This is a genomic window from Pelotomaculum propionicicum, from assembly GCF_004369225.1.
Classification (GTDB): Bacteria; Bacillota; Desulfotomaculia; order Desulfotomaculales; family Pelotomaculaceae; genus Pelotomaculum_B; species Pelotomaculum_B propionicicum.
Genome location: NZ_QFFZ01000017.1, coordinates 1 through 57,671, shown reverse-complemented (window position 1 = coordinate 57,671; position 57,671 = coordinate 1). Strand labels below are relative to the sequence as shown.

Below are 57,671 nucleotides of genomic sequence, written 5' to 3'. Positions count from 1 at the left end.
AAGTAGTTGTCGCATAAACCATATAGCCGCCGGTTGTATGCAGCACTCCCTTGGGTTTGCCGGTGCTGCCGCTGGTATAAAGAATAAACAGCGGGTCTTCCGCGTCCATTTGTTCGGGCTCACAGACTGCGGAGACGGCCTCCATTTGCTCGTGCCACCAGTAGTCACGGCCTTCGGTCATAGCGCAGTTGTGGTCAACTCTTTTTACCACGATGCAGCTGGTTACCCCGTTGCAGCAGGTCATGGCGTTGTCAGCGTTTTCTTTAATGGGAATCAACCTGCCGGCGCGGTAGCCAAAATTGCTGGTGATCACAATCTTGGCGCCCGAGTTCAGGATCCTGTCTCGCAGCGCCTCAGCGCTGAAACCACCGAAAACCACACTGTGAATAGCCCCAATCCTGGCGCAGGCCAGCAAAGAGATGGCTAGTTCGGGGATCATCGGCAGGTATATGGTCACCCGGTCTCCCTTTTTCACCCCGCGGCTTTTCAGCACGTTGGCAAATTTACATACTTCACGGTGCAGTTGGAGGTATGTATACGTACGGCTTTCCTCATAAGGTTCGCCCTGCCAGATCAGCGCGGCCTTGTTTCTGCGCCAGCCTCTCAGATGGCGGTCCAGACAATTGAAAGATGCGTTAAGTTTGGCTCCTCTGAAATAACGGATGAAAAAATTGTCTCCCAGGTCATATTCTTCTACGGCGTCCCATTTTTTAAACCATTCAATATGTTCCTCAGCCATGCCTGCCCAGAACTCATCCGGCTTTTCAATAGAATCACGCCACATTTGTTTGAACTGGCTAAGGCTGTTAATTCTAGCTTTTTCCATAAATTCCGGTGGTGGGTTGAATACTCTTTTTTCAATTAATGAAGATTCTACACTGCCGCTCTTTTTGGAAGTCATAGTTCCCCTCCTGACTGGATAAAACATCCTTAAAATAAATTGTTAACTGGTTAAAATATAATGCTCTTATGATAGATCAAATATTTTAAATAATTAAGAATTTTGCTTCTAATTACCTAAATAAAAAGTTTAAAAGCTTTTATGCCAGGTTAAATGGTACAAAAAATCAAATTCCAGAGATCGTACAAACAGCCACCAAATGGTCGTTTTAAAGGGTTGAATTGCTTTGCTGGCAAGTAAAGCCAAAAAGAGGCTTGTCTATGATAGGAGAGGAGGGGTGGTTTTAGCTTTTTTATACGGCCTATCGGTGGTCATGGCGTCAAAGCTGTCGGCAATCCGCAGGATCCTGGCCCGGTATGGTATGTTTTCGCCGTAAAGCCCCAGGGGGTAACCGCTCCGTCAAAATTTTGATCAGGGACTATAAGTGCAATTATGTTAGTTTTTATGAAAATAAATAGGCTGCCCTTTTTATTGGGCAGCCATCATTTGACTGAAAATCAGATTTTGACAATTAAATCATTGGATTTTGCGGTGGACGGTACATTGTTTGCTGCTGGGCTTCTCCGCCCATTTGCGGCATGCTTACTCCTGTTTGAAAGCCGTACTGAGTCATGCCGGCCTGGTATCCCTGCTGGGGCATGGCGCCCGGGCGTATGGCCGCGGTATGCTGTATCCTCTGCAGCTCCTGGTTCCACTTGTTAATGTTTTGGGTGATGTCGTTGGGATTTGCGGCTTTGGGCTGGTACCAGCCGCGGCTGTTCATTTCAGTGAATATTTCATGCTGAATTTGTTGTTCGTCTCTCAATATTCCTGAAAAGGCGTCCATAATCTGATTGTTGGCTGATTCCAGCGCGGCCGTATTGTATCCGGTGGCGATATATTTCTGTGTAATCAGAGTGTCAGTCAAGCGGTCTTTTTCGTCAAGCATCGTATTCACCTCCTAAAATTGCCTTTGCTGGGCAAAGTTTTGCGCGTTTCTCATTAAAATCTCATAATGTCCACGGTGCCTTTCGGCAATACGCAAGTACATCTGCTGTAGTTTGGGGTCGGTTGTTTCTCTGGCGCAGGTAGTGCTTTTGGTTATGGCTAATGCTTCAGCCCTGAGCTGCTCCCCAAGGTGAAAGAGTTCCATTTCTGTTAACTGCATCAACAAGTTCCACCTCCTTTTGATTTTTTATAGTTTGCTCATGATGCAGAAAAAAATTCAAATAAATTAATAAAAGCCCAGTATTGTATATTTTAATTCAAAAAATAGCGCCGGTTAAAGCAAACCGGCGCTCATAATTGTTGTACTGACTAGCTGTAGAAGTTGACCTTGATTCCCCGTTTTTTCATGGCTTCCAGCAGGGGCTCAGTGTCAATAGTGCTCAAGCGCAGCATCATTTCAACTCTTTCGTTATCTTTGGCCATGCTGACGATGCTCTGAATCTGGACGTCAAACTCTTTAACCACCTGGCTTACTTCAGTTATGAGTTCTACTTCGTCTTTGGCCTCAAGCACAAAGCGGGTGCCTGGCTTGCCGTAGCCGAAAAACTTGACCAGGGCGTCAAAAATATCGATAACTGTGATGATACCCACTAATTTCTCATCTTCAACCACCGGCACGCTGCCTATTTTGTTTTCTCTCATCAGCAGCGCCGCTTCTTCAATAGTTGTATCAGGAGAGACCTTGATTACCTTATGAACCATAGCGTCTTCCACCGTCATTTTAGCCAGCAGGTAATTTAATTCGTAAATGCTCAGGGAAGTCGCGGGTGAGGGAGATACGGTCAGCAGCATTTTTTCTGTTACCACACCGTCCAGCTTTCCTTCTGACACCACCGGCAGGTGTCTGATATTGTATTTTTTCATAATTTCCAAAGCTTCAAAAACAGGTGTTTTCTTGCTAATTGTAATAGGTGATTTGGTCATATAGTTGCGTACGAACATATATACTAACCTCCTATCATTTTCTTCTATTGTAATCCAAATACAAGGCAGGCGCAAGGACGGGAAATAAAGTTAAGTCTTAAAATAGCTAATAATAAATGAAAACCCGTCATGTAAAAAATACATTACGGGTCAAAAACTGTATTGCGATATTAATTATGTACAAGTGAACTATTACATAAATTTAAACACGCCCCTGTAAACTTAACATCTTCTTCTTGAAGGCTTAAGTGAGAAGTAGGCCATCACCAGGAGTAAAAGCCCGATGAGAATCCCTGTGTAGCTTGATAATATGTTGACCAGCCCGCCGCCCAGGGAAGAACCGTAGGCTTGTCCGGCGGCCTGCGCGCCCTGCTTGGCGGTTTGCACAGCCTGCTGGCCGCGGAAAAACGGCAGTATCCATGTGGCCAGGGGGATGACCAGGCATTCCACAGCGGCAACCAGGCAGGCTTTCGACCAAATTTTACCGGCGGAATAGGAATTCTGGTAGAACAGTATGGCAAAAACGGGCCAGCCGATGCAAAACGTCAGCAGCGCGGCCTTTAATGTTATCAGCGCGAACAGGAAGTAAAGCAGGATGCCGGTGATCAGACCTGCCAGGACAGAGTTAAATATTCTCATATTTTCCCTCCCTTCTCATTTTTAGTTAAGTTTATGCTCTCCCGCGCCGGATATGACCCTGTTTCTAAAAAAAGTAACCAGTGTACAAACTAGGTAACACTAAGTCCATGGTGTTGAAACAAGCTGCTCCATTGCGAAGCGTCGTCAGTAAACTTAGCGAAGCTGAGGTTGCGAAATTGGATGAGCGGGACAGAGGTCAGGGGACACACCTCCGTTTGGAGCCATACTTAAAGGCCGAGGTATGTCCCCAACGTATACATATTAAAAAGATGTTAAATATTTCTTAAGTTTTTAGGTGTATATTGACAGCCTAAAAAAGGGGATTTATAATAAGGTCAGATATAGTCAAAGATAATAAACCTTACAACTGCCGGGAGATCAATTCAATTATTATGCGGAGGTGTTCTAAATGGCTTTAGTAAGATGGGATCCATTCCGTGAATTGGCTGGTCTGCAAAACTCGATCGCCAGGCTGTTTGATGAGAATGTACGCTATTTAAGGTTCCCTGAAGGCGCCACAGGCCAATTCGCCTTTCCGGTGGATATTAAAGATACCCCTGAAGCGGTCCAGATCAGGGCTGAGTTGCCCGGTATGAATAAAGAAGACATCAAGATAAATTTAAACGACAATATCTTAACCATACAGGGTGAGCGCAAAAAGGAAGAGAAAGAGGAAGGCACAAACTTTATCAGGATTGAAAGGAGCTACGGCTCATTCAGCAGGTCTTTCACGATAGATATCCCTGTAAAGCAGAATGAAATCAAGGCCAGTTATCAGGAAGGAGTGCTGGAGATAATCCTACCCAAAGAAGCGCCGGCAAAACAGGAAAATATCAACATCAAGATTGATTGATTACTTGGGGTTTTCCCGGCAGTAATAGTTTTTATGGACGAGGGAAGTATAACCCTCGCTTTTTTATAGAAAATTGCAGGATTACAAATATTAAACTTAGGATAAGGAGTGAAACATATGAGAACCGATAAATTTACTTTGAAAACCCAGGAAGCGTTTGAAGCGGCCCAAAAGATAATGTCCAAATACAGCCACCAGCAAATGGAGGGTGAGCACCTGCTGCTGGGCTTGCTGCAGCAGGACGAGGGTCTGGTAAGACAAATACTGCAGAAGCTTGAGATCGACCCGGCACAACTGGAGAGAAAGGTGCAGACTGCCGTGGAGCGCCTGCCAAAGGTGAGCGGGGCCGGTGGTATTTATGTTTCCCATGCTCTGTCGCAGATCATAGACCTGGCCTGGAAGGAAGCGGAAAGGCTCAAGGACGAGTATCTGAGCACAGAGCACCTGCTGCTGGGTATAGTAGCCGGCCGGGACGGGGAAGCGGGAAAAATCCTCCGCTCCTTCGGGGTGACACAGGACCGGGTTTACAAAATCCTGGTTGAAATACGCGGCACCCAGCGGGTGACTGACCAGAACCCGGAAGATAAATACCAGGCTCTGGCTCGTTTTACCAGGGATTTGACCGAACTGGCCCGTAAAGACAAGATGGACCCCGTAATAGGCAGGGATGAGGAGATCCGCAGGGTGGTGCAGGTCCTGTCCCGGCGCACTAAAAACAACCCGGTTTTAATCGGTGAGCCCGGGGTCGGCAAAACAGCCATTGTAGAAGGTCTGGCCCAGCGCATTATCAGCGGGGACGTGCCGGAGAGTTTGAAAGACAAGCGCCTGCTCAGCCTTGACATGGGCGCCCTGATTGCAGGTTCCAAGTACCGCGGTGAATTTGAGGACCGCCTCAAAGCTGTCTTGAAAGAGATCAGTGAAGCGCAGGGAGAAATTGTCCTTTTTATTGACGAACTGCACACCCTGGTGGGGGCGGGAGCCGCCGAAGGGGCTGTAGACGCGGCTAATATGCTGAAGCCGGCCCTGGCCAGAGGTGAACTGCGCTGTGTCGGAGCCACCACTCTGGATGAATACCGCAAGCATGTTGAAAAGGACGCCGCGCTGGAGCGGCGGTTTCAGCCGGTCTATGTCGGTGAGCCTGACGTGGAGGACACCATTGCCATCCTGCGCGGCCTGAAGGAAAAATATGAGGTGCACCACGGTGTGCGTATCAAGGACGCCGCCCTTGTTGCGGCGGCGACGCTGTCACACCGCTATATCTCAGACCGGTTCCTGCCGGACAAAGCCATCGACCTGATTGATGAGGCAGCCTCCCGCCTGCGCATTGAAATTGACAGCATGCCCACGGAAATAGATGAAATAGACCGTCGCATCCGGCAGTTGGAAATTGAGAAGCAGGCGCTGGCCAAGGAGCAGGATAAAGGCAGCAGGGACAGGCTGCAAAAAATGGAGCAGGAACTTGCCGAACTCGGCTCCAGGCTAAATGAGCTAAAAGACCACTGGCATAAAGAAAAAGGAATGATCCAGAGTATCCGGGAAATCAAGGAGAGGATAGAGACGACCAGGCTGGCCGAACAGGCCGCCGAGCGTGAGGCGGACCTGGCCAAAGTGGCCGAGCTGCGTTACGGTGTGATGCCGGAACTTAATAAACGATTGCAGCAAAGCAACGAGAAACTGGAAGAGCTGCAAACAGCGCATAGAATGCTGAAGGAAGAGGTGGATGAGGAGGATATCGCCGAAGTGGTCGCCAAATGGACCGGCATCCCGGTGTCACGGATGCTGGAAGGCGAGGTGCAAAAGCTGCTGAAAATGGAAGAGCTCCTGAAACAGCGGGTAGTCGGGCAGGACCGGGCTGTCCAGGTGGTGGCCAACGCCATTCGCCGGGCCAGGGCTGGCGTATCCGACCCGGAACGGCCGATGGGATCATTTATCTTCCTGGGCCCCACCGGTGTGGGCAAGACAGAGCTGGCCAGGGCACTGGCGCATTTCCTCTTTAATGACGAGCGGGCTATGCTCCGTTTTGACATGAGTGAATATATGGAGAAGCATACTGTTTCCCGCCTGATCGGGGCGCCTCCCGGCTACGTGGGTTACGACGAGGGCGGCCAGCTGACCGAAGCTGTGCGCCGCCGCCCCTACGCGGTAATCCTTTTCGATGAGATTGAAAAAGCGCACCCGGATGTGTTTAACATCCTGCTGCAGCTGCTGGATGACGGGCGCCTGACCGACGGGCAGGGCCGGACGGTTGATTTCCGCAACACCGTGGTGATTATGACCTCAAACCTGGGCGGCCACTGGTTCCGGGAAATCAAGGAGGAGAACAGGGCCGAGCTGGAAGCCCGTGTGATGGATGAGATGAGGGCTAGTTTCCGCCCCGAATTCCTCAACCGGATTGACGAGGTCGTCATCTTTAATAACCTTGGTAAGGGCGAGATTATCAAGATTGTGGATATCCAGCTGCTCCTGCTTAAAGCCAGGCTGGCCAGACTGGGCCTGTCCCTGGAGGTGACACCGGAAGCCAGGAGGCTGCTGGCGGAAGAGGGATTCGACCCGGTTTACGGGGCGCGTCCTCTGAAAAGAGCCATTCAGCGCCGACTGGAAAACCCGCTTTCAGTCCATATCCTCGAAGGCAAAGACATCCAGGGCGGCATCCTGGTGACAACAGACCAGGCCGGCAGGGAACTGGTCTTCGAAAACCGGCGTTAGTTGGGGACATTCCTCAGCCTCAGAGAAATGCATCGGGGACATTCCTCCGCAGGAGGTGTGTCCCCTATCCGCTGACTGGCTTATGCAATTTTGCAACCTTACTGCAAAGGGACATTCCTTAAAGGCGTGTTCCTTTTCTTTAAACCAACGACTTTGACAACAAACTGACCTCACGAATTATTGTGAGGTCTTTTTGTGCCGGAAGGATGGTAGGAAGCAAAAAGAACGTCCCCTTGCTTTCACCAAAGAACGTCCCCTTGCTTTGCCTTGCTTTGCCAGGACGACGAATTGAAGGCGGTCCAATTTCGCCCGAAGCGAGCTGTTAGTTCACTCGACGCGGAGCAGAGAGCCAAGCAGGTTTCAACACCATTGACGGCTCTGTACTCAAACCTGTCAGGGATCCCAAGAAAGGAGCCCTGCTTTTTCTTGTACATAACTTTAGGCGCCGGCGGCAAATACTTACATAAAAGGTTTTATTCCTGCAGGAATAATGAAGGATATGGTAGAAAATTAAGAAATCCAGGAGGGATAATATATGGCTGCGAAGGTATATTTTACGGATATGCGGGCGGGTTTCAAAAAAAGCCTGCTCGACAAAGTGGAAAAACTGTTTGACATGGCTGGGATGGGGACATTCATCGAACGGAAGGACCTGGTGGCCCTCAAGCTTCATTTCGGTGAAAAAGGCAACACCGGTTACATCCGCCCGCAATTTCTGCGCAGAATTGTCAATAAAGTCAAGGGGCTGGGCGGGAAACCTTTCCTGACGGACTGCAACACACTATATTTCGGCACCCGCGCCAATGCCGTCGACCACCTGCAAACAGCGGTGGAGAACGGCTTCGCCTACGCGGTGGTGGACGCGCCGCTGGTTATCGCCGACGGACTCACCGGCAAGGATTATGTTACCGTTGAAATAGGCCGCAAGCACTTCAAGGAAGTAAAAATCGGCTCAGCCGCTTACCACGCCGACGCCCTGATTGCCTTAACTCATTTTAAAGGGCATGAAATGACCGGGTTCGGCGGCGTCTTAAAAAACATCGGCATGGGCCTGGGCGCCAGAAGCGGCAAGCAGATGATGCACTCCGACGTTCTCCCCAGGGTCAACCCCGACAAATGCAAAGGCTGCGACAGGTGCAGCCAGTGGTGCCCGGCGGCGGCGATAAGTCTCAGGAATAAAGTGTCAGTGGTGGACGAGAGCAAGTGCATCGGCTGCGGCGAGTGCACCGTAACCTGCCCCGCCCATGCCATAGACGTTAACTGGAAGACGGAGCCCGCCGCCATTCAGGAAAAAATAGTGGAATACACCGAGGGTGTTTTGAAAAACAAGAAAGGCAAATACGGGTTTATTACTTTTGTTACCAACGTGTCCCCTGATTGCGACTGTTACGGCTGGAGCGACGCTTCCCTGGTCAAGGACATCGGCATCCTTGCTTCCCGCGACCCGGTGGCCATTGACCAGGCCTGCATTGACCTGGTCAACCGGGAGAAAGTACTGGCCGGCTCCCGCCTTGACGGCAAAGGGGATGTCCATGATAAATTCATGGCGCTGTACCCGGATATAGACTGGAGAAACCAATTGGCTTATGCCGAGGAAATCGGGCTGGGCAGCAGGAAATATGAGTTAATCAAGTGTGATTAGAAGGCTGCAGACCGGTGGACAGGAGACAACTGATTGGATGACGGCTTAAAGAAACATAACGGATAAAATGAAATAGGTATTAATAAATAGCCAAAAAGACCGATTATCATAACAGGTGTGTTTAAAAATATTTCCTTGTTTGTGCAAACCTCTTGAAAAAGAGGGGCGCGGGGCTGTGGGGTCTAAAGCCACAAGGCTATGATTGCCAGGCTGCATTTTAACAAAGGTGGCCATTAAAGCTGCCTTTTTTATTAAGAAGACAGGCACGACGTTGGTTAAGCCGGAAAGGAGTTTGTGGCGTGGAAATAACCACTATAGGTGGTATATTGCTTGCGGTTATTTCTCTGGTGCTAGCGTTTGTGATGGACGGCGGGCATGTTTTGGCGCTGCTGAAGCCCACCGCTGCTTTAATCGTTTTTGGAGGCACCATAGGAGCTACCGTGGTCAGCTTTACCATGAACGAAATAAAGACCATTCCCAAACTGCTTACTATTATTTTGTTCCAAAAGCTGCCTGATGAAATCTTACTGATTGACCAGATTGTTGGTCTGGCCGACAAGGTGCGCCGGGAAGGACTTCTGTACCTGGAAAATCAGCTGCCCCAAATTGAGGACGGCTTTATGCGCAAGGGAATTCAGCTGGTGGTTGACGGGACAGACCCGGAACTGGTCAGGCAGATCCTTGAAACGGAAATATACTCCATCCAGGAGCGCCACCATATCGGGGCAAGTATTTTTGAAACCGCCGGCGGCTATGGGCCCACTATGGGTATTATCGGTACTGTGATGGGTCTGGTGCACGTGCTGAGCAACCTGGAATCTCCTGAAACCCTGGGGCCTTCCATCGCGCTGGCCTTCATCGCCACCCTGTATGGTGTCGGCTCCGCCAATATTCTCTGGCTGCCCATAGCCGGTAAGTTAACCAATATGAGCAAAAAGGAAGTAATGCTGCGGGAACTGATGCTGGAAGGCATTATCTCGATCCAGGCCGGCTATAACCCGCTCCTGATCAAAGAGCGGCTTTCCGCCTTCTTAAAGCCCAAGAGCCGTCAAAAAGCAGAGGAAGAGGCAGAGACAGAAAGTGAAGGTTAACAGCGTATGAGGCGGCGCCATCAGCCAGGAAAAAAAGGCAACCACGAGAGGTGGCTCCTTACATATTCTGATTTAATCACGCTGCTCATGATTTTCTTTGTGGTCATGTACGCTCTCAGCAGCTTAAACGCCAAGAAATTTCAGGCTGTGGCGCTTTCCCTGTCAAGGGCTATGGGCGGCGGCGGGCAGTCGGTAATGAATGAACCTGGCGCCTCTTTCGTACCTGGTGTGACCGGCAGTTCCCTGGTTAAAGAAGTGGAAATGACTCTGGAAACCGAAGAAAACAGCAACCTGGAGCGGATCCGCAAAGAGCTGCAGGCTTATATCGACGAGAACGGCCTGAACGGCAAAGTAACCGTTAGCATTGAGGAGAGAGGGGTAGTATTGAGCTTTCAGGATGTGGCCCTTTTCCCGCTTGGCTCGGCCCAGCTCACCCCGGACGCCAAAAGCCTCGTTGGCTCGATAGGCCAGATTTTAAAAAAGGCGCCTCATTACCTGAGGGTTGAGGGTCATACCGACAACCTACCCATAAATACATCGCAATATCCCTCCAACTGGGAGCTCTCCGTGGCGAGGGCCACAAGTGTGGTCCAGGAGCTGGTTAACGTGCAGAAGCTTTCTCCCGAACTTCTTTCCGCCGCGGGGTACGGGGAGTTCCGGCCCAAAGTCCCCAACGAAACGGCGGAAAGCCGCCAGCAGAATCGCCGTGTGGACATTGTGGTTTTAAAAAGCAAGTATGAAACAGCGGAACCGATGGCTCAGAGTTACCCACTGGGCAGACCTAACCTTGAGGCAGCGGGAAACTAAAATTGGGACCATTTTTGGGACTTGTTTGGGACCCTTTGGGACTAAAGATAATTAAATTTATTACCGATATTTCTTGTAACTAAGAGGAGGTGATACCGGTGAAAATTAACAGCCCAGGCGGTATGGGGCCTATTAAGGCCTATACCTCGCAAATAAGGAAAGACAGAACGGGATCAAAAGAAAAGACCGGGGAATCTCAGAGTGACACGCTGGAGATTTCGAAAGAGGCTATGGAATTGCAATCTTACAGAAGCACTCTCGCCAGCATGCCGGCAGTCCGGGAGGATCTGGTCGCAGCTTTAAAGCAAAGTATCTCTGAAGGTTCTTACCAGCCGGACAGCGACAAAATAGCCGCCGGTATCCTTAAGGAAAAGCTTTTGGACAGCAACAGGTAATAGCAGGTCATGATGCAGACTCCTAAGATATTCACTTGAAGGGAAGGTGCATATGGAGTCTTTATTTTTAAATTTAATCAGAATACTCAAACAATATGACCAGACTTTAGCTGAACTGTTAAAAACCACTGAAGAGCACAACCTGGCCCTGCGCCATAACGATGTAAGCGAGGTTTTGTCTACTGCTAACAGGCAAGATGGGTTATCCAGAGAGTTGAAGGGCCAGCGCAGGAAGCTGGAAGAAACCAAGAGACAATTAGCCGGTATATGTTGTTTGCCGGAAAAGGCTGTGTTAAGTGATTTTGCGCGCAGTGCGCCCGGACCGCTGGCGGCTGAACTGGCGGAGCTGGCCCAAAGTATCAAGGAAAAAATACTGCGGCTGGACGAGATTAACATTATTAATAGAGTGCTGTCCAGGCGCGGTCAGATTTTTACCTCGAAACTCGTCAAAATTATAGCGCGCAGCGGCGGCGGCACTTATTTGGGCAGCGGCAGGTTAAAAAATGAAAGCAAGCCGCTGCGAATCTTCGACGCTACCATTTGAGAGAGGTGGTTAATCATTATGCCGGGAACATGGTTTGGTTTGGAAACCGCCCGTAGAGGCATGAAATTAAATCAATACGCCCTGGAGATTACCGGGCACAACCTGGCCAACGCCAGCACCACCGGTTATTCGAGGCAGGAGGCGGTAATCAACCCTACCGATCCTTTTACAAACCCGTCCATTGACAGTTCGGTTACACCCGGGCAGTTTGGCACGGGGGTAGAAGTCAGCAGCATCCGCCGGGTAAAGGATGAATACCTGGATAACAACGTGCGCCGTTCGACGACTGACAGCGCTTACTGGGATGATCAGATCTCTGTTTTGCAGCGGGCTGAGGCTTCCTTTGCCGAACCTGCTTCAGACGGCATAGGCGAAAGGATCACCAGCTTTTTCAAGGCCTGGATGGATTTAAACAATACGCCCCAGGATCCGGGCGTAAAGGCGGCGGTAGCTCAGGCGGGTGACAGCCTGGCCACCTTGATGACCTATACTTATAACCAGTTGGGCGATGTGCAAAACAGCGTGGCAGTGATAGATTCAACACCGGCGGTTACCGGGGGGATGTTAAAGGATCAGGTGGACGAGGCCAACAACCTGCTGGTGCAGATCCGGGATTTAACCGATTCGATTAAAAAGGTCTATGCTGTTGGGCAACAGCCCAATGATTTGCTGGATAAAAGGGATCAACTGCTTGAAGAGTTAAGTAAGTTCGGCCCGCTGGATGTGGCTTTCGAAACTGTGAATGGGAAACCTACCGGTGAGCTGACTAAATTAACTTTGTTTGGTAAGGATTTAAGTCAGACAGGTACGAAACTCGATCTTGTAACCGATGGCACAAAAATTAGTCTCAAGGTTAACGGTGGTACAGATAACGGAGCTGAGGTTAACCTTACAGACAATTGCCTTGATACCAACCAGGGAGGATCATTGCTGGGCTTGGAGCGCGCAAGACAAGACGTGATAGATTACAAAGAGAAATTGAATGACATAGCCATTAATATGAAAAGCATGATTGCAGGTATTGGGATCGATTTCTTTGAGGGAGATTTATCCACAGGCGACTTTAAGGTAAATCCCGGCATTATACAAAACCCGGCCTCGATTAACGGCACTTTAGCCGGAAGTGTCGCCGACCTTAGAGACAGCCAAATCGACCCGGCCGACAAGCCATACACATTTGAACAGTACTACAGCCTGCTGGTAACCCAGGTGGGCGGCAACGCCAAAGGCGCCAGCGATATGGCCGACAACCAGACAGCCATTAAAACGCAAATCACAGCCTTAAGGGATTCTGTATCAGGCGTTTCAACCGATGAAGAACTAACTAAAATGATCCAGTTCCAGTACGGTTTCCAGGCTTCAGCCAGAGTTATTAACGTCCTGGATGAAATGCTGGACCTCCTAATTAACGGTCTTGTCGGGAGGTAGAAAACGATGCGTATTACCAATAAGTACATGACCGACAGTATCATCAACAGCATCCAGCTTAACCAGGGCAATCTTGCCCGCAGCCAGGAGCAGCTCGCCACCAGCAAAAGGCTTTTGCGCCCGAGTGACGACCCCAATGTGATGGGGCAGTTTTTTTCCATTAAATCCAGTCTGACATACATGGAACAGTATAACAGGAATATTGACGACGGCCTCAGCTACCTGAACATGAATGATACCGCTATGGGCACCTTGGGTGACATTTTATCAAAGGCAAACGAATACGCCGTTCAAGCGGCTAACGACACGTATAATTCCAACGACAGGGCTGCCATAGCGCAACAGATTGATAAGCTGATAGACCAGGTGGTGGACCTGGGTAATTCGTCAGTTGGTGACAAATATATCTACGCCGGCACCAAAAACAGCGCTCCTCCTTTTAAGAGAGTGGGTGACCAAATAATTTATTCAGGCGACACTAACGAAATTCGCCGCGAAGTGCTTGCCGGCACCGATTACCGGATTGACTCCCCTGGTATCACCACAAGCGGTATACCCGGTGTTTTTGGACTGGCTACCGATAACGGCGACGGCACATATACGGTAAGCGACGGGGACCCTCTAGCCACTACAGGTAATGGTATTTTTAGAGCGCTCTTTGACCTTAGAAACAGGTTGAATAACAACGATGCTGCCGGTATTCAGAATAGTATAGATGATCTAAAGCAGGAAACAGATCGTTTGCTGCAATACAGAGTTCAGGTTGGCGCCAGGACCAGCCATTTTGAAGCGCTGCAAAATCAGCTGGCGGATCAGGAGATCAAGCTTACCGAAAACTTAAATAATATAGAAGGCGCCGACATAGAAAGGCTATCTATCGAGTATAACCAGCAGTTGTTGTCATACCAGGCTTCCCTGGCCGCTGGAGCAAAAATCCTTCAGGTTAGCTTATTAGATTTCCTAAGCTAAGAAATCAAAAACATCGAATCATTAGTTGTAGGTGCGAGTTTACTCGCACAATAGTCCAGATAAATCCGGACCTACATTTATTTTTGCGTCCCACGTCTCATTTCTCACGTCTCAATTCGTAGGTGCGAATTCATTCGCACTATTTTGGAGGAAAGTTAAGGTGAATTCCCATGAAAATCGGGGCAGGCGGGCTGCAGGCGCAGGCTGCCCAGGACGCGGCCCGGATCCAGGATGTCAGCCGCTTTAAGCCTACTGTCGAGGAAGAACTGCTGCAGAGTGAAGACCTGGCCTTGCGCAAAATGCGGTATGAGCTTAACAAGGCAGTGGAGAGGATGCGCCAGGCGGCGGAAATGTATAACCAACCACTCGAATTTTTAGTAAAAAAGGAAGGGAAACCCAGGATCAGGTCCAGGGACCGTCGTACCGGGGCAAGCCGGGAATTCACCCTGGAAGAGGCGGAAGCCTGGCTGGCGGAACTAAACGAGAACAGGGGCAGAAACCTTAACGGGTATGCATAAAGAAAGTGGCCGTCAGGTCACTTTATTAACAAGGAGGACGTCGCATGGAAGTAATTTCTATGAAAAGCGACAGGCAAGGCAGCAATAAATTATCTTTTCCGTGGGGTATACCCGGCCTGGAAGACTACAGGCAGTTTACTCTAACGCTGCTGGAAGCAGATTCCCCATATTATTGCCTGCGCAGTACCGACCGGCCTGAAATAGGTCTTTTATTGGTCAACCCGTTTGTTTTATTCAGGGATTATGAATTCGACCTTGCTGAAGAGGTGGTTGCCCAGCTTAAAATAGCCGACCAGGGACAGGTTGCGGTCTTATGCGCGGTAAATACAAGCAGGGGGCTGGACCTGGCAACCGTTAACCTGCTGGCGCCGATAGTTATAAATACACAAAACTTTCTGGCCAAACAGGTTATCTTAAATGACAGGAGATATTCCCTCCGCGCCCCGTTAAAAATAAACCGGGGGGTCGACAGGGAGGTAGGCTAGATGCTGGTACTGGCGCGTAAAAAAGGCCAGTCGATTATGATCGGCAAAGACATAAAAATCCTTGTAGTGGAAGTGACCGGTGAGACTGTGCGGTTAGGCATAGAGGCGCCGGCTCAACTGGAGATATTCAGGGAAGAAATATACAGGGACTTGCAGGAAGAAAACACACAGGCGATTACCGGTGTTGAGGAAGCAATACGGCTGCTGAAAAACTGCGGTAAGAAAGACAAAAAACAGTGTTAAAGGCCTGCTGCATTTCAAGAAACTAAACGGCTTCTGTAAACCGAGTTTTGTGGTTCTCAGAGGTCTTTTTTTGTAGGTGCGAATTCATTCGCACTGTTTTCGAATTAAAAAATAGGACCTTAGTAGGACTAAACTTAAGAGGCTTAAAGACGATATATTAACCAGAATAAATTTTACCGGGGCGGCCGACCCGGAAGTAAATACCGCACGGACGCGGTATCAAATTAAAATTCATGGAGGAATGAAAAATGATTATCAACCACAACATCGCGGCGCTCAACACCTACCGTCAGCTTTCAGCCAACAACACCAACGGCGCCAAGTCTCTGGAAAAGTTGTCTTCCGGCCTGCGCATCAACAAAGCCGGTGACGACGCGGCAGGGCTGGCTATCTCGGAAAAAATGCGCGGTCAGATCCGCGGCCTGGACCAGGCTGCAAGGAATGCCCAGGACGGTATTTCACTGATCCAATCGGCTGAAGGCGCTCTGAATGAAACCCACAGCATTCTGCAGCGTATGCGTGAACTGGCGACCCAGTCCGCATCTGACACCAACACTTCAGATGACAGAAGCAAAATTCAGAGTGAGATGGATCAGTTAGCCAAGGAAATTACCCGTATCTCCAATACCACCGAGTTTAACACCCAGAACCTCCTGGCGGGCGGATTTAATGATACATTCCATATCGGCGCCAATAAAGACCAGAGCATCAGCTTGACCATCGGCGCCATGGACGCCCAGTCCCTGGGGGTGGCCGGGGCTCTGGTAACGACCACCTTCTCGAATACAAATACCCTGGTGACTTCCCTCACTACATCGTCACAAAACCTGAATGGTTATTATCTGAACGTTTCTAAGACAGCCGCCACTGCTACAGCCGTCACCCAGAGTAACGCTTCAGGCGGCGCAGGCACAGCCGATGTTTCTAACTTTACAGGCAGCGCGGATACAACATTCCAGGTGAAAATCACCACTGTTGCTGCAGGTAAAGTGACCGCGGCCTCGTACACCACGGACGGCGGGGCGAACTGGACAAATGCCAGCGTGGATTCTTCCGGCGCTGACGGTATCGTTACGCTGGCCGACGGCGCCAAACTAACGATTGCCACGGATGCGGATAACGCCGCAGACGACACATATACGTATACCGCGACTGCCCGGTTTTTGAGTATGCAAATCGGCTCGGCCAATACCGGCGGCACCACTGTTGGGACCGCTGTAAAGGTGTACGGCAATCAGTCCAGTGTTACCCTGGGTGATTCCGCCAGTGACAGGGTTGCAACGGTAGCATTTAATTTTAATACTGTTTATGCCGGCACTGCGGTGGGCACCTACGCGGCAACCGGTGGGACATTTGCCGCTGCTGACTCCGACGCGATTACCCAAACCCTGACTCAATCTACAGCGGCGGTAACGGGTGCCGGCGGTACGGTCACAACGCAAGCGACGGTTCAAAAGGGCATTAACGTATCTACTCAAGGAGCGGCAAACAACGCCATTACCACTATTAACAACGCCATTACCACAGTTTCACAGGAACGCTCCAAGCTGGGCGCTTACCAGAACCGCCTGGAACATACCATTAACAACCTGGGCACCTCCTCTGAAAACCTGAGCAGCGCCGAGTCCCGCATCCGTGACGTAGATATGGCCAAGGAAATGATGGAGTTCACCAAGAACAGTATTCTCACCCAGGCCGCCCAGGCTATGCTGGCTCAGGCCAACCAGCAGCCTCAGGGTGTTCTCTCACTACTGAAATAACAATAATTACTGTGTATAAGAAGAAGCCAGCCCATAGGCTGGCTTCTTTTGCAACACCGTATCGGTTTAAATAAGAAAGGGGAACGGCAATGTCTTCCAAACACTATCTGGTTCCGGATTACATCCTAAAATTCAAGTGCTCCATGTGCACCGAGTGCTGCAAGCGCTGGCGGATAGACATAGACAAAAAAACCGTGGAAAAATACGAGCGGCTCGCGGCTGAGGACGGGGACTTATCCGTTTTGTTGGCTGAGCATTTAAAAAAGGATAAGACCGGCAAAGGAATTATTGTGTTAAAGAACAGGGAAAAGAGCTTGCCTGCGCAAACCGGTGAAGGAGAAAAAGAGCCGGATGCGGTAGATTTTATGGTCGCCCCCTGTTTGTCCGGGGACGGCCTGTGTTCTATTCAAAAGAAATATGGTCTGGAAGCGCTGCCCGACACCTGTAAAATATATCCTCGCAACATTTTCTTAACCGAGCGGGGTTGGGAAATGGCCTTGACCTACGCCTGCGCCACCGCTGCCCAGACTCTAAAAGAGAAAAGACCGGTGGAATTCTACCAGGACCCGGAGGGTTTTGAATTTCCAAGCTTGAGCACCTATAACGGCAAAATCGGTAACCTGATGGAAAGGAAAAAGAAAGGCAAAACCAGTTACTTTGAGGTGGAAGAGTTGCTTGTGGATATCATGCAGAGCCGGGAGATGGATATTGACGCCAGACTAACACTTGCCGGCCTCATGGTGGATAAATTAAAGGACGGAGACACTTCAGGTGTCAAAAGATACCTGCAGAACCTGGACGCGGAGCTAATAAACAGACTAAATACAATGCCGGCCCAACCTCTTTTCATGATGAAACTGGTCAAGGAAGCGGTGGATAAAAGGCTGTTTATCGCCATTACCGAAAAGGATATAGCCAGATTGCTGGTTATAGCTTATAACCAGCTGAAACTTCTGGATGAAGGGATGATTACCGAAGAAAAAGTGCGGCGGTTACTGGATGGTTACCATAAGTACTACAAGCCCTATATGACGGACATCAGCCATATATATGAAAATTACTTTGTTAACTTTATCTTTTCCAAAAAGTTTTACACCTACAAGTATGTGGACGCCTACTTCCTGATGGTGTTTTTCTACACCCTGGTGCGCTTTTTTACCATATGCGTTTGCCTGGCTGAAGAAAGAAATGTGGATGAAGACATGGTTGTTGGGGTGATTAGCGCCGTTGAGCGGTCTATCGGCCATAGCAACGCCTATTTTGAGGATGTGCTGCGGCAGATTAAACAGGGTGAATACCACCGCCTGCCTTACGTGATTTCTCTGATTAACCTTTAGCGATATTTTAAGTATAAGGTTCTTGATCATGTAAAAGGGCGGGGGCTGCCATGATCAACCTTTTGAGAGAAGTATTAAACGATATTGTTATTTGCATCGATACAGGGGATTATCCTGCTGTCATGAGGGAAACTGTTTGTTTCACAGTGCTATTCGAGCAGTTTCTCCGCAGAGCGGCGTCTACATCTTCAACCATGAGGTCGAAAGCCTCAACCGCTGTTTAAGCCGGATGCTGGCGTGCCTGGATCGGAATGAGCTGGATGACCTGAGGGAGGTAATAGTTTCAATCATTCAGGAATTTTCTGGATAGCTGGGACTTCAACAACAAAAAGTCAATCAACTAAAATATAGATCTCTTTAAAAACAATTCAATGGGCACACCTTCATTTGTGACGATTCTGTCAAAGATATGAAAAAGCGCTCAAACACTAAGCGTATTCTTTGACTCTACTTGTCTCAATTGGTGTAAAAGTAACTCCGGATTTAAAGGGGGTTCTTTATTTTGAATAAACCTTTCTAAATGTCAAGTAAATGCAACCCGCTTTTAGTTAATGAATCACTGTTACCTTACGGTTTTTACCTCTTATTTGAAACATAACAAATTAAATGGGACTTTTGTCTTATAAATAATTGCTGGAGCATGCCGATAATTGGTGTAAGAATAACTTTAAACAAAACCTTTTTTATTTAAATTTGACCCTGAACGGGGGAATATTCATTATGAAAATTATGGACTCGGCTGTTATTATGTCAGGAGAAAGCAGCTCTTATAAGAGCTACACCAGGGAGGAATCCCTGAAGACCTGGAATGGTATGCAAAGACTTGATTTTGAGGGGAATAACTCCCGTACGGCGGGGCAACCTTTGATGCTGCAGGTGGACGTGCTTGAACTGTCGGATCAGGCTAAAGCCGCGCTGGCGGCGGGAAAAGGGCAGTCAGCGGGGGTGGCGCAGGCTGACGGCGCCGGCGAGTTCGAAATCAGTGATCAGGACAAGCAGAAGATCCAACTTATTCAAAAAATGTTGGAAGCCCTGACTGGTAAAAAAATAAAGTTCTACGTGCTGAACAAGTTGAAATTGGGTTCCGCGCAGACGGGGCTGAATAACGGTTCCGTAAAAACGATTCCTCAAGCACAGCAGCGTCAGGGTTGGGGCCTGGAGTATGATCTCCATGAAGCTTATTACGAGCAGGAAAAGATGTCTTTTACAGCGGAAGGTATTGTCAAAACGGCGGATGGCAGGGAGATCAATTTTTCAGTGCAGCTGAACATGAGCAGGGAATTTGCCGCCCGGCAGGATATTAGCATCAGGGCCGGAGACGCCGCGAAAATTGACCCGCTGGTGATAAATTTCAGCGGAACAGCTCCTGAACTGACAAGTAACAAATTTAGCTTTGATTTGGATTCGGACGGGAAGGAAGATCAAATTTCTTTCGTTGGCCCTGGCAGCGGTTTCCTGGCAATCGATCTCGATGGAGACGGCCGCATCGACAACGGCGGCGAGCTTTTTGGACCGAGTACCGGCGATGGATTCGCCGAACTGTCCAAATATGATGAAGACGGCAACCACTGGATCGATGAGAACGATTCCATTTATGAACGGTTGCGCATCTGGACCAAGGACCAGGACGGTAAGGATGTCCTGTTTGCCCTGGGCCAAAAGGGAATAGGCGCAATTTTCCTGGGGAACACGAATACACCGTTTGAAATGAAGGATAGCGGTATTAATCTGCAGGGCCAGGTGAAAAACTCAGGCGTTTTTCTTTACGAAAGCGGTTTGGCAGGTACGATTCAGCAAATTGACCTGGCAGTTTAAGTCTTAAGGAAGAATAGGCTCAGTGTTTCAAGGCCACTTCGGGGATAGGGAGGAATAACAATGTCGACGATCAGCCCAACCAGGTATTTCGGCCTGTCAGGATCGGGTCTGGATATTGACCAGATGGTTACTAGCTTGATGAAAGCCCAGCGCACAAAACAAGATAAAATCAAGCAAAATAAAACTATCGCTGACTGGCAGAGGAGCGATTACCGGGAGATTAATAATTCGCTGCGCTCCCTGCGTGATAATGTTTTCAAAATGAAGCTCCAGGGATCCTACCTGACCAAAAAGGCTGTTTCTTCCAATGAAGGGATCGTAAAAGTAAGCTCCACCAGTACGGCAGTGGTGGGAGCACAGGATATCAAAGTCACCGCTCTGGCAAGCAACGCCAGGCTAAACAGCAGCGAAGCGGTGACCTTTGATGCAAGCAAGACCAATTTACACGACCAGATGGGATTGACCAGCACCGACCCAATAGTGTTTAAAGTCAACGGCAGCCAGGAAATAAGCATTAATCCAAGCATTGATACAATTGACACCCTGGTCAGCAAGATTAACAGCGCAAAGAAAACAGTGACAGTCGACGGATCCAGCACTGAAGTCAGCGCCGGGGTTACCGCTTCTTTTGACAAAACACTAAAACGCATCTTCATTTCATCCAATTCTACCGGCGCCGCTGCGGCAATTGATTTTGACAATGTTTCCAACTCTAGTGAATTGTTCAATGATTTAAAGCTGGACGGCAACCCCGATCCGGGGGTAATTGATCCCTTTGCCGCTGTCAACGGGACCGACGCTGTTTTTGAGTTAAACGGCACACTGTTGAATCAGGCTTCCAACCAGTTTACCATAGCCGGGGTAAACTACACCCTGACCGGCACGTCAACCAGCGAGACGGTACATGTTAATATAACCAGCGACACGGACGCAATTTACAATTCAATTAAAACATTTGTTGATCTTTACAACACAACCATTGACAAGGTGAACAAAAAAACTTCCGAGGAAAAGTATAAAGACTATCCGCCTTTAACGGATGAGCAGCGGGAGGCATTAACTGACGACCAGGAAAAACAATGGGAAGAAAAAGCAAAAAGCGGTCTTTTGCGCAATGACAGTCTTTTAAACGGAATCGTCGGCAACATGCGAAGCGCGCTATCTTCTTTTGTCTCTAAAGCGGACTCCGGTTATAACAGTTTGGCAAGCATAGGTATAACCACCGGTGATTACTCTGAAAAAGGCAAATTGTATATTGATGAAGACAAGCTGAAAGAAGCCATTAACGCCAACCCGGATGCGGTGATGGATCTTTTTACTAAAAGTTCGGATGTAAACAGCGAGAAAGGTCTGGCTGTCAGGTTGTATGATAATTTAACCAGCGGGATCAACCAGCTTATCGACAAGGCCGGCTCCGAAAACTCTTATAGTACGGTAGACAACAGCTTTTTGGGGAAAAAAATAGCTGAATATAACAAACAGATTTCAGACTGGGACACCAGGCTGCAGGACATAGAAGACCGGTATTACAGGCAGTTTACCGCGATGGAGACCGCTTTGAACAAGATGAACCAGCAAAGCCAGTATCTTACCCAGATGTTCAGCAGCAGCAAGTAGCAGCAGTTCATAATAAAAAAACAGTGGGGGGGGTTGACTAATGGCAAATGTCAATCCATATCAACAGTACCGGCAAAATTTTATTAAAAGCGCGGGCAGGGGCGAGCTTACTTTAATACTCTATGACGGCGCGGTAAGGTTTATTAAGCAAGGCATTAAGTCAATAGAAGAAAATAAGATCCAGTCCGCACATGACTCCATCATCAGGGCCCAGGAAATAATATCTCATTTAAATGAAACCTTAAACACGGACTATGAATTGTCAGGCAGTTTGACCCTGCTCTATGATTATATCAACCGGCGCTTAATCGAAGCCAATATTAAAAAAGACGGAGATATACTTGGCGAAGCATTAGATTTCATAAGCCAGTTAAGGGATACGTGGAAGGAAGCGCTCAAGCTTTCCAAGGCGCCCATGGCCAGCGGGCAGTGACATGAGCGGAAATTGTTTAAATAACATACTAACAAGGATGATTGACCTTTTAGTCCGTAAAAAGGGACTAATGGAAAGAATTATCAATATAACTGTTGAGCAGTCCAAATTATTAACGCCGGAGAAAGCAGAGGATCTTCTGGCTACAATCGAGAGGAAGCAAGAGTATATAAATGAAATTAGTTTAATTGACGCTGAGGTGGCGCCCCTGGAGAAAGAAGTTTTATATCTGAACGGAATTCCGGTAGGGGATGGATCAAATAAGGGCGCTAAGGTAATGTTGGAAGAAGTAGAGAATCTGCGGAAGCAGATGGTTGTGATATTAGAAGATACCCGGAAGCTGGAAAATGAGAACCTGAGCAAAATAAGCTTAGAACATCAAAAATTAAAGGATGAAATTGCGCTGCTTCACACGAAAAGAGGAACATTAAAAGCTTATCAGGGATATGCTCTTCAATCTGATGGTTATTTCATCGATAAGAAAAAATAAAGTTAGGGGGTGACTATATATGAATGTTCAGATTACTGAAAATAACATAGCTATTGCTCAACAAGATGTTAAAATGAAGGTCATACAAGGAGGTAAAAGCTTAAATCCACCCGATGTTCAATTTAAACCCCCGGAGCAAACTGAGCAAAAGGCGGCAGATGACAAAAAATTAGAAGAAGCTGTTGAACAAACCAACAAGACCATGGAAACCTATAACACGGAGTTACGGTTCAGCATCCACAAGGAAAGCGGAGAAGTTATGGTTAAGGTAATTGATACCAGGGATAATTCTGTTATCAGGGAAATTCCTCCTGAACGGGTTCTTGATTTTGTAGCTGATATCAAAAAAATGCTTGGTCTTATTTTAGACAAGTTTATCTAAGTCAATCTTTAGAGATATAGACAAATTTAGAATAAAAATTCAATAAGAGTATAAGCCTTTAATTTTAAACCGATATTATTAAAGTAATATTGTTAGTAAACAAATAACCAAGCCCGTTAGCTGTGGCTTGGTTTTTACTCGCTGATGGAATGTAAAAAAAATTTTTTATTGCAGGATTCAGTCTTTTTTTGTAGAATATACTTACAAAACTAAGGCAATTTATACCAATACAATTAAATCTAGGATCGTAAAAGGGCAAACTTCCCGAAAGGGAAGGGCGCAAAGCTGACAGGCCTAAAGCCAAAAGTCGACTTAGATAAGGCTTTATTTATGGTACGCATAAGAAAGACATGCTACTTAAACCTTTAAGTCTACGACTTTATGGCCAGGGCGGCTGGGTTGCCGGGAATGTGTTTTAAACCAAGCCCTTTTCAATTTGGCTTGGTTTTTTATTAAAGTAAATATTATAAGCCAGATAAAATGGGGGTGGACAAGTTGGACCTTTTATCGAGTCCGGTAATAGTAAGTCTTGAAAAGGCACTGGACGCGGGGGCCCTGCGGCAGAGAGTGATAGCCGACAACATTGCCAACATTAATACGCCCAATTTTAAGAAATCAACCGTTGAGTTTGAGAGTTTGCTTAAAGCAGCCCTGGGACGGGATTCGATAAAATTGACTACCACCGATCCCAGGCATTTCGGCGCGGCCCCCCTTCTGGCGGAACTGAGGCCGGAAGTGCGGGTAAACGAAGCGACTTCTATGCGTACGGACGGAAATAATGTCGACATAGACGAAGAGATGACCAACCTTGCCGCCAACAGCATTGAATACCAGGCTACGGCAAGAGAACTTAGTGAACGGCTCTCTCTTTTAGGCTATGTTATTACCGGAGGGAAGGGATAAAAGATGGGTGTTTTCGATTCTTTTTCCATCAGCGCTTCAGGTCTTACAGCTGAAAGGCTGAGGCTTGATTTGACGGCCAATAATATTGCCAATATGAACAGCACGGGCAGGCCGAATGACCCTGCCAATCCACCTTACAAGCGTAAAATCCCTATTTTTGTGCAAATGCTCGAACAAGCGGGGGATAGTGGTGCTTTGCGGTCGCAATTCAGAGGAGCCGGGGTGCGGGTCGCCAGGGTGCTTGATGATAACGGCCCGCCCCGCCTGGTATATGACCCTTCTCACCCCCACGCCGACGCAAAGGGATATGTCGCTTATCCTAATATCAATGTTGTCAACGAAATGGTTAATATGATTACCGCCACCAGGGCTTACGAGGCCAATGTGACCGCTTTAAACGCAGCCAAGGATATTGCCCTCAAAGCTTTGGAAATAGGGCGGGGCTAAAAGGAGGTCTAAAATATGCAAGTTACGCCTATAAGTCAGGCGCCTATTCTGTCAGGGGAGACCGGTAATAAGCAGGGCGCTGCCGGAAGTGGATCTTTTTCAGATATGCTGAACAACGCCATTGAAAAACTCAACGATACCCAGACCAGGGCTGATAATCTGGCCATGGAGTTCTTAACGGGTGAGGTCCAGGATCTGCACCAGGTAACCATAGCTATGCAGGAAGCCAAGCTGTCCATGCAGCTGGCTGTTGAAGTGAGAAACAAGGTAGTTGAGGCTTATCAGGAGATTTCGCGGATGCAGGTGTAAAGCTATCGATCTTTGAAGCTCGGAGAGAGGAAAGTTATCGATCTTTGGAACCCCGTCAGAGGATAGGGGACACACCTCTTTGGTTTCTTAATTGAGGAAGTGTACCTTTGTTAAGTAAGGTTTGTTAAACATGGAAGCTGATTGACTGATAAGTCAAGGAATGTCCCCATCGGTATGGGTTTCATTGTTAAGGAAGATTGTTGGTTTGTGCGACTGGCTGATAAAGCAGTCAAGGGATGTCCCGATGTATACATGTTTAGTTATCGATGGGATGGGGCACTGACAGAGGATAGGGGACACACATCTTTGGTTTCTTAATTGAGGAAGTGTGTCACTTGTTAAGGAAGGTTGTTGGTCAGAGTAGCTGATTAACAAATCAGTCAAGGAATGTCCCCATCGGAATGGGTTTCTTTGTTAAGTAAGATTGTTGGTAGGTGTGACTGGTTGATGGACTAGTCCCCCATGTCCCCGATAGTTTGAGGTGGTTTAGATTGACCCCGGGCGACATTATAGCCAGGTTCAGGGAGAGATGGCAGAACCTGAACCAAACTCAAAGAATTATCTCCATCCTGGTAACGGTTGGGGTCGTTGTTTCTTTGTTTTACCTGATCCAGTTTGCGATACGTCCCGCTTACGCCCCTTTGTTTACAGGGCTTGACCCAAAAGACGCGGGCACCATTGTGGAAAAACTGAAGACAATGAAGGTCCCCTACCAGCTCGCCGATCAGGGTAAAACCATCAAAGTGCCGGAGTCCCAGGTTTACGAGGCCAGGATTCAGCTGGCCAGCAGCGGTACGCTTGGCGGCGGGATGGGCTTCGAGCTTTTTGACCAGAGCAAGTTCGGGCAGACCGAGTTTGAGCAGCAGGTCGGCTACCAGAGGGCTCTCCAGGAAGAGATGAGGAGAACTCTGGTGCAAATTGAAGGAGTTGAACAGGCCAGGGTACACCTGGTGATACCTCAGAAAAGCGTTTTTGTTAATGCTGAGCAAGGCGTTCCTTCAGCTTCTGTGGCTTTAAAGCTCAAGACCGGCGCCCGCTTGAAAACCGAGCAGGTTCAGGGAATTTGCGACCTTTTTGTAGGCAGCCTGGAGGGACTGAAGCCGGAAAACGTCCACATTATTGACACCGAGGGGAATGTTTTAAGCGACAACCTTAGATCAAGCGACCCCAAAGCAGTGTTGACCAGGGCTACCCTGGACCAGCAAAAAGCTCAAAGAGAGTATGAAAAAGAGCTGGAGAAGAGAGTTTTGCAAATGCTGGCCAGGATTATGGGCCAGGACAAGGCTGTGGCGATGGTAACCGCAGACCTTGATTTTAACCAGCAGCAAACTACCAGCACCATAACGTCAAACCCGCAAAATATCAAGAGCAGTGAGCACACATCCAGGGAAACCAGCACCGGAAGCGGTGCGGGGGGCGCCCCGGGCACCGATTCCAATGTTACCACCAACCCTTATCTTACCGGCTCAGGCTCTTCCAGTTATTCCAAGGAAGAAAGCACCACAAACTACCAGGTAAGCACTGTCCAGGAAACTGTGGTAAACGCGCCCGGCAGTGTGCGGCGTCTCTCCGCTTCAGTGGTAATCAGCGAAGCGGACGGTCCTGTGGACACCCAGAAAGTTCGGGATGTGGTGGCGGCGGCCATAGGTTTCAACCAGAACAGGGGAGATCAAATCAACGTTTCCAGCATGGTATTCGATGACTCATACCAGAAAAAGGTCAGCGACGAGATGGCCCAGGCCGAGGCTTCGGCCAAGCAAAAGGACCGCCTATACACATATGCCCGGTTGGCCGGGATAGCGGTGGGGGCAATCCTGGTCCTGGTTATGCTGATTATGTGGCGGCGGCGCAGCGCTGAAAGATATGAGGAAGAGGAAGAGGAAGTGTTCTTGCCGGTAAAAGAACTGGAATCCATACCGGAACCGGAGAAAAAGGACGACAAACAAAAGCAGGTCAGAACGATGGCTCAGGAAAAGCCGGAAGATGTGGCCGAGCTTTTGAAAGTCTGGATGAAAGAAAAGGAATAGGATTTGGGAGGGGATGGCGTTGCAGCTTACCAAGCTTAACGGTGTCCAAAAAGCGGCCATTTTACTGATAGCATTGGGTTCGGACTTGTCTTCACGGGTGCTTAAGCAGGATTTTCAGCAAAGTGAGATTGAACAGCTCACCCACGAAATATCAAACATGATCAAAATTCCGGTGGAAGTCAGAAACGCGGTGCTTGATGAGTTTATGGAACTGCAGAAAGCGCGTGACTATTTAATGCACGGCGGGCTGAATTACGCCAAGGAATTGCTCGAGAAAGCCGTAGGCCACACGAAGGCTACCGAGATTTTAAACAAACTGACCATCGACATGAAGGCGATTCCGTTCAGCTCACTGCGCAAAACGGACCCCAAACAAATCTACAACTTTATTAGGGAAGAACATCCTCAAACCATTGCTTTGATCCTCGCCCACCTTACACCTGAACAGTCAGCAGTAATCCTGGGCATGCTGCCGCAGGAACTGCAGAGCGAAATTTCCAGGCGGATTGCTATAATAGACCGTTTTACACCTGATATCGTCCGCGATGTCGAGTTTTTGCTGGAGCGCAAACTTTCTTCCGTGGTCCAGCAGGACCAAACGGTGGTAGGTGGCGTGCAGTCCCTGGTGGATATCCTCAACAGGGTTGGCCGGAGCGCTGAGAAAGTCATTTTAGAGGGACTGGAAAGAGAGGACCCGGTATTGGCGGAAGAAGTGAAGAGGCGCATGTTTGTCTTCGAAGACCTTATTCAGCTGCCGGACAACTTTATCCAGCGGGTGCTTAAGGAGGTCAACTCCAAGGACCTGGTACTGGCTATGCGCGGCGCCAACGAAGAGGTAAACAGCAGGATTTATAAAAACATGTCCAAGCGCGCGGCTGAGATGATCAAGGAAGAGATGGAAGTCATGGGCCCGGTCCGCCTGAAAGAAGTGGAAAAGGCCCAGCAGAAAATTGTTACTATTATCCGCAAGCTTGATGAGAGTGGTGAAATTATTATTTCCCGAGGTGGCGAAGATGTCATCATCGTCTAAGATCATCAAAAGCGCCGAGGTACAGGCTGATTTCTGGCAGGTCCTGCCTTTAAAAGCTAAAGAAGAACTGACCAGGATCAAAAAAAGCGCTAAAAAAGATGTCAGCGCTACCCCGGATGCCGGCGACAACCTTCAAGCCTGGGCTCTGGCACAGGCTGAGGAGACAATCAGAAGGGCCAGCGTCACAGCTGATGAGATCATTCGACACTCTCAGCTTGACAGTGAGCAAATCAAAAGAAAAGCCCACCAGGACGGTTTTCAACAGGGCAGCCGGGAAGGGTATGACCGGGGTTACCATGAAGGGATGGCCAAGGCTGTCGAAGAGGCCGAGGCTATCCGGGCCCGGGCTAATGATGTGCTGGCCCAGGCGGAGGAACTGCGCCGGGCAAAATTAGCGGAACTGGAACAGGAGATTATCGACCTGGCTGTGGAGATCGCTGAGAAGCTTCTGACTATGCAGCTGAGCCTGGACCGGGAGGCTATTTTAAGCGTTGCCGCCGAATCCCTGAAACTGGTGGCGGACAGGCCGAGTGTGGTAATGTTTGTCAGCCCGGATGAGCTGGAGCTGGTCGAAAGTAAAAAAGATGAGTTAAAAAGCCTGCTGCCGGCCAGGGCGCAGCTTCAGGTGATCGCCGACGCCGCTATTGAGCCGGGCGGGTGCAGGATCGACACCGGGCAGGGCGGGGTTGACGCTACCATGGAGACTCGCCGCGAAGCCCTGCAAAAAGTGCTTTATGCCAAAGACCGGTCTTATTAAAAAAATTTTTCCAGCGGCTAAATAATGTTCTCTGAATTAACGAATTTATATATAGGTGAACGCAATGGAGAATGCTCCTGTCAATTTAGCCCAATGGCGGTCCCGGCTCAAGGGGGCCAGGTTAATCAAGGTTATCGGCCAGGTCACACGGGTAATTGGTCTTACTGTGGAAGTGCAGGGGATCAACGCCCCGATTGGTGAGGTCTGTGAAATCATGGTTCCTGGTGAATCCGAGCCGGTCAGGGCTGAGATCGTCGGCTTTCGCGACGGCAGTTCTCTCTTGATGCCCCTGGGTGAGCTGCGGGGCATTTACCAGGGCTGTGATGTTGTCCCTACGGGTAAACCATTCAACATCAAAGTGGGGCGGCAGCTGCTGGGAAGGGTTTTAAACGGGCTGGGCGAGCCGCTTGACGACTGCGGGTCGCTTAGTATTGATTGTGAGGAATACCCGGTAAACAACCGCCCGCCCAACCCACTTTTAAGAAGGCGGATTTCCAAGGTTATGTCGACCGGGGTGCGCTCCGTGGATGCAATGCTGACCTGCGGCCTGGGCCAGCGGATTGGTATTTTTGCCGGCAGCGGTGTTGGTAAAAGTACTCTTCTGGGGATGATCTCACGTTACAGCAGCGCTGATATAAATGTCATAGGCCTGATCGGAGAGCGGGGCCGTGAGGTGCTGGACTTTATTGAGAGCGACCTGGGGCCGGAGGGGCTAGCCCGCTCCGTTGTGGTTGTGGCGACTTCAGAACAACCGGCCCTGGTCCGTTTAAAGGGCGCGTTTGTGGCTTGCGCCATCGCTGAATATTTTCGCGATCAGGGTAAAGACGTGCTTTTAATGATGGACTCGGTGACCAGATTTGCCATGGCCCAGCGTGAGGTTGGGCTGGCTATCGGGGAACCGCCGGCGACTAAAGGATATACGCCTTCCGTGTTCGCGCTGCTGCCCCGGCTGCTGGAGCGGCCGGGTATGTCGCATAATGGTTCCATTACAGCTTTCTTTACCGTCCTGGTGGATGGTGATGATTTTAACGAGCCTATTTCCGATGCTGTGCGCGGCATCCTCGACGGTCATATTATTCTCTCCCGCGCTCTTGCCGCCGCCAACCATTTCCCGGCGGTCGATGTGTTGAGCAGCGTCAGCCGTCTGATGCCTGATATTACCACAGAAAAGCACCGTGCCCTGGCCGGTAAGTTTCGCGACATGCTGGCCGCGTATAAGCAGGCTGAAGACTTGATTAATATCGGAGCGTATGTTGCCGGCTCCAACCCGCGTGTTGACGAGGCTATCGCCTCCTACCAGCAGATGATAGGTTTCCTGCGCCAGAACTTGCATGAACATACAGATTATGATGAAACTCTGAAGCTTTTGACTGCGATTATCGACAAAAGGGTGAATAACTAATGGCCAGGTTTAAATTTCAACTCGAACCTGTTTTATTACAACGTTCGACAAAGGAAGAAGCGGCGGAACAGGCCCTGGCCCTGGCCTGCAACGAGTATAACAACCGCTGTGAAATTCTTAATTATACCAAGCGGCGCCTGGAAGAGGCACTCATCTTAGATGAAGAAAATATAGATGTCTTTGAAAACATGCACCTGGATTTGTACCGGGAATTCCTCAGCAAGAAAATTATATCCCAGGAGAAAGACGTGAATGACGCCGCCAATGCTCTGGAGCACAGCCGCCAGGCGGCGGTTCAGGCCAGGCAGGAACGCCAGGCTATAGAAAAACTGAAAGAAAAGCACCTGCGAATACATAAACGTGAGGAAGAAGCAAAAGAGCAGAAATTGGTGGACGAGTTAGCCCTGTACTCTCATTTTCGTTCAACGGAATAAAGCTGTAATAAAAGAATATGATTATTTCTTTTACTCAGTAACAACTTAAAATAGTCTTGAAAGCGGTATAATCATTTAAAAGAATCTATGAAAGGAGGTGAAAATGTGAAATTAACTTCTATTGGTGAGGCTGTACCAGTCCCTAAAGAGCAAGCGCTGGTAAGCCAGTCTGCCCCGGGAGATTTTGACCTGGCCATGGCTTCGGTTATGGCTCTGCTCAACACGCCCTTGCCTAATACCTCGCCTGTTAATAATGAAAGCGGCACAGAGTTGGCCGGAGATTGTTTTGAGCCGGTGTCCCTGCCGGTGTTTAACACTGAGGCAGCTGTTTCAGGAAAACAGTATGTCAGCTTGCAAGAACCGGGACAGGCTCAAACCCGGCCAGAGGTGGTGACAGACGGATCTATAGATAGTTCAGCACAAACTGAGACCGGAATTGTACAGCCCGACAGCAACGGTAGTCCGGAAGAAGCCGGGGAGAATCCACCTATGTTTACTGGTATTCTTCCGCTTGAAAAAGACTACCGGCCGGCTCAGCCGCTGGTGACCATTCCCGGCGCGAATGAGTTGACGCTAACCTATCTAAACCACTCCCTGTCACAGGCTGAGCTGCAGGTGACCATTCCCGGTGCGAATGAGTTGACGAACTTCGGGAGTGTCTCGGTACCGGCCCAGACGGCGGTATTGACTTCAGCCGAAGGAACGGTAACGAATTCCGATGCAGACGGGGCTAACAAGGTCGCTTTTACCAGATTGGAAAATCCGGTAACAGCACTGAGAGACCCCGCTATGTTTGAAGCGGCACTGACAGTTGAAGGTACGCCAGTTTTTGATACCGGCAGCTCGGCGGTAACCACGGCTGGGGAGGATACGGCGGGAGAAGCTCCGGACCAGGTGTTAAAGACAGTCCCAGCAGAAAGTCCACCAGCGGCAGGCCGGGTTGTGGCCGGTCGGGAGCCCGCAGCCACCTCAATGGTAGAAACCAGTACCAGCGGTGAGGTGGAAAAGTCGGCCGGGCAAGAGAACACGGTTTTTACCGGAAAAGCAAAGACGCCGGCTGCGTCCGTCAACCGGAACAGTGTTCTCTTATTTGACCAGGCGACTGGAGAAATAGTTTTGGCTCCCGGGGAAAAGGCATCTGGAGCAGCCAAGACAAAAGTGACATCTTTCGGGCAGGAAGTTTCCTTATTAGCCAGGACAGTAAATGAGGCAACCGGGGCTGACATTCCAATCCCCTTATTTGCTCAGCCGGACAGGGAACCGGGAGCCGCACCGGGCCAGGTTTATGATATGATCCAGGCGGCGCTGGAAACTACTGAAGCTGAAAACACCACTTTTACCAAGTTGGCGAAACCGGTTGTGGCAGAACTGGGATACCCCGCTCTATTTGAAGCGGCGGCGGCAGCTGAAGATGCGCCAGCGTTTGATGCCAGTATTCCGGCGGTAACCACGGTCAGGGCGGGAACGGCAGACGTGCCGGACCAGGTGTTAAAGACAGTCTCAGCAGACAGTCAGTCAGCAACCGGCCAGGTTGTGAATAGTCAGGAGCTTGCAGCAGCTCCCACGGGAGCAACCAGTAACAGCGGCGCGGCGGTAAAGTCAGCCGAAGAAGAGAAAGCGGTTTCTACCGGAAAAACGGAGACCTCCCCGGCAGGTACGGCAGTGGATACAGAGGCAGCTAAAACAGGCGGCAAGGGAGCCGGCGGCGTGGTTGAAAATACTGCACCCAATAACGCACCGCAATATAATCCTGTATCCCCAATGTCAAGTTCCTCAGATAATCTGAAAACTGTAAAACTGGCGGATATGCGCGATGCGCTGGTGCAAGAAATCGAACGTGCCTACCGACAGCAAAAATCCGATACGTGGACACAAGTTGATCTGAAACTGGAGCCTGAGCACCTTGGCAAGCTCACGATAAAGCTCTTTTTTAACGGAGGAGAGCTAAATGCCCACTTTTATGCCGGAAATGACTATGTGAAAGATGTTCTGGAAAGTTCCATCCAACAGTTGAGGCAGACCCTTGACCAGCAGGATTTGAAACTGAACCAGGCTTTCGTGTTCGTTGGTGATGACGGGCGCAGCGGCACAGGTCAATCAGAAAGCGGCGGCAGGCAGCCGGCGCATTACCCAAGATCTTACGGCGGACTAACATATGGTGAAATCGTTGCGGAGGCGGCAGCCTACGAACCGGGTGGGAATTCTTACAAGATAGTTAATTACTTAATATAATCAAGGTGGTGAGATCATGCAGGTTAATTCAGTAAGCAATAACAGCACTGAATCGAGCATCACAGCCAGAGAGACTACGAGTACTCTTGATAAGGAAGCCTTTCTTATGCTGCTTATCGAACAGCTCAAAAACCAGGATCCAATGAACCCGCAGGATTCTACCGAGTTCATTTCCCAAATGTCCCAGTTCAGCATCCTGGAGCAGCTTACCAATCTTAACGATACTATGAGCGAGTTGGTTAAGACCCAGAAGGTAGTGGAGGCCACTGGGCTGCTCGGGCAGCAGGTAAACGTTGCTACTGATGACGGCACCGTCAGCGGCGAAGTGGAGAAAGTGACTTTCAGCGAAAACGGAATTTTGGTTTATGTAGACGGCATTGGTTATGACCCTGAAAACGTGACTGAAATATCCGGCAGCGAATCCCCTGTACAAAACGAGCAGCTTACTCAATTGAACAATACAGTTTAGCAACATTTATTCGTCATTGGCGGAAGCGCTGAATCTTTTAGAACAACTGCTGCCCAAGGAATAGACTGATCTTATTACACTCCCATGAGAGATGGTGGGATATGGACCGCGACATAAGACCAATTAAACCGGCGGGGCCACTGCCGGGTGCTGCTCCCAAAGGGAAGCAGGCCAATTTAAAAGTAAATGATTTTGCCTTTGAAAAGGCGCTGGAATTAGAGTTTCAAAAAAGTAAGGGGCTAAAATTCTCAGCGCACGCGGAAAAAAGGCTTAAAGAACGAAATATAGTCCTCGCCAGCGAGGATCTGGCCAAGATTGATAAAGCGGTAAGGCAGGCCGAGGCCAAAGGATCAAGGGAATCACTGATAATTTACGGTGATTTGGCGCTGATTACCAGCGTACGCAATAAAACAGTGGTGACAGCCGTGGACGGCAAATCTTCAGAGGATCATGTCTTTACCAACATCGACAGCGCCGTAATTGTGAAATGAGAATTGAGACGTGAGACGTGTGAAATTGATTGAATGATGGTTTATAAGGTCTAAGGACCCGTAAGAAATACCTAATAATCCCACGACTCACGACCCACTACCCACTACTAATTTTGCAGCCGGCCCGAAAGGAGGCTGCGTGGCCGCTGAACGAAGGAGGCGGCCTAATTGAAAGGAGAATAAAAATGATCAGATCTCTTTACTCCGGTGTTTCGGGTATGAAAAACCACCAAATCCGTATGGATGTCATAGGCAATAACATAGCCAACGTAAACACGGTTGGTTTTAAGTCGGCCAGGTGCAATTTCCAGGATTTGCTCAACCAGTCCCTGCGCTCGCCCGTTGGAGGCGACGGTACAACCGGCGGTGTCAACCCGAGTCAGGTGGGTCTGGGCGTCACGGTTGCCGGGATTGCCAACAACATGGGGCAGGGCGCGCTACAGTCCACCGGACGTACTCTGGACCTGGCTATCGAGGGTAACGGTTACTTCATGATTAAAAAGGACAGCGGCGACGCTGATGATGAGGCTTTCTTTACTCGTGAAGGAAGTTTTTACCTGGATAATAACGGGGACCTGGTAAATTCCAATGGTTATTATTTATGTGATGATGCCGGTGCAATTATCCACGTCAGTGATCAGCCCGAAACAATCAGTTCCTTAACCATTTCTAATACCGGCGAGATTGTGGTAACAGACAGTGCTGGTACCAATACTTATCAGATAGGCCTGGGAACCTTCCCCAATGACACCGGCCTTACAAAAGCCGGGCAAAACCTTTACCAGGCCAGTGCCGCATCCGGTCCCGTAACGATGAATATAGCGGGTACCGCCGACACGGGTGTAGCGAATTCTACGATCAACTCCTGCTACCTGGAAATGTCCAATGTTGACCTCACAGACGAATTTGCCAATTTGATTACAACCCAGCGCGGTTATCAGGCAAACGCCAGGACCATAACCACTTCAGATCAGATGCTGCAGGAACTGCTGAATATCAAACAGTAAATTTTTGCTATAAAAAGTTGCTGAAAAAAGCGGGTGATACCTTGGCCAAGACAAAAATTTCAGAGAATAATGAAGAAAAAGCAGGAAAAAACGGAAAGCCAAAGAAGAAAAAAACTATTTTAATTGTTTTAGTGATACTGGTACTGCTGGCAGGTTCATCCGCCGGCGCCTATATGTTCTTCCTCAGACCGGCCGCTCAGGCAGGCGAGGTTAAGAAAACCAAAGTAGAGGAAAAAGAAAGCCTTGATATGGGCGAGGTGATTGTGAACCTTAACGGGAGCAGTTCTCATTATCTCAGGGCTAAGGTAACTATTGATTATCCAAAAAACAAGAAGCTGGCGGAAGAGTTGAAGAAGAAGAAGCACATAGTATCAGATGTAATTATTGCAACCCTGCGTTCTAAGACACTCGCGGAAGTAAGCAACGCCAGTGCCCTCCAGGGGCTGAAAAGCAGCCTTATCGAGGAGATCAATAACAAGCTTGATGCGGGCGAGATAACAGGCGTCTATTTTACCGATTTTCTCGTCCAGTAGAATAAGAGGTTTAGTCGTTAGTATTTTTAATGGGGAAGGAATTCGCAAAGCGAATTCCATCAAGCAATCCTACTACCGGCTACCGAATTGACAACCCACTACTGAAATTGGGGGAACGGACTGTGTTGACTGAAGAGGAAATCAGAAACTTTCTGGCTGGCGCGAACACCGGTGACGCCGGCATTAAAAAAGTAAAGTTCCCCTCCCTTGAGGCTGTAAGAGGCATAGATAGGGTTAAAACCAGTCTGTCCCACCTTGAGGATGTCCAGATAGAAATCAGCGTGGAACTCGGCCAGGCGTGGCTAAAGGTAAGAGAGTTGCTGGGCCTGGCCGCTGGTTCCGTGATCAAACTGGACAAAGCTGTGGGCGATGAAGTGATGATTATTATGAACCAGCAGCGTTTCGCCAAGGGCGAAGTAGTGGTCATCAATGAATCTTTTGGTGTAAGGATTGTTTCTATCAACCATGCTTATCATGCGAAGCTGTCCGAGGGACTGGCATGAGCAGTGACCTTGTCTGGGCGATAGTGCGTATGCTGGTGGCCCTGCCCCTTGTCCTGGGCCTGGCCTACCTGGTTTTAAAGTATGGTGTAGCCCGCCGTTACGTCATGACTGCCGGAAACCGCAGGATGAGACTGGTGGAACAGCTTCCCCTGGGGCCAAAGACCACGCTCAGCCTTGTAACTCTGGGAGATGCGTATTTTCTCCTGGCTCACCAGGACGGTTCAATTACCTTGATTAAGGAACTTGGGGAGCTGCCTGAGCTTGAGGATATAAAAATTGCCAGTGCTGTGGAACTGACGCCGCATACCATTGAGGAATACAGCCAGCTGCGGGAAGCCGGAAATGAGGGTGAAGTCAAAAATATACCCGGGATTCTGTTTGAAAAATTCAGGGTTGGTATTAACCTGATTACAAGGCAGTCTGCGCAAGCCGGGGGAAGTGTTATGAACAGGGTGTCCAAAAGGATTGGTGACAGCGAAAAGGGTGAAAAAAAGGTTGAAGTTTAAATTCCCGGTAATCCTGCTGTTGGCAGTATCACTAATATTTTTACTGACCCGGGAAACTGCCGCGGCGCCTCTGCCCGCGGTAGATTTAAACATAACCCCTTCCGACGGTCCCGAGCAGGTGGTGGACACTGTTAAGCTGCTGTTGCTGTTAACAGTTTTGTCCATGGCGCCGGCCATCCTGATTATGATGACTTCCTTCACCAGGATTATCATTGTCTTGTCACTGCTGCGCACGGCGCTTGGTGTTCAGGGGTCGCCGGCCAACCAGATCCTGATAGGACTGACTCTCTTCCTGACCGTCTTTATTATGGCTCCAACATACAAGCAGATCAACGAGCAAGCAGTCCAACCATTTTTGAGGAGTGAGATTAACCAGCAGCAGGCCCAGGAGTTGGGGGCAAAACCACTGCGCGATTTTATGCTGAGGCAGACCAGAGAGAAAGACCTGGCTTTATTCATCAACCTGGCCAAAATAGAAAGACCTGCTGCGCCGGAAGATGTCCCTATGCACGTGGTTATTCCTTCTTTTATTATCAGTGAGTTGAAAACAGCATTTGAAATTGGTTTTTTGCTTTTTATTCCTTTTCTGGTTATCGACATGGTGGTGGCCAGCATTCTTATGTCTATGGGTATGTTTATGCTGCCGCCGGTGATGATAGCTTTGCCTTTTAAACTGCTGCTTTTTGTGATGGTAGACGGGTGGTATCTGGTGGTTAAATCGCTTGTTGAAAGTTTCAGGTAAGGGGGCGGAGTGTTGACCCAGACCTTTGTGATTAACCTGGCGCGGGACGCTCTTTTCATGGTCCTGCTCCTGGCCGGTCCGGCTATGCTGGCAGCCCTGCTGATCGGGCTGATTATCAGTATACTTCAGGCCACTACGCAGATTCAGGACCAAATGCTGAATCTGGTGCCTAAAATAGTGGGCGTTTTTGTGGTTATACTGGTCCTGGGCTCCTGGCTGCTGAACAGCGCGGTAACATATACCACCAACCTGTATTCACAGATACCAAACGTAATTCGTTGAATAGATAACGCTTATCAGATGTGATGACGGGGGGCTTGACTTGCCCGATTTCAGCCAGGTTTCTGTGTTTTTCTTGGTTTTTCTCAGGGCGCTGGCCTTTATGATGGCCGGCCCGCTTTTGGCGTTCGGTGGGGTTCCGCCTTTACTTAAAATAGGTTTTTCCCTGGCCCTGGCTATAGTGGTCTATCCGGTGCTGCCAGCTGACACTGCGGCGTCACTGCCGGAAGGACTTTGGGGTTACGGCCTGGCGGTGATCAGTGAGACAGGCCTGGGGCTCTTGCTCGGCCTTGCGGTTACAATGGTTCTTAACAGTATCAGGATGGCCGGGCAGATGATTGACTTTCAAATAGGGTACTCCATGGCCTCAATTGTCGATCCGGCCAGCGGGACACAGAACACACTTGTGGCACAGTATCTTTACCTTCTGGCTCTGATTTTCTGGCTGTTGATTGACGGGCACTACACCTTGATCATGGCTTTGTCCAAAAGCTACCAGATTGTGCCCTTAAATGCGGCTTCATTTGATAACAGCGTCTCTTTAGTACTGTTAAAAATCTTCGCAGGCGCATTTACCATCGCCCTTCAGGTCAGCGCGCCGATACTGGCTGTGCTTTTAATAGCCGACCTGACGCTTGGCTTCTTAGCCCGGACGGCACCTCAAATTAATGTGTTTCTGACAGGTTTCCCGATTAAGATAGCGGTTGGCCTGCTGACTTTAAGTTTGTTGATTCCGCTGCTGGGTACTGTTCTCCGTTCAATTTTTAATATTATTGAGCGGGATCTTTATACATTAATGAGGGTGCAGTTGTAAAATGGCCGGACCCGGACAGGAAAAAACCGAACAGGCGACACCACGGCGGATACAGGAGGCGCGGCGCAAGGGACAGGTGGCCAAGAGCGCCGACCTGACCGGGGCGCTGATGCTGTTTGCCATGATCGCGCTGCTCAGTGTTACCAAAGATCAGTTTTTTTTGGATCTGCAGCGCTACCTGACAGGCTATTTCAGTGAAATCGCTCATGAGCAGGTTCTGGGGAGCAGTCCCGTGCCAATATTACAAAGCGCGGCACTGTTTACACTAAAGCTGTTGGCGCCGTTTTTCGTAGTGGCGTTGCTGGTGGTCCTGGCTTCCAACTTTGTACAGGTCGGGTTTCTGTTTTCCACGGAGGCTTTAAAGCCAAGAATGGAACTGCTTAACCCGATGTCCGGCCTGCAGAGAATGTTTTCCAGGCGGAGCCTGGTAGAGCTTGTTAAATCAGTATTAAAATTCACCATCATAGGCTGGATTACTTATTACCTGATCAAAGCCAACATAGGAGACCTGCTGCTGGTTTTCAACTTGACCCCGGAAGGAATCTACGGGAGTGTTTTGGGCTTTATTATCAAGGTGGCCTGGTGGGGCGCGCTCGCTTACCTGGTCCTGGCGTTTCTGGATTATATGTACCAGCGCTATGATTATAATAAAAGCATGATGATGAGCAAACAGGAAGTAAAGGAAGAATACAGGCAGACCGAGGGTGACCCGTTGGTTAAAGCCAAGCAGCGTGAAATGCGCAGGAGTATCAGTTTAAACCAGATTATCACTGAAGTGCCGCAGGCCACGGTAGTTATCACCAACCCCACCCGCCTGGCCGTTGCTCTAAAATACCGGCAGGGAGAAATGTCCGCTCCGGTGGTCGTTGCCAAAGGAGCAGGCTGGCTGGCCGCCCAGATCAGGGAAATTGCCGGAAAAAATAATGTGCCGGTGGTGGAAGACAAAGAAGTAGCCCGTTTCCTCTATCAATCAGTTGAACCCGGTCAGGAAATCCCGCTGGAAATTTACCGGGCGGTAGCACAAATCCTGGCCATGGTATACCGGCTCAAGGACAGAGAGAATTACAGGGCAGTATAACGGAGGTTTCAATGGCTGCGCCAACTATTTCACTGGGAACGGCAAAGTCATATCTGAAAAAGAGCAGCGATATGATTGTCGCGGGGCTGATTATCTGCATTGTCCTGCTGATTATCATACCGCTTTCTCCCGGTGTTCTTGATATTTTACTCACTCTCAGCATGACGCTGGGCCTGGTGATCCTGCTGATAACCATGTTCACTGTTGAGCCGCTTCAATTTTCCGTTTTTCCGGCGCTTTTGCTGGTCACCACGCTTTTTCGCCTGGCGCTGAACATTTCTTCCACCCGGCTGATCCTCAGCAACGCCGCGGCTGGCAATGTAATCGCCGCTTTCGGGGAATTTGTGGTGGGCGGGGACTATGTGGTAGGTATGGTAGTCTTCGTAATTATTACCGTAATCCAATTCGTGGTTATTACCAACGGCGCGGGCAGGGTGGCGGAGGTCGCGGCCAGGTTTACCCTGGACGCTATGCCGGGCAAGCAAATGAGTATTGACGCGGAATTCAACGCCGGTTTAATTAATGAGGCTGAAGCCCGTGGCAGGAGAAAACGCCTGCAAAGAGAGGCTGACTTTTTTGGCGCTATGGACGGCGCCAGCAAATTTGTCAGGGGTGACGCCATAGCCGGCATTATCATCATTATGATCAATATTGTAGGTGGTTTCATTATTGGTGTTGTCCAAAAAAACATGGGGCTGTTGGAGTCGGTGCAGACTTATACGATCCTTACCATAGGAGACGGCCTGGTTGCCCAGATACCGGCGCTCCTGATTTCCACCGCGACAGGCATCCTGGTTACCAGGGCAACCTCTGACACCAGCTTTGGCAAGGATATTTCCACCCAGTTTTCAAACTTTCCCAAGGTGCTGATGTTGGCTGCCGGCATCCTTTTCATACTTGGTTTGGTCCCGGCCATGCCCAACTTTTTGTTTTTGACCCTGGCCGGCGCAACCGGGTACATTTCATATACCATGGTCCAGGATGAGAAAAAAAAGAAGGCTCTGGAGCAGGAAAGGGCGGCGGCAAGGCAGGCTCAGGAGCAAAAAAGGGAACCGGAAAATGTTTTTGCTTATTTTCAGGTGGATACGCTTGAAATTGAAATTGGCTACAACCTGATTTCACTTACCGACGAGGGCCAGGGCGGTGACCTGCTGCAGCGCCTGGCTGCTGTCAGGCGCCAGTGTGCCAGTGAAATGGGCATTTACGTGCGGCCGATTCGTATCCGCGATAACCTGCAGCTGGCGCCAAACGCCTATTCTTTTAAGCTGCGCGGCGCGGAAATTGCCTCAGGCGAGCTGATGCCGGGCCAATACCTGGCGATGGACCCGCTGGGGCAGGATTTGGAGATAAAAGGAATACCGACCACTGAACCGACTTTCGGGCTGCCGGCCTGGTGGGTAGCCGCCGGGGACAGGGATCAGGTTGAGTTCGCCGGCTGTACCGTGGTCGATTGTTCAACGGTGCTGGTAACTCACCTGACGGAAATTATCAAACGGCATGCTCACGAGCTGTTAGGCCGGCAGGAGGTCAAAGAGCTGCTGGATGTTGTTAAGGAAAAAACACCGGTGGTGGTGGAAGAGCTGGTGCCCGATCTTTTAACCCTAGGTGAGGTGCAAAAGATTTTGCAGAACCTGCTTAAAGAAAGGGTGCCGATCAAGGACCTGGCCACTATCCTGGAAGCGCTGTCTGACGGGGCCAGGAACAGTAAGGATGCCGACTACCTGACGGAATATACCAGGCAGTCCCTGTCCAGAATTATCTGCCGCCAGTATACCGGTTTATCTAATAAAATTTCAGTTATTACCCTGCATCCCAAATTGGAGCAGATGATTACCGATTCTATCGGGCAGACCCAGCTGGGCACTTATCCCGTCCTGGAGCCGCAGGCAGCCAGGCAAATCCTGAACAGGCTGAAGGATTCGGTTGAAAAGCTGACACTGCAGGGACTTCCTCCTGTGGTCCTCTGTTCCTCGCGGAACAGGCTTCCTTTTAAAAGATTAACTGAAAGATTTTTACCCAACCTTACGGTCCTTTCTCTGAATGAGATAGCGCCAAATGTCGAGGTTGAGGCAATCGGGACGGTGATGCTTGATTGAAGATTAAACGTTATCTAGTCAGGGAGATGCAGGAAGCAATCCGGTTGATTAAACAGGATCTTGGATCTGAAGCGGTTATTGTAAGCAGTTATAAAGTCCCGGGCAAGGGCCTGATCGGGCTGTTTTCACCACGCCTGCTGGAGGTAACGGCAGTGCTGGATGAAAACCCGGAAATACAGTTGAGTGTAGGCTGCCCGCCGGCCCAGATGGCTGTTACCGGCGATGTGCCTTCTCCTGAAAGGGAGCTTAATGCCGCCGCCAGGCCTCACGCTTCTTACCAGTCAGGCGGCGGGGAGGCGCGAGCCCGGCGGAAAAGCCGTTATTTTGAGGATAACGATAATGAGGGCGAAATTGACAGGTCTGAACTTATAGCACAGGAACTGAAAAAAGAGCTGGTGGAGGACGCCCTGGCCAACAGGATCACCGCCGGGAGTCAGGACCGGCCTGAACCCTCCCGCGGTTCCCTTTTTGAAACGATGGTCAATACACAGATCAAGGCGGGACAAAACGGCGACCCGGGACCTGGCTGGCGGAAAACGCTGCTGAACATGGAAATACATGAGGCCATTGTTGACCGCCTGCTGCATGATCTGGGCGGTGAGCAAAAACTGGCGGCAGACAGCCGTGCACAGTATTACTTTTCCCTGCAAAAACAGGTGGCTGACCTGATGGAAACGGCCTACCGTTCTGATAACTCTGCCAGGGTGTTGGCATTTGTAGGCCCGCCGGGGGTTGGCAAAACCACCACGCTGGTCAAGCTGGCAACGAAATTTAGTGTTTATGAGAACAAAAGGATTGCTATAGTTGCAGTCTGCAATTACCGTATGGGTATTGTGGAACAACTCAAAGCACATGGCGAGTTCCTTAAAATACCGGTTGAGGTGGCGATGACCCCGGCTGAACTTGTTAAGGCGCTGGAAAAACATGCCGATAAAGATCTCATACTAGTAGACACATCCGGCCGTTCAGCCCGGAACCCCGGTGAGGTGCTTGAGCTGAAAGGTTTTTTGGAGGCGCCGGGCGAACCCCTAGACATTTATTTGGTTTTAAGCGTCACGGCGAAAAACAGGGACCTGGCCAAAACGGCTTATGAATTTAAAAGGGTGGGTTATTCCAAATTTATCTTTACCCAAATCGATGAGACTGAAACACATGGCTCAATTTTAAACCTGGTCTGTGATTTGGGAGCGCCGGTGGCTTATATTTCGCACGGCCAGAGAATACCTGACGATATCAGTGAAGCTAACCCGAAAAAAATCGCAAAATTACTTTTCAAGGGGGTCGACCCCGATGAGATTGTGGCTACCTAGAACAGGCCAGGCAATCTACCAGGGAAATGTAATTAAAAGTGAAAACACCATGAATTACTGGGGTCCCAGGGCTATAGCCGTATCCAGCGGCAAGGGCGGTGTGGGCAAAACCTCTCTTTCTGTAAACCTGGCTCTGTGCTTTGCGCAAATGGGCAAAAAGGTCACTATTTTTGATGCTGACCTGGGTCTGGCCAACGCTGAAGTCCTGCTCGGGATAATTCCCCCGTATAGCCTGTATGAAGTGCTCTATGGCGGTATGACCCTGGAGGAGGTAGTTATTGAAGGGCCCATGGGGATCAGGGTGATTTCCGGCGGGTCCGGTTTCCTGGAAATGGCTAACCTTGACCGTTCCAGGCGGCAGCAGCTTTTGCGCATGTTCAACCAGTTCATCGGCAAGGATGAAATTGTGCTTATTGACACAGGCGCCGGTATTAACAAAAACGTACTCGGCTTTGTGGCCGCGGCCGAAGATGTAATCATCGTGGTTACGCCGGAGCCTACTTCGTTAACCGATGCCTACGCTTTAATCAAGATCCTGGCCAATTTTAAGCTGCACTCGGAAGTTAATATCGTGGTCAACCGTGTGGCGGACAGGCGGGAAGCCACACGCACCATGGGCAGGATATCGAACGCAACCGGAAGGTTTCTTGAAATAAAACTAAATTTCCTGGGTTGGATACCCGAGGACAAACATGTAACCCAGGCGGTGAAAAACCAGCAGCCATATTTTTTAACCAACCCCAACTCACCGGCCTCCCGGAGTGTGGCCGGGATCGCGGCGTCCCTGATGGAAGGCTGCCTGATAGCTCCTAACGAAGGATTCTGGAATAAGTTGATGGGTTTGTTCAGCTAGGGGGACTGGCATTGGCTGAAGTAAAGGATTTAATTCAGATCAACCAGAAAATCCTGGTGAACCTTAAAAACGACAAGGGAAACTTATATGTTTCCAATATCCAGGATATCAAAGACAGGGAGTTAACTATTGCGATCCCGACCAGAGGTACAAATCCGTTAAGCTTAAACGCAGGTGACTTAATTGAAGTATCATTTATCTCAGACTCGACCAGGTATGAGTTTAAAACCAAGGTAATTGGCTGGCGTTATGATAATATTCCCATGTACGCGCTGGCCCTGCCTGAAACCTGCAGGCGGATACAGCTGAGGAAGTTTGTCAGGATACCCACTATCCTTGAAGTTATGTACGCTGAAGTCCCTGAGGAAGGGAATCAATATGAGTTTATCAAAAGTACCAGTCTCGACTTGAGCGGCGGCGGCATCCGGCTGTTGCTAAAAAAGGATCTTCCGGTAGGCGCCAAACTTCTGCTAAAGATTGACCTTCCAATAAAAAACAGACTGGAATGTCTGGAAATAATGGGCAGGGTGGTGAGATCCCTGCCGGATGAACACCTGGAGTTATTTCAGGCTGCTGTACAATTCATAGAGATCAGCCGCAGACAGCAGGACCTGATTGTCCGTTATATTTTTTGCAAAATGTCCGAACAAAGGCGTCTCAGCTAGATTGTTACATAAAGCGGTTTCCTTGAAGGCGGGGTGAAAAGCTATGGCAGTTGAAGAAGAGATTTGGCGGGAATACCGTAACACAAAAGATGCCAATCTTAAAAATGAAATCGTATTGGCCCATCTGTCCCTGGTAAAATACCTGGCGGGACGTTTGGCGGTAAAACTGCCGGCTTTTGTCGGGCAGGAGGATCTTGAAAGTTATGGTGTTTTCGGTCTTCTGGAAGCTGTGGAAAAATACAACCCTGATTTAGGGGTAACTTTTAAAGCGTACGCTTATAGCAGGATCCGCGGCGCCATGATTGACGAAATAAGAAAATTAAACTGGATCCCCCGTACATTATGGCAGAAGATCCAGTTCTTAAATACCACCAGGGAAAGACTGCAAAAGGAACTAGGGGAACAGGTCCCAAACGCGACACTGGCTGAAGCAATGGGGATTACCGTAGCGGAGTTGTACAAGCTGGAGGGGCAGATTAACCTTCTCTCATTGTCCTCTCTTGATGAAACAGTATCCGTGGCAGATGGTGAAAGAGTGAGGTGGGGGGATATGATACATGATCCTGAAAGTCCCGATCCATTGGACATGATTGAAAAGGAAGAAAGCAGAAGGCTGTTGGTGCAGGCTATTGAAGAACTTCCGGACAAGGACAGGACTGTTCTGGCTCTCTATTACCAGGAGGAACTGACTTTAAAAGAGATTGGGAAGGTGCTGGACGTTTCCGAGTCCAGAGTATGCCAACTGCACACCAGGGCTTTAAACAGGTTGAGGAGCAAACTGGAGCAGGCTGCTTATTAAATCAAGCAATTTAATTTCAATTGAACATGAATTGTTCGTGCTATAACTTATTGAAACTGTGAGATTTCATTTGAGGAGGATAAATAAAATGCTCAGAGGTTTGTACAGTGCCGCCACTGGCATGGATGTACATCAGGTAAAAGTTGAAAGCATTTCTAACAATCTTATGAACGCCTCCACACCAGGCTATAAAAAAGAAGAAGTCATAGTACAAAGCTTTCCGGAGCAGCTTTTAATTCAACAGGGCGGCCGGCGGAACAAAGGTGGAGCTGCCTCGTCAAACCTGTCACAACAGATTGGAACAATGGGATCAGGAGTGCTGCTGTCGGGTGTTGTAATTGACCATTCACAGGGAGAGGTTCAGGAAACTGGCAATGATACCGATATAATGATTAATGGCCCTGGCTTTTTTACTGTGCAGTCAGTTCAGCCCGGTGAGCCGGAGAGAATTTTTTACACCAGGAACGGTTCCTTTAGAGTCGATCAGGAAGGATATCTCACCGATGCCGTAGGCAACCGGATACTTGGCGAAGTCGGGCAGATCAATGTCGGAAGCGCTAAATTCAAAGTTTCCAGTGACGGCAAAATGGAGGTGGACGGGACAGTAGTGGATACACTGCGTTTGATTGAATTTGATGACCCCGGCAGCCTCACTAAAGAAGGAGAAGGACTGTTTACAGCCCCGCCGGGAGGCGGCCGGCAGGCTGCGTCAACCACTGTCTCCCAGGGTTTTTTAGAAATGTCCAATGTCAACGTCACCGACGAAATGATCAACCTGGTATCCGCAATGCGAACCTATGAAGCCAATCAAAGGGTGATTCAGACTTTTGATGAAATCCTCTCCAAGTCAGCTAACCAGGTGGGGACGATTAAGTAAACAACAAGGACAGGATTAACAGGATTAAAACATGATTCACAGAATTTTATAAAATTAAATTAATATTTGAACTTATTAAAATTACTTATATCATTGCGAATTAATAATTACTTTTTGTGAAAAGCAAATTTGAACTCTGATAAATGATTTAGTCTTTTGATTTAAAAAATTATTTTAAATCATGTTAATCCGAATTAATCCTGTTAATCCTGTCAATTTGTTTATGCTACCAAAGAGAGGTGATTGAGATGCTTAGGGCTCTTAATTCAGCGGCCAGCGCTATGAACGTTCAGATGCAAAAAATGGATATTATCGCCTGTAACGTGGCCAACGTAAACACAACCGCCTATAAAAAAGACACCGCTATTTTTGCTGAGGCTGCCAGCCAGGAAATGAACAACTACGGCATCCCGATCTCGAACAATGTTCAGCAGCAGACTGTGGGCGGCGGCGCCATGATCACCGCGGTGGTGAAAAATTATACCCCGGGTGATGTTATTAAAACTGACCGGCCACTTGATTTGGCAGTTAACGGCGAAGGTTTCTTCAAGGTTGTGCTGCCGGGAGGCGAAGAGCGGTACACACGTGACGGCTACTTTACGCTGAACCAGGACGGAAGCCTGGTCACACCTACGGGTTATACGCTGGAAGGGGTGCAGTTGCCGGCTAATCCCGGCAAGATAGTAATAACTCAGAGCGGAACAGTATTCACAGGCGAAGAGGGAAGCACCACCGAAGCCGGGCAAATTCAGCTTTACAAATTTTCCAGCATGACCGGCCTTAAACCGGAAGGAAATAACCTCTACTCACTGGTTTCGGGTGAAGCGCAGGCAGGTGTGCCCGGAGAAGATGGTTATGGTACGGTAAACCAGGGCTGTCTGGAAACTTCCAACGTTGACCTGCTGGAAGAAACGGTCAATTTAATTGAAGCGCAGCGCGCTTATGGTTTTAGCTCCCGTGTTATTAAAACCGCTGATGAGATGTGGGGATTAGCGAACAATATGCGGAAGTAAGGTGATTTGAATGCAGGATTCACCGGGACGGGCGGCAGCCTCAAGCCAGACGTCACCCGTTACCGAAATCCATGTTGGTATTGCCGAGATGAAGGTTTCAGTTCAGCCGGACCGGTTAGTTACCATGGGACTCGGTTCATGTGTAGGAGTTGCCCTTTACGATCCGGTAAACAGGATCGGTGGGCTTTTACATATAATGCTCCCTGACAGCACTATGTTTGACAATGTAACTAAACCCGCGAAATTTGCCGATTTGGGCATTCCCCTGCTGGTAACGGAAATAAGGCGCAGGGGGGGTAAAGTCAACTACCTTCAGGCTAAAATGGCCGGAGGGGCACAGATGTTTTCAGGCGCTAACGAAAAGTTTATGCTCAACATAGGTGAGCGCAATATTTCTAACGCCCGCGTCGCTTTAAAACGCCTGGGCATTAAGGTGCTGGCGGAAGAAGTAGGCGGCAACCGGGGCAGGACCATGATCCTGGATACTGTTAACGGACAGGTGCTGATCCGTACGGTTGGCGTCCCGCTAAAGGTGATTTAATGGAATTTGCGGTTTTTATGGAAAGAGTTCGCGGCAGCTTCGAGCTCGATTTAGGTTCATATAAGGAGAACCAGTTAAGGCGAAGGCTTGATAACCTGATGGCAAAACGCAGGGTCAACCTGGGTGATTATGCCGGTTTTTTCAGGCTTTTAGCCGCTGACCGCAGCGCTTATAAAGAATTTCTTGACACCCTGACTATAAACATCTCCGAGTTTTTCAGGGACAAACACTTTTTTGATTATCTTGAGAAATATGTTTTGCCAGCCCTGTCAGCCGGCGGCAAAAGCCTGAAAATATGGAGCGCGGCCTGCGCCAATGGGGCGGAGCCATACTCATTCGCTATTATTCTTGATGAAATTACACCCGGGGCAAGCCATTATATTGAAGGCAGCGATATTGACCAAAACGCCCTTAATGCAGCGCGGGAAGGTTGTTTTTCCCCGGACCAGATCAGAAATGTCAGCGGTTTGCGCTTGCTCAAGTATTTTAAACGGGATGGCGACAATCACTATTTAATAGACAGTATCAAAAATAAAGTTTTTTTCCGCCGGCATGACCTGTTGCTGTCTCCCTACGATCAGGGATTTGACCTGATTGCCTGCCGCAACGTGGCAATCTACTTCAACAGGGTTGCGCAGGAAAAGTTATACATGAATTTTTACAGAGCGTTAAACTCAGGCGGAGTACTGTTTATCGGCGCCAGTGAAATGATTTTTAATTGCCGGGCATATGGTTTCGAGAAACTTGCCCCTTGTTTTTACCGCAAGAAATAAAAAAATTCCGGGAAGGGATGGGGAAATGGCTGAAAGCGGGTTTATGTCAGATATGCATATGGACGCTCTCAGGGAGATCTGTAACATCGGGCTTGGCAATGCGGCAACCGCTCTGGCCGAATTGCTCCAGAAAAAGATTGATATTGCTGTGCCCCAAGCCTGTTTTTTTGATTTTGATGAGGTTTTCTCGCTGGTGGGCGGGCTTGAGGAAGTGGTGTCCTGTGTAGATTTAAGCCTGGAAGGCGATGTCCCGGGTACAGTTATGTTTATGTTCACGGAGCAAAGCACTTATGATCTGGTAGATATGCTGATGGGGAACGAACTCGGCACCACCAAAGAACTTGACGAACTCGGCCAATCTGCCGTTTCTGAGATCGGAAACGTTTTGACCGGCTCTTTCATCAATGCTATTGGCGGTATGACCGGTTTGAATATGAACACAACAGTGCCGATGTTTGCTTTTGATATGCTGGGGGCGCTCCTTAGCACTTCACTGGTGGCTAGCGGATACTGGGATGACCAAATCTTGGTAATTGAAACACTGTTTTATCAAAATAACGACCGCATTAAAGGGCACTTTTTCCTGTTGCCTGAGACTGGTTCACTGAGCAGCCTTTTTGCTGCCCTGGGCATGGCTTAGGAACAAAGGAGAATACGGGAGGTAGATTGAGCTTGGCTAAAAGTATTCTAATCGTGGATGACGCAGCTTTCATGAGGATGATGATCAAAAACATCGTGTCCAAAAATGGCTACGATGTTGTCGGGGAAGCTGAGAACGGTCAGGTTGCGGTGGAACTGTACAAGAAACTGAAACCGGACCTGGTCACCATGGATATCACTATGCCGGAAATGAACGGCATAGAAGGGGTGAAGGCCATCAGGGGTTTTGATCCCAATGCCAACATAATTATGTGCAGCGCAATGGGCCAGCAGGCCATGGTAATGGAAGCTATTCAAGCCGGTGCTAAAGACTTTATTGTCAAACCTTTTCAACAGGACCGCATCCTGCAGGCCATTGGCAGAGTTCTGGCCAGGGCTGAACAGTAATGGGACGTGGGTATTGAGACGTGGGACGTGAGAAGATGTAGGTGCGAATTCATTCGCACAAAGTATTAGTATACCTGCGTCGCTATCGATGAAAAGAATGTCCAAACTGCAGTGTTCTGATCAATCCCACCTGCAGGTTTATTTGCTTTTCAGATAAACAAGCAAGTTGCACGCAAAAAGCTATTGTAATATGATAATTTTATGGTCCTAGGACCCGAAAAGAATGCAGTATATACCGACAACCTACTACTGACTACCGACTACCGAACTGTGGGGTTTACTGATGGATATTCTATCACAAAATGAGATTGACGCGTTGCTGGATGCCCTGTCAACCGGTGATGTCAAGATTAGTGAACTGCAGGAAAATGTTAAACAAATAGATTACAAGCGTTATGATTTCCGTCGCCCCAACAAGTTTTCCAAAGAGCAGCTGCGGACTTTGCAGGTTTTACATAGTAGTTTCGCCCGCCTTCTTTCCAACTTTTTAACCGGTTATTTGAGAAACAATATTCAGATTGAGGTTGTTTCAGTCGACCAGTTGACCTATGAGGATTTTATCCGTTCTATTCCTAGTCCGACCGTTCTGATGATTTTCTCTATGAGTCCCCTGAAAGGAACAGGTATTATCCAGTTTGATCCTATGTTTCTCTTTCCGATGATCGACCTCTTTTTCGGGGGCAACGGTGAAAGTCCGAAAACCATTCGCGATTTGACTGACATAGAATTGTCCGTAGTTCAAAAATTGTCTGTAAAGATTCTGGATAACCTTGCCATAGCCTGGAAAGATATAGTCCAGGTGGAGCCTTCCGTTGATTCCATCGAGACAAACCCGCATTTGCATCAGATGTTCTCTTTTAATGAAATAGTGGCCCTGGTGTCATTCTCCACGCAGGTAGGTGAATCTGCCAAAGGGTTTATCAACCTCTGCCTTCCTTTTCCCCTGCTTGACCCAATGGTATCCCAGATGAGTATTCAAAGACGTTTCAAACCGCACCCGTCAGATATTGATGACGTGGAAAAAAAGAAAATGGAGCACTGGCTGGGACTGCCCACAGTTGAACTCACAGTCCTTTCCGGACAAACCTGGGTGACCGTCAATGATTTCCTGCAGCTGCAGGAGGGCGATGTTTTACTGCTGGACAGAAGAGTGGACCAGGATATGGATCTGTATATTGGTGAGCAGTTAAAATTTAAAGTGCAGGCAGGAACTTTAAATAAACAGCTTGCCGTACAAATTACCGCGTTGGTGGAGGGTGAAAAGGATGTCTAATAGGCTTCTAAAACAAGAAGAGATAGACGCTCTGCTTAATGCTCAAGATGCTGAGCCGTCTCAGCCAGAGTCTGCTGACGCGGATTTTGTGGAAATACCGCTGCAGGAAGTCTTAGCTCAAGAAGGTATTTCCGGAGAACCTGAGCCGGCAAGCGCGGCTGTGGAAACAAGTGCAATAGAATCCGGAGCAAAAGAACCTGAAGCAGGTTTAACAGATGAACAGAAAGACGCCCTGGGAGAAGTCGGGAACATCTGCATGGGTTCGGCTTCAACCACACTTTCCATGCTGCTTAACCAAAAGGTGAATATCACCAGTCCCAGGGTAACCATCACCAGCCTGAAAGAGCTTTTTGACAGTTTCGCCATCCCTCATATAACCATATTTGTACGCTTTATTGAAGGGCTTTCCGGTTTTAACCTGCTGATCATGAAAATCCAGGACGCGGCTGTTCTGGCCGACTTAATGATGGGCGGCGACGGGTCAAATATAACCGAAGAGTTGAACGAGATCGGAGTCAGCGCGGCTTCCGAGGCGATGAACCAGATGATCGGTTCAGCATCCACCTCTATGGCTACAATGTTCAACCGCACAGTAAATATTTCTCCCCCGGAGACCAGGGTATGTCATAATTCCGAGGACCTGGACTACCTGAATATTACCACGGAGGGACCTATTGTCACTGTATGGTTTGATATGTCTATAGGCGATATCCTCTACACGCAAATCATGCAGGTTATGGGGCTGGACACTGCCAGGGAGGAAGCGGGGCTGATTCTTGGCCAGCTTTTTGGTGAGGAAGCAGTTACACCCCCGGCTGAAGAGGAAAGCCAGCCTGTTGATTTAGCTGACTCAAGCGCTTCAGGTGAGATTGTTCAACCGGCCGGTTTCGAAGAATTCCTGATGGAGGTACCAGCCGAAGCGGCGCCTTTTGCTGCTGCCGAACCGGAATTGCCACAAGAGCCGCCTGCAGTAAAACCGGTTAAAGCAGTTCCCCGCCCGTCCTCACCGGCCAGGCCCGTGACGGCGCCGCCCGGCTTTGACCAGCAGCGCCTGGACATGATTTTGGATATACCCCTTAAAGTCACTGTCCTGCTTGGCAGGACCAGGTGGCCGATTAAAGACATACTAGGCCTTTCGCCAGGTTCTGTGGTTGAAATGCAAAGCCTGGTTGATGAGCCGGTGGAGGTTCTGGTCAACGGCACCCTGGTGGCGACGGGCGAGGTGGTTGTTGTCAATGAGAACTTCGGGGTCCGCATCACCAACATCATCGGCCCCGAGGAAAGAATCAAAAATCTCAACAGATAAAAAGCCCCTTTAGGGCTTAGACTAATCTGATAATGATGTTACCTACAAATTGTAGGTGCGACTTTAGTCGCACAATGTCGTAATGGCTTCAAACAAATTTGGCGCTAACGCGCCTTGTTCGATTAAAATCGAACCTACAGTTTCTAATCCGTTGCTGCCGCATCAGCGGTATGGACGGCTTTCTCTACAAACCAAGCCCTCTAGGGGCTTTTGCCTTTTATTTCTCCGGGAAAAGGGTTAAATTAGAAGGGTGGACAGGTGAGGACAAATTGAAGATTTACGCTATTGGTGATGTCCATCTCTCTTTTAGCCGGCCGGTTGACCCGCAGCGATGGGAATGTGTTGAGCAGTACAAGCCTATGGACGTCTTCGGTGCGGAGTGGCATGAACATTACCGTAAAATATATGAAAACTGGACTAATACGGTCAGCGCCGGGGATTTGGTTCTACTGCCCGGCGATATTTCATGGGCTTTGAAATTGGACGAGGCCCGCTTTGATTTGGATTTTCTCGGCCGGCTGCCGGGCCGGATTATTTGTTTGGCAGGCAATCACGATTACTGGTGGCAGAGCCTGTCTAAAGTGCGGGCCGTACTGCCCCCAAATATGAAGGTAATCCAAAATGATCACGTGCGGGTCGGCAGTCTGGCCATTTGCGGCTCCAGGGGCTGGTGGTGTCCCGGGTCGGATTATTTTAAAGAAGATGACTTGAAGATATACCGCAGGGAATTGATCAGGATGGAAAACTCTTTAAGAGGGGCAGCCGGCTCTGCTGAAGAGATTATCGCGATGCTCCATTTTATGCCGACCAGCGAGCGGCATGAAATGAATGAATTTATTGAGCTGTTTAAAAAGTATAATGTGGGCAACGTTGTTTACAGCCACCTGCATGGCGCCGCCGCCCGGCTGCGCCTGCCGGGACAGGCCTGGGGCATCAACTTTCACCTGGTCAGCGCCGATTATCTCAAATTTACTCCGGCCCTGATCACAGAGCTGGCTTTTCAGGAGGGTGACGGGGCGAGTCGACCAGAGTGACGCTGGAAAGCAGTATTTCTTCAGTCCCGGCTAACAGCCCTCGCTCATAGCGCCTGCGCCTGATTTCCGCCCTGGGAATGATAACGGTAAGCTCATTACTGGGTGGTATCGCTGAACTGCGGGTTATTTTAAGCGAGATATCACCTATTATTATTTCCAGTTGGTTTTCAGTTCCGTTTTCAAATACAGAAACTTTTTTAGGTGAGCTGTTAACTTTACTGCGGGCTGGTTTTTTTCTTTTAAAGAGGTTAAAATTAAACATATTTGCAACCCTTTTTTATAGTATATGGTTTTAAAAGCTCCATGCTATTTTTTTTACTAAACCGGTACTATAAAAAAGTGAAAAATAAGCTTAATGAATAAGTCTCCAAGTCAGAAAGGGTTTTTAAATGAGAACTGAAGCAGTATTGTTTGATTTAGACGGTACGCTGGTGGATTCCCTGCCGCTTATTTTCAGGACTTACAGGCTGGTATTCGCCGATATGAAGATACCATGGAACAACAATGATCTGGCCAGGTTGGTCGGGCTTCCTTTAAAGGATATCGGCAAATTTTTTGCGGGGAAAGCCGCGTCCCGTTTTGAAGAGCTTTACCAGTATTACTACCACCGTGATCTTGACCTTTTCACCAGGCTTTATCCCGGTACCATCGCTTTATTGGAGCAGCTTAAAAAACGTGGTGTCAGATTGGGCATTGTCACTTCCAAGGGAAAGACAGGCACTTCTAGAACCACCCTTTTTACCGGGCTGGATTGCTTTATGGACGTAATCATCACCGCACACGACGTTAAGAAACATAAGCCCGATCCGGAGCCTCTGTTGAATGCCATAAAATTTTTGGGAACACAGGCGGCTGATACTATTTATGTGGGAGACAGCAAATTTGACATTATAACCGGTCAAAACGCCGGTTCCCGCACACTTGGCGTAACCTGGGGCCTTGGCAGCAGGGAGGAGCTGGCAAGCCTGCGGCCGGACGGTATGATTGACCGGTGGGACGAACTGAATAACTACCTGTAAGGCATGTAAGGTAAGGTATGCTATGGAGGCAATCTAATTGATTATAGGGGTTTTGACCGTTGAGCTGCATCTGGGAGAAGCAGCTTCTCTTAAGGATAAAAGAAGAGTAATTAAAGGTGTAATAGAACGGACTAAAAACCGGTTTAATGTTTCTGTGGCTGAAGTGGGTGAACAAGATACCTGGCAGCGCTCTGTCATCGGCGTTGCTTTTGTAAGCTCTGAAAAAGTTCACGCACACCAGGTTTTAGCGGCGGTGGTCAGGTTCATAGAAGCACAGGGCAGCGTGCTTATCACTGATTACCAAACCGAATTTCTCTAGAGGGAACATTCTATAAATATATAATGATTTTAACAAAAGAGTCTGATAATTTGATACAATGACTTCAGGGTCTTAACATTGTTAAAAAAGGGAGGCGGATCATGAGTCAGGATCTTGTTTTAGAGGCGCGTAATAAGGCAGGAGGATATTTTAGGGAGGGTTATAACTGTTCGGAGTCTATTTTTCTTGCCATGCGGGATCTGGTTGCCCCCGAACTGGATGCCGGGCTGGTCAGGATGTTTACCGGTTTCGGAGGCGGGTTCGGACATGCCGGATGCGTATGCGGCGCCCTGAACGCGTCGGTGGCAATTATCGGTCTTTTTAAGGGGAGGACCAGTAACGAGAAGGATCGTGAGCCAGGCTATAACGCGGCCCATGAATTTCATGATTTATTTCAAGACCGTTTTGGCGGCACTTGCTGCCGGGTGCTTAACCCGCACCCGTACGACACACCTGAACATTTGAAAAACTGCATAAAAATTACCGGCAATACCGGTAAGCTCCTGATGGAATACCTGATTGATCAGGGCCTGGTAAAAAAAGAATAGGCTTTAAGAAAACACACCGGAAGGAACAGTGCCGACTGCTCTGGCCGGTGTTTTTACGGCTTAAATTCACAATGGAAAATACATGCAATTATTGGGATTATATCAACCTGGGCTGTCTATGAGTCTGCAAACAAAGGAAAGAAGGATAAAGTAGAATAATGTTGAAATTAATTAAAAACTTAAGAAAAAACTAGTTCAGTGTCTATTACGAAGGTGATCATATTGTCAAGAAAAATAATTTACCTTTCAGCCGCAATAATTATTATAATCGCCGTATTCTTTATCGGCCGCGAGTTTTTCTACCCGGCGCCTCTCTATTATCAAGGTGACTCGTCGTGGGCAGCCTCGCAAAAACTCGCCTTAATCAGACTGGAAGATGTAAACCCCGGCACTTACGATACCAGAGAAAAATTAGATAAACTGGTTAAGATCGCTGATTATCTTTATAAAGAAGGAGTTCCTTTTCAAATTTCACTGATACCCGTCTATAAAGACCCGGCCAGCAACATTGAAATAAGCGTCGGGGATACCGAAATTTTTCAGATCCGGGACTTTAATAAAACCATAATGTACATGCGGGAAAGGGGGGGGATGGTAGGCCTGCACGGGTACACCCACCAGCATCTTAACGAAGTTTCCGGCGCCGGCTTTGAGTTTTCAGATAAGAGTGGGCAGGAGTATGCCAAGATGGCCTACGCTGAAGAGAGGGTCCAAAAAGCGCTGGCAGCAATGGAGCGGGCCGGTATACCGGTTGATTACTGGGAAACACCTCACTATACCGCATCGCTGGACCAGTATAAAACCTTTGGGAATTACTTTGGCCTGCTCTATGATCCCAACCCGTGGGAAAAGACACTAAAGAATATAAGTTCACGGGACAGCACGGGAATGGATAACCAGAGTGTGATTTTTGTGCCTGCCCCGCTTAATAATATAACTGTTGACAAGGATGTTGAACGGATATTCAGCCAGTTGGATAAAAATGATCCGGCAGTCCTGGCCAGTTTCTTTTACCATCCTACGCAGGAATTTAAATTCCTGTACAAGATGCAAACACCACAGGGAAAAGAGTTTTACGCACATGAACCAGATTCTTATCTGAAAAGGTTGATTAGTGGTTTTAAGGAGAGAGGCTATAAATTCGTATCGGTTTATGACTTGATAGGTTTTTTGCCGGCTGAGCGTGTAACCGGCCTTAATGCCGGCAAGGGCAAGGTTTTGCTGTCTGGTGATATTGACGGAGACGGGCGCTTTGACCTTATAGCGGGGGACCCGGCCAAGGGGCTTTGGCAAGCAGGTCTAAGCCGGGTGGACCGGCTTCTGCCCAGATATAATCCAGAGTCGTTTGCCCCAACCACGGACTGGCTCAAAAACTGGGGGCAGGGAGGCACAAAGGAATTTGCCGCCGGTGATTTTAACAATGACGGAAAAAAAGACCTGGTTTCCTGGGATAAAAAAACAGGTGAGATAAATGTCGCTTTGAGTGACGGCAGCAAATTTATCCCTCAGCAGCCCTGGGGCAGCTTCAACGCTTCCGGGGGCACGGTTAAATTCTTTGCGGGACGTTATAATAACAGCAGCAGGGATGGTCTCCTGTTTTGGGTACAGGACGAGAATACAGCTTATGTGGCGCTGAGTGCCGGAGACAGCTTTACTCCCGCCAGACCCTGGCTGGAGAATTGGGGCGCGGGCGCGGGCTTGCAAATTTTAACCGGTGATTTTAACGGTGACGGTAAAAAAGACCTCGCTGCACTGAATAAGAATACAGGGGCTATACAGGTTGCGCTTAGTGCGGGGGACAAATTTGAGCTTCCCGCTGACAACGGCGGACAGCCCTGGATTGCGGGCTTTGTAACCGGTGACAGGTGGCAGGTGCAGACAGGTGACTATACCGGTGAAGGTGTCGACGATTTTATCGCTTATGACAACACGCTCGGGAAATGGCAGTTTATCCTTACCAGGAATAAGCAGTTTGTAATTGAAAGCTGGCCTGTGGTTTTTGGCAAAGACCCCGCCGGACAGTTCCTGGTTGGCGATTTTGACGGTGACAAAAAATCCGACCTGGCGGTATCGCGTCAATTCGGAGGCCAGACGCCCATTGACCTAGCCATCTCAGTAATGAACAGAAACAACAGCCCCCCGGCGGGCTCGAACTAACCTGAGCGTTGTAGGTGCGAATTTATTCGCACAATGGTGCACTGACCTCAAAAACAATGTCGGCGCTGACGCGCCTTGTTCGATTGAAATCGAACCTACATTGTCTACAGCCCCCTAACGGGGGCTTTTTTTGCCCTTTGGCCTATAGGGCAAATTAGGACGAAAGTCTCATGAAAAAAACCATAAAATTTTATACAATTATAGAAACGGGTCCTTACCTTACGCGGGGGTGTAATTTTGTTAAAAGTAACATTTAATATACCTTACGGCGTTTCTATAGCAGGCAACAGCCCGCAGGGACTCTGCCTCCCGTTACCGGGCGGCGGCAAGCCCAAACTGGGTGAAACCTGGATCGTTGATATTGCTGACAGAATATCCACACGTTCACTCTACGTAAAGCTGGTCAGGCGCTGGAAAGGCCTGTTGCCGGACTATGAGGCCATCCAAAAAGGTCAGCCCGACTTCCGCAGAGGGCTGCTTGTATTTCGTGATGGCGTTTCCTTCCCTCTCAGCGAGACATCATACGCCAGGTTATGGGAAGATTATTTGGTGCTGCTGGCCAATACCAACGCGGTCATCATATACCAGGGGACCGCAGTCCGCTGGAGGAAGAAGGGAAAGCCGCCGGAGGAATTGCCCTTGCACCGGTTTGCCACAAAATATAAACACCAGCCGCTGCTGGGCGCTAAAGAAGATGTCGACTATTTTTTAGACTCGCTTGGCTGTTTAATAGCACAGGCCATACAGGAATCACAGCTTAAGAAAAGGGGTGCGCCGCCTGAAATCGGCCGGGTTGCGGAAGCAAGGGGATTCTCAGCGGCGCCTTTCTAGCTGGTGTATTTAGTGAGGACAATGCAAAAATGATTATAAATTGGCAGGTGTATTTGAGGCCCGGCTTGCGCCGGGTTTTACATTTTATTAGAATTTATTTAAGGCAGGTTGCTATTAAAACGGAAAAGCCCAGCGGTAAAATGTCAAGCACCATTTTCGAGAAAACTGGAAAATATTTTGTCCTGGGAAAGCAAAAAAGGCAATAAAAAACTGATCCCAGATACTCAACTGGTAATAACTGGGCAACCAAGAAGGCGGTCACTTATAGGAGGCGATCAACC

General features: G+C 48.8%; 64 protein-coding genes, 1 pseudogene and 2 riboswitches (1 of these 67 running past the window's edge). Of the genes and pseudogenes, 58 read left to right on the top strand and 7 right to left on the bottom strand.

All coding sequences use genetic code 11. The features are described 5' to 3' along the window. The 6 genes and pseudogenes from acs to Pmgp_RS09370 form a co-directional block, all read right to left on the bottom strand. Positions 1-901 carry the beginning of an acetate--CoA ligase gene (acs, locus tag Pmgp_RS09390; RefSeq protein WP_134213731.1) on the bottom strand. Its footprint begins 1,076 nt before the window's first position, so 901 of the gene's 1,977 nt are visible here — the first part of the coding sequence; it begins with the start codon at positions 899-901; the stop codon falls past the left edge of the window. Between the two features lie 276 nt (positions 902-1,177). Beyond that, positions 1,178-1,297: pseudogene (locus Pmgp_RS20865) on the bottom strand (HD-GYP domain-containing protein); the annotation flags it as partial. A gap of 115 nt (positions 1,298-1,412) precedes the next feature. Then, the gene (locus Pmgp_RS09385) at positions 1,413-1,829 is read right to left on the bottom strand and encodes a spore coat protein (protein WP_134213730.1); all 417 of its coding nucleotides are present in this window, start codon (positions 1,827-1,829) and stop codon (positions 1,413-1,415) included. Between the two features lie 12 nt (positions 1,830-1,841). Then, a complete protein-coding gene (locus tag Pmgp_RS09380; RefSeq protein WP_205078003.1) occupies positions 1,842-2,048 on the bottom strand; it encodes a spore coat protein in 207 nt (68 codons plus the stop codon). A 149-nt stretch (positions 2,049-2,197) separates the two neighbouring features. Then, positions 2,198-2,830: a CBS domain-containing protein gene (locus tag Pmgp_RS09375; RefSeq protein ID WP_134213728.1), complete on the bottom strand. Its 633-nt coding sequence runs from the start codon at positions 2,828-2,830 to the stop codon at positions 2,198-2,200. 204 nt (positions 2,831-3,034) lie between these two features. After that, the gene (locus Pmgp_RS09370) at positions 3,035-3,451 is read right to left on the bottom strand and encodes a hypothetical protein (protein ID WP_134213727.1); all 417 of its coding nucleotides are present in this window, start codon (positions 3,449-3,451) and stop codon (positions 3,035-3,037) included. Positions 3,452-3,860: 409 nt separating this feature from the next. Between Pmgp_RS09370 and Pmgp_RS09365 the strand changes: the two genes are divergently transcribed. The 53 genes from Pmgp_RS09365 to Pmgp_RS09110 all read left to right on the top strand — a co-directional run bounded on the left by Pmgp_RS09365 (position 3,861) and on the right by Pmgp_RS09110 (position 52,516). Then, positions 3,861-4,304 carry an Hsp20/alpha crystallin family protein gene (locus tag Pmgp_RS09365; protein WP_134213726.1) on the top strand — a complete coding sequence of 148 codons (444 nt, stop codon included), beginning with the start codon at positions 3,861-3,863 and terminating at the stop codon, positions 4,302-4,304. A 117-nt stretch (positions 4,305-4,421) separates the two neighbouring features. Further along, positions 4,422-7,010: an ATP-dependent chaperone ClpB gene (gene clpB, locus Pmgp_RS09360; RefSeq protein WP_134213725.1), complete on the top strand. Its 2,589-nt coding sequence runs from the start codon at positions 4,422-4,424 to the stop codon at positions 7,008-7,010. Between the two features lie 535 nt (positions 7,011-7,545). Next, positions 7,546-8,652: a DUF362 domain-containing protein gene (locus Pmgp_RS09355; RefSeq protein ID WP_134213724.1), complete on the top strand. Its 1,107-nt coding sequence runs from the start codon at positions 7,546-7,548 to the stop codon at positions 8,650-8,652. Positions 8,653-8,784: 132 nt separating this feature from the next. Then, positions 8,785-8,870: riboswitch (cyclic di-GMP riboswitch) on the top strand. 81 nt (positions 8,871-8,951) lie between these two features. Continuing rightward, positions 8,952-9,743 carry a flagellar motor protein gene (locus Pmgp_RS09350; protein ID WP_134213723.1) on the top strand — a complete coding sequence of 264 codons (792 nt, stop codon included), beginning with the start codon at positions 8,952-8,954 and terminating at the stop codon, positions 9,741-9,743. Between the two features lie 6 nt (positions 9,744-9,749). Beyond that, on the top strand, positions 9,750-10,550 hold the full coding sequence (locus tag Pmgp_RS09345; RefSeq protein ID WP_134213722.1) for a flagellar motor protein MotB: 801 nt from the start codon (positions 9,750-9,752) through the stop codon (positions 10,548-10,550). A gap of 98 nt (positions 10,551-10,648) precedes the next feature. After that, entirely contained in the window at positions 10,649-10,945 is a 297-nt protein-coding gene (gene flgM / locus Pmgp_RS09340) for a flagellar biosynthesis anti-sigma factor FlgM (protein ID WP_243119790.1), read from the top strand. A gap of 52 nt (positions 10,946-10,997) precedes the next feature. Further along, on the top strand, positions 10,998-11,489 hold the full coding sequence (locus tag Pmgp_RS09335) for a flagellar protein FlgN (protein ID WP_134213721.1): 492 nt from the start codon (positions 10,998-11,000) through the stop codon (positions 11,487-11,489). Between the two features lie 18 nt (positions 11,490-11,507). Next, positions 11,508-12,917, top strand: coding sequence for a flagellar hook-associated protein FlgK (gene flgK, locus Pmgp_RS09330; protein WP_134213720.1), 1,410 nt, complete (start codon positions 11,508-11,510; stop codon positions 12,915-12,917). Between the two features lie 6 nt (positions 12,918-12,923). Beyond that, on the top strand, positions 12,924-13,886 hold the full coding sequence (flgL, locus tag Pmgp_RS09325; protein ID WP_134213719.1) for a flagellar hook-associated protein FlgL: 963 nt from the start codon (positions 12,924-12,926) through the stop codon (positions 13,884-13,886). A 170-nt stretch (positions 13,887-14,056) separates the two neighbouring features. Next, a complete protein-coding gene (locus Pmgp_RS09320; protein WP_134213718.1) occupies positions 14,057-14,404 on the top strand; it encodes a hypothetical protein in 348 nt (115 codons plus the stop codon). A 44-nt stretch (positions 14,405-14,448) separates the two neighbouring features. Beyond that, positions 14,449-14,889 (top strand): flagellar assembly protein FliW, encoded by a 441-nt coding sequence (gene fliW / locus Pmgp_RS09315; protein WP_134213717.1) that lies wholly within the window; start codon positions 14,449-14,451, stop codon positions 14,887-14,889. Further along, the gene (gene csrA, locus Pmgp_RS09310) at positions 14,890-15,132 is read left to right on the top strand and encodes a carbon storage regulator CsrA (RefSeq protein WP_134213716.1); all 243 of its coding nucleotides are present in this window, start codon (positions 14,890-14,892) and stop codon (positions 15,130-15,132) included. A 248-nt stretch (positions 15,133-15,380) separates the two neighbouring features. Further along, entirely contained in the window at positions 15,381-16,892 is a 1,512-nt protein-coding gene (locus Pmgp_RS09305; RefSeq protein WP_134213715.1) for a flagellin N-terminal helical domain-containing protein, read from the top strand. A gap of 89 nt (positions 16,893-16,981) precedes the next feature. Continuing rightward, the gene (gene fliB, locus Pmgp_RS09300; protein ID WP_134213714.1) at positions 16,982-18,229 is read left to right on the top strand and encodes a flagellin lysine-N-methylase; all 1,248 of its coding nucleotides are present in this window, start codon (positions 16,982-16,984) and stop codon (positions 18,227-18,229) included. Positions 18,230-18,365: 136 nt separating this feature from the next. Further along, a complete protein-coding gene (locus Pmgp_RS19725; protein ID WP_192902866.1) occupies positions 18,366-18,539 on the top strand; it encodes a hypothetical protein in 174 nt (57 codons plus the stop codon). A 410-nt stretch (positions 18,540-18,949) separates the two neighbouring features. Next, entirely contained in the window at positions 18,950-20,044 is a 1,095-nt protein-coding gene (locus tag Pmgp_RS09295; protein ID WP_134213713.1) for a hypothetical protein, read from the top strand. Between the two features lie 60 nt (positions 20,045-20,104). After that, positions 20,105-21,661, top strand: coding sequence for a flagellar filament capping protein FliD (gene fliD, locus Pmgp_RS09290; protein WP_134213712.1), 1,557 nt, complete (start codon positions 20,105-20,107; stop codon positions 21,659-21,661). 40 nt (positions 21,662-21,701) lie between these two features. After that, entirely contained in the window at positions 21,702-22,094 is a 393-nt protein-coding gene (gene fliS / locus Pmgp_RS09285; RefSeq protein WP_134213711.1) for a flagellar export chaperone FliS, read from the top strand. A gap of 1 nt (position 22,095) precedes the next feature. After that, positions 22,096-22,584, top strand: coding sequence for a flagellar export chaperone FlgN (gene flgN / locus Pmgp_RS09280; protein ID WP_134213710.1), 489 nt, complete (start codon positions 22,096-22,098; stop codon positions 22,582-22,584). 19 nt (positions 22,585-22,603) lie between these two features. Next, on the top strand, positions 22,604-22,966 hold the full coding sequence (locus tag Pmgp_RS09275) for a flagellar protein FlaG (RefSeq protein WP_134213709.1): 363 nt from the start codon (positions 22,604-22,606) through the stop codon (positions 22,964-22,966). Positions 22,967-23,210: 244 nt separating this feature from the next. Next, a riboswitch (cyclic di-GMP riboswitch) is annotated at positions 23,211-23,373 on the top strand. Positions 23,374-23,461: 88 nt separating this feature from the next. Continuing rightward, complete coding sequence (gene flgB / locus Pmgp_RS09270) at positions 23,462-23,869, top strand: flagellar basal body rod protein FlgB (RefSeq protein WP_134213708.1); 408 nt, start codon at positions 23,462-23,464, stop codon at positions 23,867-23,869. A 3-nt stretch (positions 23,870-23,872) separates the two neighbouring features. Further along, complete coding sequence (gene flgC / locus Pmgp_RS09265; RefSeq protein WP_134213707.1) at positions 23,873-24,316, top strand: flagellar basal body rod protein FlgC; 444 nt, start codon at positions 23,873-23,875, stop codon at positions 24,314-24,316. Positions 24,317-24,331: 15 nt separating this feature from the next. After that, entirely contained in the window at positions 24,332-24,625 is a 294-nt protein-coding gene (gene fliE / locus Pmgp_RS09260) for a flagellar hook-basal body complex protein FliE (protein WP_134213706.1), read from the top strand. 491 nt (positions 24,626-25,116) lie between these two features. Then, positions 25,117-26,652, top strand: coding sequence for a flagellar basal-body MS-ring/collar protein FliF (gene fliF / locus Pmgp_RS09255; protein WP_134213705.1), 1,536 nt, complete (start codon positions 25,117-25,119; stop codon positions 26,650-26,652). 19 nt (positions 26,653-26,671) lie between these two features. Continuing rightward, positions 26,672-27,682 (top strand): flagellar motor switch protein FliG, encoded by a 1,011-nt coding sequence (gene fliG / locus Pmgp_RS09250; protein ID WP_134213704.1) that lies wholly within the window; start codon positions 26,672-26,674, stop codon positions 27,680-27,682. Next, a complete protein-coding gene (locus Pmgp_RS09245) occupies positions 27,666-28,439 on the top strand; it encodes a FliH/SctL family protein (protein WP_192902865.1) in 774 nt (257 codons plus the stop codon). The genes fliG and Pmgp_RS09245 overlap by 17 nt, the downstream gene beginning before the upstream one ends. Before the next feature lie 64 nt (positions 28,440-28,503). Beyond that, positions 28,504-29,841, top strand: a complete 1,338-nt coding sequence (gene fliI / locus Pmgp_RS09240; RefSeq protein ID WP_134213702.1) for a flagellar protein export ATPase FliI — start codon at positions 28,504-28,506, stop codon at positions 29,839-29,841. Next, complete coding sequence (fliJ, locus tag Pmgp_RS09235; RefSeq protein WP_134213701.1) at positions 29,841-30,275, top strand: flagellar export protein FliJ; 435 nt, start codon at positions 29,841-29,843, stop codon at positions 30,273-30,275. Before fliI ends, fliJ begins: the two co-directional genes overlap by 1 nt. A gap of 105 nt (positions 30,276-30,380) precedes the next feature. Further along, positions 30,381-32,507: a flagellar hook-length control protein FliK gene (locus Pmgp_RS09230; protein WP_192902864.1), complete on the top strand. Its 2,127-nt coding sequence runs from the start codon at positions 30,381-30,383 to the stop codon at positions 32,505-32,507. 16 nt (positions 32,508-32,523) lie between these two features. Further along, positions 32,524-32,976, top strand: coding sequence for a flagellar hook capping FlgD N-terminal domain-containing protein (locus Pmgp_RS09225; RefSeq protein ID WP_134213699.1), 453 nt, complete (start codon positions 32,524-32,526; stop codon positions 32,974-32,976). Positions 32,977-33,077: 101 nt separating this feature from the next. Next, entirely contained in the window at positions 33,078-33,467 is a 390-nt protein-coding gene (locus Pmgp_RS09220) for a TIGR02530 family flagellar biosynthesis protein (protein ID WP_134213698.1), read from the top strand. A gap of 185 nt (positions 33,468-33,652) precedes the next feature. Continuing rightward, positions 33,653-34,474, top strand: a complete 822-nt coding sequence (locus Pmgp_RS09215) for a flagellar hook-basal body complex protein (RefSeq protein WP_134213697.1) — start codon at positions 33,653-33,655, stop codon at positions 34,472-34,474. Between the two features lie 41 nt (positions 34,475-34,515). Next, complete coding sequence (locus Pmgp_RS09210; protein WP_134213696.1) at positions 34,516-35,007, top strand: flagellar basal body-associated FliL family protein; 492 nt, start codon at positions 34,516-34,518, stop codon at positions 35,005-35,007. Positions 35,008-35,129: 122 nt separating this feature from the next. Continuing rightward, positions 35,130-35,510: a FliM/FliN family flagellar motor switch protein gene (locus Pmgp_RS09205; RefSeq protein ID WP_134213695.1), complete on the top strand. Its 381-nt coding sequence runs from the start codon at positions 35,130-35,132 to the stop codon at positions 35,508-35,510. Continuing rightward, positions 35,507-36,016: a flagellar biosynthetic protein FliO gene (gene fliO / locus Pmgp_RS09200; RefSeq protein WP_134213694.1), complete on the top strand. Its 510-nt coding sequence runs from the start codon at positions 35,507-35,509 to the stop codon at positions 36,014-36,016. Before Pmgp_RS09205 ends, fliO begins: the two co-directional genes overlap by 4 nt. After that, positions 36,006-36,758: a flagellar type III secretion system pore protein FliP gene (gene fliP / locus Pmgp_RS09195; protein ID WP_243119789.1), complete on the top strand. Its 753-nt coding sequence runs from the start codon at positions 36,006-36,008 to the stop codon at positions 36,756-36,758. Before fliO ends, fliP begins: the two co-directional genes overlap by 11 nt. Before the next feature lie 12 nt (positions 36,759-36,770). Next, entirely contained in the window at positions 36,771-37,040 is a 270-nt protein-coding gene (fliQ, locus tag Pmgp_RS09190) for a flagellar biosynthesis protein FliQ (protein WP_134213693.1), read from the top strand. Between the two features lie 40 nt (positions 37,041-37,080). Further along, entirely contained in the window at positions 37,081-37,851 is a 771-nt protein-coding gene (gene fliR, locus Pmgp_RS09185; RefSeq protein ID WP_134213692.1) for a flagellar biosynthetic protein FliR, read from the top strand. A 1-nt stretch (position 37,852) separates the two neighbouring features. Further along, the gene (gene flhB / locus Pmgp_RS09180) at positions 37,853-38,929 is read left to right on the top strand and encodes a flagellar biosynthesis protein FlhB (RefSeq protein WP_134213691.1); all 1,077 of its coding nucleotides are present in this window, start codon (positions 37,853-37,855) and stop codon (positions 38,927-38,929) included. Between the two features lie 11 nt (positions 38,930-38,940). Then, entirely contained in the window at positions 38,941-41,025 is a 2,085-nt protein-coding gene (flhA, locus tag Pmgp_RS09175; RefSeq protein ID WP_134213690.1) for a flagellar biosynthesis protein FlhA, read from the top strand. Then, entirely contained in the window at positions 41,022-42,335 is a 1,314-nt protein-coding gene (gene flhF / locus Pmgp_RS09170; RefSeq protein ID WP_134213689.1) for a flagellar biosynthesis GTPase FlhF, read from the top strand. Before flhA ends, flhF begins: the two co-directional genes overlap by 4 nt. Then, on the top strand, positions 42,316-43,188 hold the full coding sequence (locus tag Pmgp_RS09165; RefSeq protein ID WP_134213688.1) for a MinD/ParA family protein: 873 nt from the start codon (positions 42,316-42,318) through the stop codon (positions 43,186-43,188). The genes flhF and Pmgp_RS09165 overlap by 20 nt, the downstream gene beginning before the upstream one ends. An 11-nt stretch (positions 43,189-43,199) precedes the next feature. Further along, the gene (locus Pmgp_RS09160) at positions 43,200-43,853 is read left to right on the top strand and encodes a flagellar brake protein (protein WP_134213687.1); all 654 of its coding nucleotides are present in this window, start codon (positions 43,200-43,202) and stop codon (positions 43,851-43,853) included. Positions 43,854-43,896: 43 nt separating this feature from the next. Continuing rightward, positions 43,897-44,652, top strand: coding sequence for a FliA/WhiG family RNA polymerase sigma factor (locus tag Pmgp_RS09155; RefSeq protein ID WP_134213686.1), 756 nt, complete (start codon positions 43,897-43,899; stop codon positions 44,650-44,652). A gap of 88 nt (positions 44,653-44,740) precedes the next feature. Then, the gene (locus Pmgp_RS09150) at positions 44,741-45,529 is read left to right on the top strand and encodes a flagellar hook-basal body protein (RefSeq protein ID WP_134213685.1); all 789 of its coding nucleotides are present in this window, start codon (positions 44,741-44,743) and stop codon (positions 45,527-45,529) included. Positions 45,530-45,777: 248 nt separating this feature from the next. Next, positions 45,778-46,542: a flagellar hook-basal body protein gene (locus Pmgp_RS09145; protein ID WP_134213684.1), complete on the top strand. Its 765-nt coding sequence runs from the start codon at positions 45,778-45,780 to the stop codon at positions 46,540-46,542. 10 nt (positions 46,543-46,552) lie between these two features. Next, positions 46,553-47,083: a chemotaxis protein CheD gene (locus Pmgp_RS09140; protein WP_134213683.1), complete on the top strand. Its 531-nt coding sequence runs from the start codon at positions 46,553-46,555 to the stop codon at positions 47,081-47,083. Then, a complete protein-coding gene (locus tag Pmgp_RS09135) occupies positions 47,083-47,856 on the top strand; it encodes a CheR family methyltransferase (protein WP_134213682.1) in 774 nt (257 codons plus the stop codon). Before Pmgp_RS09140 ends, Pmgp_RS09135 begins: the two co-directional genes overlap by 1 nt. A 25-nt stretch (positions 47,857-47,881) precedes the next feature. Beyond that, positions 47,882-48,496: a chemotaxis protein CheC gene (locus tag Pmgp_RS09130; RefSeq protein ID WP_134213681.1), complete on the top strand. Its 615-nt coding sequence runs from the start codon at positions 47,882-47,884 to the stop codon at positions 48,494-48,496. 32 nt (positions 48,497-48,528) lie between these two features. Beyond that, complete coding sequence (locus tag Pmgp_RS09125; RefSeq protein WP_134213680.1) at positions 48,529-48,903, top strand: response regulator; 375 nt, start codon at positions 48,529-48,531, stop codon at positions 48,901-48,903. Positions 48,904-49,186: 283 nt separating this feature from the next. Continuing rightward, positions 49,187-50,176, top strand: a complete 990-nt coding sequence (gene fliM / locus Pmgp_RS09120; protein ID WP_134213679.1) for a flagellar motor switch protein FliM — start codon at positions 49,187-49,189, stop codon at positions 50,174-50,176. Beyond that, the gene (gene fliY / locus Pmgp_RS09115; RefSeq protein ID WP_134213678.1) at positions 50,169-51,482 is read left to right on the top strand and encodes a flagellar motor switch phosphatase FliY; all 1,314 of its coding nucleotides are present in this window, start codon (positions 50,169-50,171) and stop codon (positions 51,480-51,482) included. The genes fliM and fliY overlap by 8 nt, the downstream gene beginning before the upstream one ends. 269 nt (positions 51,483-51,751) lie before the next feature. Continuing rightward, positions 51,752-52,516, top strand: coding sequence for a metallophosphoesterase (locus tag Pmgp_RS09110; protein WP_134213677.1), 765 nt, complete (start codon positions 51,752-51,754; stop codon positions 52,514-52,516). On the opposite strand, the gene Pmgp_RS09105 is transcribed toward Pmgp_RS09110, so the two are convergent. After that, positions 52,467-52,778, bottom strand: a complete 312-nt coding sequence (locus Pmgp_RS09105) for a hypothetical protein (protein ID WP_134213676.1) — start codon at positions 52,776-52,778, stop codon at positions 52,467-52,469. The genes Pmgp_RS09110 and Pmgp_RS09105 overlap by 50 nt on opposite strands. A 127-nt stretch (positions 52,779-52,905) precedes the next feature. On the opposite strand from Pmgp_RS09105, the gene Pmgp_RS09100 reads away from it, so the two are divergent. From Pmgp_RS09100 to Pmgp_RS09080, 5 genes are all read left to right on the top strand, one after another. Further along, positions 52,906-53,535, top strand: coding sequence for an HAD family hydrolase (locus Pmgp_RS09100; RefSeq protein ID WP_134213675.1), 630 nt, complete (start codon positions 52,906-52,908; stop codon positions 53,533-53,535). Positions 53,536-53,572: 37 nt separating this feature from the next. Then, positions 53,573-53,854 (top strand): DUF503 domain-containing protein, encoded by a 282-nt coding sequence (locus tag Pmgp_RS09095; protein WP_134213674.1) that lies wholly within the window; start codon positions 53,573-53,575, stop codon positions 53,852-53,854. A gap of 101 nt (positions 53,855-53,955) precedes the next feature. After that, complete coding sequence (locus tag Pmgp_RS09090) at positions 53,956-54,402, top strand: C-GCAxxG-C-C family protein (protein WP_134213673.1); 447 nt, start codon at positions 53,956-53,958, stop codon at positions 54,400-54,402. A gap of 222 nt (positions 54,403-54,624) precedes the next feature. Further along, positions 54,625-56,559 carry a DUF2334 domain-containing protein gene (locus Pmgp_RS09085; protein WP_192902863.1) on the top strand — a complete coding sequence of 645 codons (1,935 nt, stop codon included), beginning with the start codon at positions 54,625-54,627 and terminating at the stop codon, positions 56,557-56,559. Between the two features lie 237 nt (positions 56,560-56,796). Further along, positions 56,797-57,390: a hypothetical protein gene (locus Pmgp_RS09080; protein WP_134213671.1), complete on the top strand. Its 594-nt coding sequence runs from the start codon at positions 56,797-56,799 to the stop codon at positions 57,388-57,390. Positions 57,391-57,671: the final 281 nt, after the last annotated feature.

Excerpts from the sequence above, each read along its gene's own strand:
- Pmgp_RS09335 (WP_134213721.1), top strand. The coding sequence starts at position 10,998 with ATGGAGTCTTTATTTTTAAATTTAATCAGAATACTCAAACAATATGAC.
- Pmgp_RS09130 (WP_134213681.1), top strand. The coding sequence starts at position 47,882 with ATGGCTGAAAGCGGGTTTATGTCAGATATGCATATGGACGCTCTCAGG.
- flgC (WP_134213707.1), top strand. The coding sequence starts at position 23,873 with ATGGGTGTTTTCGATTCTTTTTCCATCAGCGCTTCAGGTCTTACAGCT.
- fliJ (WP_134213701.1), top strand. The coding sequence starts at position 29,841 with ATGGCCAGGTTTAAATTTCAACTCGAACCTGTTTTATTACAACGTTCG.
- fliS (WP_134213711.1), top strand. The coding sequence starts at position 21,702 with ATGGCAAATGTCAATCCATATCAACAGTACCGGCAAAATTTTATTAAA.
- Pmgp_RS09320 (WP_134213718.1), top strand. The coding sequence starts at position 14,057 with ATGAAAATCGGGGCAGGCGGGCTGCAGGCGCAGGCTGCCCAGGACGCG.
- Pmgp_RS09100 (WP_134213675.1), top strand. The coding sequence starts at position 52,906 with ATGAGAACTGAAGCAGTATTGTTTGATTTAGACGGTACGCTGGTGGAT.
- fliO (WP_134213694.1), top strand. The coding sequence starts at position 35,507 with ATGAGCAGTGACCTTGTCTGGGCGATAGTGCGTATGCTGGTGGCCCTG.
- fliB (WP_134213714.1), top strand. The coding sequence starts at position 16,982 with ATGTCTTCCAAACACTATCTGGTTCCGGATTACATCCTAAAATTCAAG.
- flhA (WP_134213690.1), top strand. The coding sequence starts at position 38,941 with ATGGCTGCGCCAACTATTTCACTGGGAACGGCAAAGTCATATCTGAAA.
- Pmgp_RS09215 (WP_134213697.1), top strand. The coding sequence starts at position 33,653 with ATGATCAGATCTCTTTACTCCGGTGTTTCGGGTATGAAAAACCACCAA.
- Pmgp_RS09365 (WP_134213726.1), top strand. The coding sequence starts at position 3,861 with ATGGCTTTAGTAAGATGGGATCCATTCCGTGAATTGGCTGGTCTGCAA.
- flhB (WP_134213691.1), top strand. The coding sequence starts at position 37,853 with ATGGCCGGACCCGGACAGGAAAAAACCGAACAGGCGACACCACGGCGG.
- Pmgp_RS09090 (WP_134213673.1), top strand. The coding sequence starts at position 53,956 with ATGAGTCAGGATCTTGTTTTAGAGGCGCGTAATAAGGCAGGAGGATAT.
- Pmgp_RS09385 (WP_134213730.1), bottom strand. The coding sequence starts at position 1,829 with ATGCTTGACGAAAAAGACCGCTTGACTGACACTCTGATTACACAGAAA.
- Pmgp_RS09275 (WP_134213709.1), top strand. The coding sequence starts at position 22,604 with ATGAATGTTCAGATTACTGAAAATAACATAGCTATTGCTCAACAAGAT.
- fliM (WP_134213679.1), top strand. The coding sequence starts at position 49,187 with ATGGATATTCTATCACAAAATGAGATTGACGCGTTGCTGGATGCCCTG.
- fliD (WP_134213712.1), top strand. The coding sequence starts at position 20,105 with ATGTCGACGATCAGCCCAACCAGGTATTTCGGCCTGTCAGGATCGGGT.
- flgN (WP_134213710.1), top strand. The coding sequence starts at position 22,096 with ATGAGCGGAAATTGTTTAAATAACATACTAACAAGGATGATTGACCTT.
- fliY (WP_134213678.1), top strand. The coding sequence starts at position 50,169 with ATGTCTAATAGGCTTCTAAAACAAGAAGAGATAGACGCTCTGCTTAAT.
- Pmgp_RS09245 (WP_192902865.1), top strand. The coding sequence starts at position 27,666 with ATGTCATCATCGTCTAAGATCATCAAAAGCGCCGAGGTACAGGCTGAT.
- fliW (WP_134213717.1), top strand. The coding sequence starts at position 14,449 with ATGGAAGTAATTTCTATGAAAAGCGACAGGCAAGGCAGCAATAAATTA.
- Pmgp_RS09150 (WP_134213685.1), top strand. The coding sequence starts at position 44,741 with ATGCTCAGAGGTTTGTACAGTGCCGCCACTGGCATGGATGTACATCAG.
- Pmgp_RS09135 (WP_134213682.1), top strand. The coding sequence starts at position 47,083 with ATGGAATTTGCGGTTTTTATGGAAAGAGTTCGCGGCAGCTTCGAGCTC.
- Pmgp_RS09370 (WP_134213727.1), bottom strand. The coding sequence starts at position 3,451 with ATGAGAATATTTAACTCTGTCCTGGCAGGTCTGATCACCGGCATCCTG.
- Pmgp_RS09220 (WP_134213698.1), top strand. The coding sequence starts at position 33,078 with ATGGACCGCGACATAAGACCAATTAAACCGGCGGGGCCACTGCCGGGT.
- fliE (WP_134213706.1), top strand. The coding sequence starts at position 24,332 with ATGCAAGTTACGCCTATAAGTCAGGCGCCTATTCTGTCAGGGGAGACC.
- csrA (WP_134213716.1), top strand. The coding sequence starts at position 14,890 with ATGCTGGTACTGGCGCGTAAAAAAGGCCAGTCGATTATGATCGGCAAA.
- Pmgp_RS09105 (WP_134213676.1), bottom strand. The coding sequence starts at position 52,778 with ATGTTTAATTTTAACCTCTTTAAAAGAAAAAAACCAGCCCGCAGTAAA.
- Pmgp_RS09155 (WP_134213686.1), top strand. The coding sequence starts at position 43,897 with ATGGCAGTTGAAGAAGAGATTTGGCGGGAATACCGTAACACAAAAGAT.
- clpB (WP_134213725.1), top strand. The coding sequence starts at position 4,422 with ATGAGAACCGATAAATTTACTTTGAAAACCCAGGAAGCGTTTGAAGCG.
- Pmgp_RS09145 (WP_134213684.1), top strand. The coding sequence starts at position 45,778 with ATGCTTAGGGCTCTTAATTCAGCGGCCAGCGCTATGAACGTTCAGATG.
- flgL (WP_134213719.1), top strand. The coding sequence starts at position 12,924 with ATGCGTATTACCAATAAGTACATGACCGACAGTATCATCAACAGCATC.
- fliI (WP_134213702.1), top strand. The coding sequence starts at position 28,504 with ATGGAGAATGCTCCTGTCAATTTAGCCCAATGGCGGTCCCGGCTCAAG.
- Pmgp_RS09225 (WP_134213699.1), top strand. The coding sequence starts at position 32,524 with ATGCAGGTTAATTCAGTAAGCAATAACAGCACTGAATCGAGCATCACA.
- Pmgp_RS09380 (WP_205078003.1), bottom strand. The coding sequence starts at position 2,048 with ATGCAGTTAACAGAAATGGAACTCTTTCACCTTGGGGAGCAGCTCAGG.
- Pmgp_RS09295 (WP_134213713.1), top strand. The coding sequence starts at position 18,950 with ATGAAAATTATGGACTCGGCTGTTATTATGTCAGGAGAAAGCAGCTCT.
- Pmgp_RS09345 (WP_134213722.1), top strand. The coding sequence starts at position 9,750 with ATGAGGCGGCGCCATCAGCCAGGAAAAAAAGGCAACCACGAGAGGTGG.
- Pmgp_RS09305 (WP_134213715.1), top strand. The coding sequence starts at position 15,381 with ATGATTATCAACCACAACATCGCGGCGCTCAACACCTACCGTCAGCTT.
- Pmgp_RS09165 (WP_134213688.1), top strand. The coding sequence starts at position 42,316 with ATGAGATTGTGGCTACCTAGAACAGGCCAGGCAATCTACCAGGGAAAT.
- Pmgp_RS09355 (WP_134213724.1), top strand. The coding sequence starts at position 7,546 with ATGGCTGCGAAGGTATATTTTACGGATATGCGGGCGGGTTTCAAAAAA.
- Pmgp_RS09140 (WP_134213683.1), top strand. The coding sequence starts at position 46,553 with ATGCAGGATTCACCGGGACGGGCGGCAGCCTCAAGCCAGACGTCACCC.
- Pmgp_RS09375 (WP_134213728.1), bottom strand. The coding sequence starts at position 2,830 with ATGTTCGTACGCAACTATATGACCAAATCACCTATTACAATTAGCAAG.
- flgK (WP_134213720.1), top strand. The coding sequence starts at position 11,508 with ATGCCGGGAACATGGTTTGGTTTGGAAACCGCCCGTAGAGGCATGAAA.